Annotated in this window: 55 protein-coding genes and 2 pseudogenes (1 of these 57 running past the window's edge); 31 read left to right on the top strand and 26 right to left on the bottom strand. The window is 39.6% G+C overall.

Annotated elements, in window-relative coordinates:
- The first annotated feature begins 920 nt into the window (after positions 1-920).
- Positions 921-1,457, top strand: coding sequence for a single-stranded DNA-binding protein (locus ACW6NC_RS14985; RefSeq protein WP_457867344.1), 537 nt, complete (start codon positions 921-923; stop codon positions 1,455-1,457).
- 338 nt (positions 1,458-1,795) lie between these two features.
- Here the strand turns inward: ACW6NC_RS14985 and ACW6NC_RS14990 are convergent.
- Both ACW6NC_RS14990 and ACW6NC_RS14995 read right to left on the bottom strand, forming a co-directional pair.
- Positions 1,796-2,391, bottom strand: a pseudogene (locus tag ACW6NC_RS14990) (IS256 family transposase); the annotation flags it as partial.
- Positions 2,392-3,119: 728 nt separating this feature from the next.
- Positions 3,120-4,070: a nitrilase family protein gene (locus ACW6NC_RS14995; RefSeq protein ID WP_457867251.1), complete on the bottom strand. Its 951-nt coding sequence runs from the start codon at positions 4,068-4,070 to the stop codon at positions 3,120-3,122.
- Between the two features lie 693 nt (positions 4,071-4,763).
- Here ACW6NC_RS14995 and ACW6NC_RS15000 point away from each other — a divergent pair.
- The 3 genes from ACW6NC_RS15000 to ACW6NC_RS15010 all read left to right on the top strand — a co-directional run bounded on the left by ACW6NC_RS15000 (position 4,764) and on the right by ACW6NC_RS15010 (position 6,853).
- The gene (locus ACW6NC_RS15000; RefSeq protein WP_457867253.1) at positions 4,764-5,099 is read left to right on the top strand and encodes a hypothetical protein; all 336 of its coding nucleotides are present in this window, start codon (positions 4,764-4,766) and stop codon (positions 5,097-5,099) included.
- A 169-nt stretch (positions 5,100-5,268) separates the two neighbouring features.
- Positions 5,269-5,706: an MgtC/SapB family protein gene (locus ACW6NC_RS15005; RefSeq protein ID WP_457867255.1), complete on the top strand. Its 438-nt coding sequence runs from the start codon at positions 5,269-5,271 to the stop codon at positions 5,704-5,706.
- A 286-nt stretch (positions 5,707-5,992) separates the two neighbouring features.
- Entirely contained in the window at positions 5,993-6,853 is an 861-nt protein-coding gene (locus ACW6NC_RS15010; RefSeq protein ID WP_457867256.1) for a toprim domain-containing protein, read from the top strand.
- Between the two features lie 101 nt (positions 6,854-6,954).
- Here the strand turns inward: ACW6NC_RS15010 and ACW6NC_RS15015 are convergent, their stop codons facing one another.
- The 4 genes from ACW6NC_RS15015 to ACW6NC_RS15030 all read right to left on the bottom strand — a co-directional run bounded on the left by ACW6NC_RS15015 (position 6,955) and on the right by ACW6NC_RS15030 (position 10,905).
- Complete coding sequence (locus ACW6NC_RS15015) at positions 6,955-7,269, bottom strand: nuclear transport factor 2 family protein (protein ID WP_457867258.1); 315 nt, start codon at positions 7,267-7,269, stop codon at positions 6,955-6,957.
- Positions 7,270-7,404: 135 nt separating this feature from the next.
- A complete protein-coding gene (locus ACW6NC_RS15020) occupies positions 7,405-8,580 on the bottom strand; it encodes an amidohydrolase family protein (protein ID WP_457867260.1) in 1,176 nt (391 codons plus the stop codon).
- Between the two features lie 294 nt (positions 8,581-8,874).
- Positions 8,875-10,299, bottom strand: a complete 1,425-nt coding sequence (locus tag ACW6NC_RS15025; protein ID WP_457867262.1) for an amidohydrolase family protein — start codon at positions 10,297-10,299, stop codon at positions 8,875-8,877.
- Between the two features lie 111 nt (positions 10,300-10,410).
- Positions 10,411-10,905 carry a DsrE family protein gene (locus tag ACW6NC_RS15030; protein WP_457867263.1) on the bottom strand — a complete coding sequence of 165 codons (495 nt, stop codon included), beginning with the start codon at positions 10,903-10,905 and terminating at the stop codon, positions 10,411-10,413.
- Positions 10,906-11,259: 354 nt separating this feature from the next.
- Between ACW6NC_RS15030 and ACW6NC_RS15035 the strand changes: the two genes are divergently transcribed.
- Together ACW6NC_RS15035 and ACW6NC_RS15040 are read left to right on the top strand one after the other, a co-directional pair.
- On the top strand, positions 11,260-11,646 hold the full coding sequence (locus tag ACW6NC_RS15035) for an ISAon1 family transposase N-terminal region protein (RefSeq protein ID WP_457867265.1): 387 nt from the start codon (positions 11,260-11,262) through the stop codon (positions 11,644-11,646).
- A 55-nt stretch (positions 11,647-11,701) separates the two neighbouring features.
- Positions 11,702-12,622: pseudogene (locus ACW6NC_RS15040) on the top strand (ISAon1 family transposase); the annotation flags it as partial.
- 284 nt (positions 12,623-12,906) lie between these two features.
- Here ACW6NC_RS15040 and ACW6NC_RS15045 read toward each other — a convergent pair.
- The 5 genes from ACW6NC_RS15045 to ACW6NC_RS15065 form a co-directional block, all read right to left on the bottom strand.
- A complete protein-coding gene (locus ACW6NC_RS15045; RefSeq protein WP_457867266.1) occupies positions 12,907-13,677 on the bottom strand; it encodes an anti-sigma factor domain-containing protein in 771 nt (256 codons plus the stop codon).
- On the bottom strand, positions 13,670-14,194 hold the full coding sequence (locus ACW6NC_RS15050; RefSeq protein WP_457867268.1) for an RNA polymerase sigma factor: 525 nt from the start codon (positions 14,192-14,194) through the stop codon (positions 13,670-13,672). Before ACW6NC_RS15050 ends, ACW6NC_RS15045 begins: the two co-directional genes overlap by 8 nt.
- A gap of 105 nt (positions 14,195-14,299) precedes the next feature.
- Positions 14,300-15,139: a ferritin-like domain-containing protein gene (locus ACW6NC_RS15055; RefSeq protein WP_457867269.1), complete on the bottom strand. Its 840-nt coding sequence runs from the start codon at positions 15,137-15,139 to the stop codon at positions 14,300-14,302.
- 11 nt (positions 15,140-15,150) lie between these two features.
- The gene (locus tag ACW6NC_RS15060) at positions 15,151-15,891 is read right to left on the bottom strand and encodes a ferritin-like domain-containing protein (RefSeq protein WP_457867270.1); all 741 of its coding nucleotides are present in this window, start codon (positions 15,889-15,891) and stop codon (positions 15,151-15,153) included.
- A 233-nt stretch (positions 15,892-16,124) separates the two neighbouring features.
- Entirely contained in the window at positions 16,125-17,015 is an 891-nt protein-coding gene (locus ACW6NC_RS15065; protein ID WP_457867271.1) for a DMT family transporter, read from the bottom strand.
- A 359-nt stretch (positions 17,016-17,374) separates the two neighbouring features.
- Between ACW6NC_RS15065 and ACW6NC_RS15070 the strand changes: the two genes are divergently transcribed.
- Positions 17,375-17,461 (top strand): prolyl oligopeptidase family serine peptidase, encoded by an 87-nt coding sequence (locus ACW6NC_RS15070; protein WP_457867345.1) that lies wholly within the window; start codon positions 17,375-17,377, stop codon positions 17,459-17,461.
- A gap of 257 nt (positions 17,462-17,718) precedes the next feature.
- The gene (locus ACW6NC_RS15075; RefSeq protein WP_457867273.1) at positions 17,719-17,910 is read left to right on the top strand and encodes a hypothetical protein; all 192 of its coding nucleotides are present in this window, start codon (positions 17,719-17,721) and stop codon (positions 17,908-17,910) included.
- Positions 17,911-17,987: 77 nt separating this feature from the next.
- Here ACW6NC_RS15075 and ACW6NC_RS15080 read toward each other — a convergent pair whose 3' ends face one another.
- Entirely contained in the window at positions 17,988-19,265 is a 1,278-nt protein-coding gene (locus ACW6NC_RS15080; protein WP_457867274.1) for a hypothetical protein, read from the bottom strand.
- Between the two features lie 390 nt (positions 19,266-19,655).
- Here ACW6NC_RS15080 and ACW6NC_RS15085 point away from each other — a divergent pair, with 390 nt between their 5' ends.
- Complete coding sequence (locus ACW6NC_RS15085) at positions 19,656-20,324, top strand: Crp/Fnr family transcriptional regulator (protein WP_457867276.1); 669 nt, start codon at positions 19,656-19,658, stop codon at positions 20,322-20,324.
- Positions 20,325-20,572: 248 nt separating this feature from the next.
- On the opposite strand, the gene ACW6NC_RS15090 is transcribed toward ACW6NC_RS15085, so the two are convergent.
- Complete coding sequence (locus ACW6NC_RS15090) at positions 20,573-20,773, bottom strand: helix-turn-helix transcriptional regulator (RefSeq protein WP_457867277.1); 201 nt, start codon at positions 20,771-20,773, stop codon at positions 20,573-20,575.
- Positions 20,770-21,162: a hypothetical protein gene (locus ACW6NC_RS15095; protein WP_457867279.1), complete on the bottom strand. Its 393-nt coding sequence runs from the start codon at positions 21,160-21,162 to the stop codon at positions 20,770-20,772. Before ACW6NC_RS15095 ends, ACW6NC_RS15090 begins: the two co-directional genes overlap by 4 nt.
- 155 nt (positions 21,163-21,317) lie before the next feature.
- Here ACW6NC_RS15095 and ACW6NC_RS15100 point away from each other — a divergent pair, with 155 nt between their 5' ends.
- The 7 genes from ACW6NC_RS15100 to ACW6NC_RS15130 all read left to right on the top strand — a co-directional run bounded on the left by ACW6NC_RS15100 (position 21,318) and on the right by ACW6NC_RS15130 (position 28,869).
- Positions 21,318-21,725: a hypothetical protein gene (locus ACW6NC_RS15100; protein WP_457867281.1), complete on the top strand. Its 408-nt coding sequence runs from the start codon at positions 21,318-21,320 to the stop codon at positions 21,723-21,725.
- A 94-nt stretch (positions 21,726-21,819) separates the two neighbouring features.
- Positions 21,820-22,422 carry a hypothetical protein gene (locus ACW6NC_RS15105; protein ID WP_457867283.1) on the top strand — a complete coding sequence of 201 codons (603 nt, stop codon included), beginning with the start codon at positions 21,820-21,822 and terminating at the stop codon, positions 22,420-22,422.
- A gap of 104 nt (positions 22,423-22,526) precedes the next feature.
- Positions 22,527-23,375: a GNAT family N-acetyltransferase gene (locus tag ACW6NC_RS15110; protein WP_457867284.1), complete on the top strand. Its 849-nt coding sequence runs from the start codon at positions 22,527-22,529 to the stop codon at positions 23,373-23,375.
- 254 nt (positions 23,376-23,629) lie between these two features.
- On the top strand, positions 23,630-24,079 hold the full coding sequence (locus tag ACW6NC_RS15115; RefSeq protein ID WP_457867286.1) for a CHY zinc finger protein: 450 nt from the start codon (positions 23,630-23,632) through the stop codon (positions 24,077-24,079).
- A 356-nt stretch (positions 24,080-24,435) separates the two neighbouring features.
- A complete protein-coding gene (locus ACW6NC_RS15120) occupies positions 24,436-25,245 on the top strand; it encodes an alpha/beta hydrolase (protein WP_457867287.1) in 810 nt (269 codons plus the stop codon).
- A 344-nt stretch (positions 25,246-25,589) separates the two neighbouring features.
- Positions 25,590-28,034 carry a zinc-dependent metalloprotease gene (locus ACW6NC_RS15125; RefSeq protein ID WP_457867347.1) on the top strand — a complete coding sequence of 815 codons (2,445 nt, stop codon included), beginning with the start codon at positions 25,590-25,592 and terminating at the stop codon, positions 28,032-28,034.
- Positions 28,035-28,305: 271 nt separating this feature from the next.
- Complete coding sequence (locus ACW6NC_RS15130; protein WP_457867289.1) at positions 28,306-28,869, top strand: DUF4256 domain-containing protein; 564 nt, start codon at positions 28,306-28,308, stop codon at positions 28,867-28,869.
- 46 nt (positions 28,870-28,915) lie between these two features.
- Here ACW6NC_RS15130 and ACW6NC_RS15135 read toward each other — a convergent pair whose 3' ends face one another.
- The 4 genes from ACW6NC_RS15135 to ACW6NC_RS15150 form a co-directional block, all read right to left on the bottom strand.
- Positions 28,916-30,520: a bifunctional metallophosphatase/5'-nucleotidase gene (locus ACW6NC_RS15135; RefSeq protein ID WP_457867290.1), complete on the bottom strand. Its 1,605-nt coding sequence runs from the start codon at positions 30,518-30,520 to the stop codon at positions 28,916-28,918.
- A gap of 212 nt (positions 30,521-30,732) precedes the next feature.
- Positions 30,733-32,307: an NADP-dependent glyceraldehyde-3-phosphate dehydrogenase gene (locus ACW6NC_RS15140; protein WP_457867291.1), complete on the bottom strand. Its 1,575-nt coding sequence runs from the start codon at positions 32,305-32,307 to the stop codon at positions 30,733-30,735.
- A 180-nt stretch (positions 32,308-32,487) separates the two neighbouring features.
- The gene (locus tag ACW6NC_RS15145) at positions 32,488-33,354 is read right to left on the bottom strand and encodes a hypothetical protein (RefSeq protein ID WP_457867293.1); all 867 of its coding nucleotides are present in this window, start codon (positions 33,352-33,354) and stop codon (positions 32,488-32,490) included.
- A gap of 50 nt (positions 33,355-33,404) precedes the next feature.
- Positions 33,405-34,100: a DUF6799 domain-containing protein gene (locus ACW6NC_RS15150; protein WP_457867294.1), complete on the bottom strand. Its 696-nt coding sequence runs from the start codon at positions 34,098-34,100 to the stop codon at positions 33,405-33,407.
- Between the two features lie 192 nt (positions 34,101-34,292).
- Here ACW6NC_RS15150 and dinB point away from each other — a divergent pair, with 192 nt between their 5' ends.
- Together dinB and ACW6NC_RS15160 are read left to right on the top strand one after the other, a co-directional pair.
- Positions 34,293-35,510 (top strand): DNA polymerase IV, encoded by a 1,218-nt coding sequence (gene dinB / locus ACW6NC_RS15155; protein ID WP_457867296.1) that lies wholly within the window; start codon positions 34,293-34,295, stop codon positions 35,508-35,510.
- Entirely contained in the window at positions 35,510-38,479 is a 2,970-nt protein-coding gene (locus ACW6NC_RS15160) for a DNA polymerase III subunit alpha (protein WP_457867297.1), read from the top strand. Before dinB ends, ACW6NC_RS15160 begins: the two co-directional genes overlap by 1 nt.
- On the opposite strand, the gene ACW6NC_RS15165 is transcribed toward ACW6NC_RS15160, so the two are convergent.
- The 5 genes from ACW6NC_RS15165 to ACW6NC_RS15185 form a co-directional block, all read right to left on the bottom strand.
- Positions 38,476-39,162, bottom strand: coding sequence for an MCP four helix bundle domain-containing protein (locus tag ACW6NC_RS15165; RefSeq protein ID WP_457867299.1), 687 nt, complete (start codon positions 39,160-39,162; stop codon positions 38,476-38,478). The genes ACW6NC_RS15160 and ACW6NC_RS15165 overlap by 4 nt on opposite strands.
- A gap of 156 nt (positions 39,163-39,318) precedes the next feature.
- Positions 39,319-40,008 carry an outer membrane beta-barrel protein gene (locus tag ACW6NC_RS15170; RefSeq protein WP_457867301.1) on the bottom strand — a complete coding sequence of 230 codons (690 nt, stop codon included), beginning with the start codon at positions 40,006-40,008 and terminating at the stop codon, positions 39,319-39,321.
- Positions 40,009-40,169: 161 nt separating this feature from the next.
- On the bottom strand, positions 40,170-41,411 hold the full coding sequence (locus ACW6NC_RS15175) for a S8 family peptidase (RefSeq protein WP_457867302.1): 1,242 nt from the start codon (positions 41,409-41,411) through the stop codon (positions 40,170-40,172).
- A 186-nt stretch (positions 41,412-41,597) separates the two neighbouring features.
- Positions 41,598-42,014, bottom strand: coding sequence for a rhodanese-like domain-containing protein (locus ACW6NC_RS15180; protein ID WP_457867304.1), 417 nt, complete (start codon positions 42,012-42,014; stop codon positions 41,598-41,600).
- Between the two features lie 4 nt (positions 42,015-42,018).
- Entirely contained in the window at positions 42,019-42,333 is a 315-nt protein-coding gene (locus ACW6NC_RS15185) for a rhodanese-like domain-containing protein (RefSeq protein WP_457867306.1), read from the bottom strand.
- Positions 42,334-42,533: 200 nt separating this feature from the next.
- Here ACW6NC_RS15185 and ACW6NC_RS15190 point away from each other — a divergent pair, with 200 nt between their 5' ends.
- The 12 genes from ACW6NC_RS15190 to ACW6NC_RS15245 all read left to right on the top strand — a co-directional run bounded on the left by ACW6NC_RS15190 (position 42,534) and on the right by ACW6NC_RS15245 (position 51,815).
- On the top strand, positions 42,534-42,986 hold the full coding sequence (locus tag ACW6NC_RS15190) for a MarR family winged helix-turn-helix transcriptional regulator (RefSeq protein ID WP_457867307.1): 453 nt from the start codon (positions 42,534-42,536) through the stop codon (positions 42,984-42,986).
- Positions 42,987-43,067: 81 nt separating this feature from the next.
- Positions 43,068-43,646, top strand: a complete 579-nt coding sequence (locus tag ACW6NC_RS15195; protein WP_457867309.1) for a YceI family protein — start codon at positions 43,068-43,070, stop codon at positions 43,644-43,646.
- A gap of 47 nt (positions 43,647-43,693) precedes the next feature.
- Positions 43,694-44,194, top strand: a complete 501-nt coding sequence (locus ACW6NC_RS15200; protein WP_457867311.1) for a YceI family protein — start codon at positions 43,694-43,696, stop codon at positions 44,192-44,194.
- A 317-nt stretch (positions 44,195-44,511) separates the two neighbouring features.
- On the top strand, positions 44,512-45,906 hold the full coding sequence (locus ACW6NC_RS15205) for an anthranilate synthase component I family protein (protein WP_457867313.1): 1,395 nt from the start codon (positions 44,512-44,514) through the stop codon (positions 45,904-45,906).
- Positions 45,907-45,960: 54 nt separating this feature from the next.
- A complete protein-coding gene (locus ACW6NC_RS15210; RefSeq protein WP_457867315.1) occupies positions 45,961-46,638 on the top strand; it encodes an anthranilate synthase component II in 678 nt (225 codons plus the stop codon).
- Positions 46,639-46,691: 53 nt separating this feature from the next.
- Complete coding sequence (gene trpD / locus ACW6NC_RS15215; protein ID WP_457867317.1) at positions 46,692-47,687, top strand: anthranilate phosphoribosyltransferase; 996 nt, start codon at positions 46,692-46,694, stop codon at positions 47,685-47,687.
- A gap of 89 nt (positions 47,688-47,776) precedes the next feature.
- Positions 47,777-48,562: an indole-3-glycerol phosphate synthase TrpC gene (trpC, locus tag ACW6NC_RS15220; protein WP_457867319.1), complete on the top strand. Its 786-nt coding sequence runs from the start codon at positions 47,777-47,779 to the stop codon at positions 48,560-48,562.
- Positions 48,563-48,652: 90 nt separating this feature from the next.
- Positions 48,653-49,309: a phosphoribosylanthranilate isomerase gene (locus ACW6NC_RS15225; RefSeq protein ID WP_457867320.1), complete on the top strand. Its 657-nt coding sequence runs from the start codon at positions 48,653-48,655 to the stop codon at positions 49,307-49,309.
- Positions 49,310-49,409: 100 nt separating this feature from the next.
- Positions 49,410-50,591 (top strand): tryptophan synthase subunit beta, encoded by a 1,182-nt coding sequence (gene trpB / locus ACW6NC_RS15230; protein WP_457867322.1) that lies wholly within the window; start codon positions 49,410-49,412, stop codon positions 50,589-50,591.
- A 97-nt stretch (positions 50,592-50,688) separates the two neighbouring features.
- Positions 50,689-51,456, top strand: a complete 768-nt coding sequence (trpA, locus tag ACW6NC_RS15235; RefSeq protein WP_457867323.1) for a tryptophan synthase subunit alpha — start codon at positions 50,689-50,691, stop codon at positions 51,454-51,456.
- 77 nt (positions 51,457-51,533) lie between these two features.
- Positions 51,534-51,677 (top strand): hypothetical protein, encoded by a 144-nt coding sequence (locus tag ACW6NC_RS15240; RefSeq protein WP_457867326.1) that lies wholly within the window; start codon positions 51,534-51,536, stop codon positions 51,675-51,677.
- Positions 51,678-51,680: 3 nt separating this feature from the next.
- Positions 51,681-51,815: a 30S ribosomal protein THX gene (locus ACW6NC_RS15245; protein ID WP_457867328.1), complete on the top strand. Its 135-nt coding sequence runs from the start codon at positions 51,681-51,683 to the stop codon at positions 51,813-51,815.
- 249 nt (positions 51,816-52,064) lie between these two features.
- Here the strand turns inward: ACW6NC_RS15245 and ACW6NC_RS15250 are convergent, their stop codons facing one another.
- The 3 genes from ACW6NC_RS15250 to ACW6NC_RS15260 all read right to left on the bottom strand — a co-directional run bounded on the left by ACW6NC_RS15250 (position 52,065) and on the right by ACW6NC_RS15260 (position 56,694).
- On the bottom strand, positions 52,065-52,724 hold the full coding sequence (locus tag ACW6NC_RS15250; protein ID WP_457867349.1) for a uracil-DNA glycosylase family protein: 660 nt from the start codon (positions 52,722-52,724) through the stop codon (positions 52,065-52,067).
- Positions 52,725-52,738: 14 nt separating this feature from the next.
- Positions 52,739-56,191, bottom strand: coding sequence for a pyruvate carboxylase (locus tag ACW6NC_RS15255; protein WP_457867330.1), 3,453 nt, complete (start codon positions 56,189-56,191; stop codon positions 52,739-52,741).
- Positions 56,192-56,487: 296 nt separating this feature from the next.
- Complete coding sequence (locus ACW6NC_RS15260; protein WP_457867332.1) at positions 56,488-56,694, bottom strand: hypothetical protein; 207 nt, start codon at positions 56,692-56,694, stop codon at positions 56,488-56,490.
- Between the two features lie 376 nt (positions 56,695-57,070).
- Between ACW6NC_RS15260 and yaaA the strand changes: the two genes are divergently transcribed.
- Positions 57,071-57,671: the 5' portion of a peroxide stress protein YaaA gene (gene yaaA / locus ACW6NC_RS15265; RefSeq protein ID WP_457867333.1), read on the top strand. Its footprint extends 161 nt past the window's final position; the window shows 601 of its 762 coding nt (coding positions 1-601); the start codon lies at positions 57,071-57,073; its stop codon lies off the right edge, out of view.

Below are 57,671 nucleotides of genomic sequence, written 5' to 3' on the forward strand. Positions count from 1 at the left end.
AAAGTTCCCACTACCGGAAAAGTCTAATCGAACCGCACTCGATTATGGCCAGTACCGGGTGGGAACTACTAATTTTATTATAGTAACCTTTTATTTTATTAATTAAAAGAATACTAATATTTGATGAATAAAAACTGAAAATCATCTATACTTATCAGATTAATCAATTTTCAAGACTCTATTTCAGACCCACCTCCTTCATAACTTGATCAAAGCAGAACCCTTCTCGAATCAATCCCGATCCAGGAGACTCTTAAGAAAAATAAAGATATTAAAATTCATCCCCTGATTAGGACTTCTGAATCGATCTTTATTTTAATACATCCACAATTGATTCCTGGTTTATTCATCCATTACCTCCTAGCCACTCAGCACGTACCCCTTCCGTGTCTCCAGGGTAAAAAGCTTCATTATAAAAGAACCGGACACAATTGAAAAACCGCCACCTCCCACTCCGCTTTTTCCGCAGAAAGAGCAGAAACACTTCATTTCCGGTTCTGGTTTTCCACTTAAGTCATTGAAAAGGATTTTCATTATTAATTTAATTCCGCTTCCTGCACCTTCCCTACTCTTCAATTTCCCAATTTGAAGTATTCCCGGCTTTCACTACCTCCTACCTTTTTCTTTAATGCAAAATACCAAGATTTAGAAGTTAGTCCGGACTGCATAAAGCCGGTCCCTAAGCTCCCTATTCATAAGTCCTCCCAAATTCTAAATCTTGAAAGTGTATCAGCAGCCAAAAAAAGGTGACAGTGAAGGCCTTTAGATTTGTTATATAGATAAATTCTATTCTCTTGATGATGTTGAAAAGAGGGGGGAATAAAAATCAAAATAAGAAAACGCTCAGGATACAATAAGTAAATCAATTATAAACCTTTTATTCTTTTAGTTATAAAACGCTTAGAAACACACCACAGTTAATTGGAAACGTGGAAGAAGATCCAAAATCCCACAGGTTTGAAAACGGAATATTGGTTACCCGATTCCCTCTGGCAACCAATGAACAATTTTTTAAAGATGGTGAGAAAGTTCAGGAAACGCAATGGTACCAACTTGTGGCCTGGGCTAAACAGGCAGAACTTGCAAACAAGATTGATGAAGATTGGCTTGGCTTTTTAGGTTTTGAATATGTTGAACCAGAGCATTGGGAAGAGAATGAAATTATTTTCAGAGATATTTATAGGTTTATAGATGATATGGGATGGCAGGACTCAATGGAAGTTCATATAGTAACAGATGCTTCAGATCAGTTTGGGATAAGTCAATATGAGTTTTATATTGATGGAAAAGCTATAGATTATTACCGGAAAAAATATGTACATGACCTTCAAAGTGCCTATTATTCTTATACTGGTTTTGAAATTGCCTTCTTGGATGAGGTAAAAGAACGTTATGAAAACTGGAAACTCCTAGAAGGAAAGGAAAAGGACGAGGAAGAGGAGGACCTACCATTCTAAAATTTAAGTGAAAATTTCAACTTGATTATTGAAAATGTGGTTAATGATAGATCTTTGTCTTTTCCGAAGTAAATTCGGTACAAGCTGCGGGAATGACTATAATGAGCCTATCATATATCCAATACTAAATGCCAGCGGTTTTTGGGGTGGAGTTTTACCCAGTAATCTGCCAGGGGTTTGATCTTATTCCAATCGTATTCAGACAAAAGTTAATTTAAACACTTTTTAAAGTATTTTAAATATTTGTATATAAGTCTTAATTATGGAATAGGTTATCCAGAAAGACACTATCCTGTAAACTGTGTAAGTTTCAAAATACCGGGGTTTGACTTTAGTATCTAAAGTTGAACCCTTTCTTCATATATGGTTAAGAACTGATTGAGAATAATTCCCCAGTTTCTCCCAGGCATGGTCCACTTCTTTGTGGCTTCTCTGAGAGCCAAATATACGGATTTCATAACAGCATCATCGGTTGGGAAGGATAGTTTGTTCTTGGTATACTTCCGGATCTTCCCGTTCAGATTTTCAATAAGATTAGTGGTGTAGATGATACGCCGGATCTCCAGGGGGAACTCATAGAAGACCGTAAGATCTTCCCAGTTATCTCGCCAGCTCTTGATGGCATAGGAATACTTATCGTTCCATTTCCTGCAAAGTCCTCCAGAGCTGCTTCTGCAGCTTGTTTGGTAGGGGCATCATAGATCAGCTTCATATCCTTGGTAAAAGCCTTCTTATCCTTCCATACCACATACCTGCAGGCATTTCTGATTTGATGCACCACACAGATTTGGGTTTTGGACTGAGGGAATACATTCTTAATGGTCTCGGTAAAGCCATTGAGGTTATCGGTAGCAGTGATTAGTAGATCTTCCACTCCTCGAGCCTTCATATCCGTGAGTACGCTCACCCAAAAGGCAGCGGATTCGGAATATCCACCAATATCCTTTTTTATAAGAATAAAAAGGAATATAGATTTTTGATAATACTACAAATGGTAGATCAATTAATTTAATTTCGTTTTGAGCCATCACAATGAGATTTAGTGTACTATTTTCTTTTAAGGGCATTGATTCTAACGTCACCGGTTCTTAAGTAACATTTAACCAAGGTTATTGATTCAAGCATTTTATTTAAGGTTAAAAAATCGTCCTCCAGTTTACCTTTTTTATACCAAAGAAAATTTCACCAGCGAGCATTATAATTCCAAACATTCCGAAAAATGAAGATTCTGGTATCCTTGTTAGAATTTCAGCCGCAAATGTGGAGTACAGACCTATTACAGACCAATACAAAAATATCACAGGACGAAATGACCTCCTCCCAATGAGTACATCGAAAAGAAAGAAAATAGCTCAGATTTTCTACTTTTAACCAGTTCGTAAATCGGGAGGAGGTCAATAGCTCAGATTTTCTACTTTTAACCAGTACGTAAATCGGGAGGAGATCAGTCTGGTTAATATGTTTATATTTTCTATAGAAATTATCTCATCTTTAAACCACCAGCAATAATTTATTCTTATATTATTTTAAAAAGAATTCTAAGAATTGATATTAAAATTAGGATAATTATTTTTAATTAGGGAGCTGAAATTACAGAAAAAATAGCAAGATTTGCTATTTTATAATCAACCGGGTTTTGAGATGATCCTCAGGAAAATATCCTCAATTTTTGGTAGTTTTTTTCTTCATCCATACTGGCGTTGTGTCAGATCTGTGGCTACCACCAATTATGTCTTTATACAGTTCAGGTCTCCTGGCATTTTTGTATCGCCAACCTCCTGAAAGTTGTATTTTATCCTTTGTGATTTTTGAAATGGTTATTTCGTCTTCAAAGGATTTTATTTCTGACAAAACTTCTCCATAAGGGTCGATTATCATCGAATTACCATTTTTCAGGTGTTCGCCATCATAGCCAATTGGGTTGGTAAAGGCATAGTAAACTCCGTTGTCGTAAGCCCTTGCAGGTAGCCAGCGCATTAACCAACGTCTACCTTTAGGGCCGTCGAACTCCATTCGTAATGAAACTGGGTCATTTTCTCGATTCTGCCAGTATTTATCGTCTACATATCCTCTATGTGGCATTGCCGATGGTGTACAGCAGGTTACATGAGGTGCAAAAATTATTTCTGCTCCTAAAAGGCTTGTCGCCCGAACGTTTTCTATCACGTTGTTATCATAGCAAATCAGAATTCCGCATTTCCAGCCGAGTATGTCGAATACACAATATTCGCCACCAGCGGACATATGTTTATTGATAAAAGGGTGTAATTTTCGATGTTTTGCCACCACTTCATCACCCGAAACGCAGATATAGGTATTATAAATTTTTCCATCCGACTTTTCTATTAGACCTGCCAAAATCGGAATATCTAAATCTTTGGAAATCGCAATCAACTCTTCTGTGCTTTTGCCACTAGGAACCTCCTCCGCCAAATCCGTTATCTGGGCCTGACTTAAATCTTTGGTAAAAGTGTATGCGGTAATAGACATTTCGTGAAAGCTGATTAAATCTGCTCCATTGGATTTTGCTTTTTCCGCAAGTTTTCGAATTATCGATAAGTTGTATGTTTTATCTCCGTCCTTTGGCTGAAATTGGGCTACTGCTATCTTCACTTCGAGGTTTATATTAGATTGCTTTCTTTCTTGTGCATAACGTGTTTACAGGAGCTAAAATATCGGTAAAAAATCTTTTTTTGGCTGTTAAGCTCCAAGGTTTTTTAATCAAAAAAAAAATTAATGACGAATTAACAGTTTTTTCTAAGACTTTCTTCGAATATTCCAGTGGTTAATTCAAACTTTCAATTTCGTCAATAACCAGAAAATACTGCACGCTCACCGAGTGGAAACCAATACCTCTTCCAGATGAAATTCCATAATTCCCCTTAGGATACAGGGACTTCTCCTGGCTGGTCCTTAAAAAGCAATTCTACCGCAAGATTAATTAAAGGATTCTGCCCATATAGGCAGCGTTTACAATACTAATGCTACAGCATAAAGGACCCAGGGCTTTTATCAGGATGCTTTGATCTAATGGAGAAATGTACTTAAATATGCAACGACAACCCGGGATAGCCTTGGCAATTTGAATAATATTGCCCTTAATCCTCAGGATAAGAAAAAATACGTTGAGGCTATTGAAATTTTTGAAATATTGTCGAAAGAGCAAACCGAACTAACATTCTTTCTAAAGCTAGGTTATAAACAATCTTGCTTATACAAAATGGTTGCAGGACTCTTCAGCAAATATTCAGGATAAATTAGTAAAAGCAACAGAAATCAGGGAAAGAAAATGATAAGGATGGACTTTTGGCCAGTTATCATAATCTTTCAGAATATTACCGATCTAAGAGTAAACAGCTTTCAAAGATATACGCAAACAGTTTATTCACCAATAGTATAACTGCCCGGTTAAACGCAATCCATAAACTGATTCAACGTTCTCCATCAGAGAAAATAAAAGATCTGTCTAAGACCTATATACAACTAAATGATAGTATAAAGTCAGGGAATATTCGGGCAAAAAATTTCTTTGCAAAGATTAAATACGATGAGAAACAAAAGCAACAAAAAACTGATGATCTCCAAGCAAAAAGTATACTACAAAAATTGGAAACCGAAAAGCTGAAAAAGAGAGATATTTAAAGATTTGGCAATTCTTTAGTACATATTTCATTAGCCATTTTTTACATTTTCAAAAACATCAGTTCTTCTTTGGATTAGAAAAGAATACTATTAAAAATCAGGAAACCCAGATTTTAAATTCCAGGGAAAGCGTAAAAGAAGGATTTCTTTTAAACTAAGAAATTAGCTTATGATAAATTTTGAATTTTTACTTCGTATATCCATAGCTTTAACAGCAGGTCTTTTGATCGGTTTTGAAAGAGAAGTTCAAGACAAAAACGCAGGTTTAAAAACAAATGCTTTAGTCTCCTTAGGGGCAGCAGTTTTTGTTCTTGCTTCCCTTCATTTTCAAGGTGATGAATATGTGGATATAACCAGGGTTCTCGGCCAGGTAGTTTCGGGTATTGGTTTTATTGGGGCCGGAGTTATTCTCCATAAAGGCACTAAAATAGAAGGGTTAACAACTGCAGCCACTGTCTGGTGCAGTGCTGGAGCCGGAGTTTTGGCAGGTGTAGGTATGTATTTCGAAGTTATCGCTGTAGTATTAGCTATCCTGTTTGTCAATATTCTATTGGCCAAAGTGAATGATTGGATTAATAGAAAATTTAATAAGAAAAAAAAGAATTGATACTAATCTAATTGACGACAGAACATTTCGATTATAGAGATAAAAGTTGAAAAGTTTTCTGCCAGGTTTATGATAGCGAAAGACATAATTTATAGCCTATGCTATAAATTATGAGATCCAATTAATTCCATATTAATTTAAAATCTTCAATATGATTGGCTATTTTTAAATGTAAAACGGAAAAATCAGAAGTTGTGATATTACAACCATTTCTATTTTACTAAAAATGGCTATAGGTAATCATATCACCATTATATTTCCTTTTACTGGTTAAAAGATAAAGACCATGGAACATAATTCCCTGGAACGCGCCCGAAATATTTGCATCGTGACCACGCTTGCAAATTTAGGCTATTATCCTACCCGGAAATCGACAAAAGAAGCCTGGTTTTTAAGTCCCTTACGCTCAGAAACGCAGGCCTCTTTCAAAGTTTCTCTTAAACTTAACCTCTGGTATGACTTTGGAATTGGAGAAGGTGGAAACAGTATCGATCTCATAATGGCTTTAAAAAACTGCTCGTATAAAGAAGCCATACAGTTTTTACTTAACGAAACATCATATGAGTCGTTTATTCCTGTAAAAAAACCGGAAAAAAGAAACCTTAATAGTCACCAAGGAATTCAAATATTAAAAACACTTCCTATTACTCATCCAGGATTGCTAAGCTATTTAGAAGACCGGAAAATCTCCCTGAGTACAGCTCGAAAATATTGTCGGGAAGTCCATTATCAATTAAATAACAAGGAGTATTTCTCAATAGGCTTACAAAACAGCCAGAATGGATGGGAACTTCGGAACAGGTACTTCAAGAATTCTTCCAGTCCGAAGTCCTTTACTATAATTAAAAATGATGCCAGGCAATTGATCATTACTGAGGGAATGTTTGATTTTCTCTCCCTGGGGACAATCGACAAGAAATTACTTGCGGTTTCCGATTGCATCATTTTAAACTCCCTGGCTTTTATAGACCGTATTAAACCGTTAATAGCTAATTATGATATTGTCCTTCTTTACCTGGACAATGACCCTGCCGGGGATACAGCGACTAAAGAACTGACAAGCCATTATTCCAATCTTAAGGATAAAAGCGATCTTTATCAGTCATATAAGGACCTTAATGAAAAGCTAAAAAGTGAGCTTATCTGAAGCATCAAGAGCATTTTCCCTTCAAATTCCTGGATTATCTCCCTTGAGGTTCTACCCGACTCCTTTAATATTTTAAAGGGCTTTTGTTAATCAAATGTAAATTAATATCCAAAGGAAGAGTGCCTCGCGAGCACCTTCCAACTTTCATTGTTATATACCCAGATATCCGTCAGGAGAAATTTGTACACTCCATTGTCTGGTTTGGGAGCATTAAAACCAGGAGGCTCTGTCCCGCTCCATAGACATCTAACAACAGCTATGTTTTCAAAGCTTTGTACATCAATTATTTCCACCTCTCTTTCTGGCCAATTATAATTTGCTACATTATTCAGATAGAGTTTCTTGTCGATTATAGACGTACCTGCTTTAGCTCCAGCGCCTATCAGTGTGAAGTTAGGACTGATAAGATTTGACAAAAGAAGGGTGTCTTGGCGCCCTTAGGCTTGGGTCCATTGTTTTTCTAATTTATTAAAAATGCCTGCAGGTGTCTCTTGCATATAATGAACTCCCAAGGAGTGCGAGAATTAGAAAGATTAAAGGCTTACATAATTTCATAGAGTTTTTCCATTCTTCCATATTTGCTTTACCTTTTTTAGGTTTTCAATATCAATTAGAGGATCCTCTTTAAGAAGAATCATATCCGCTTTGCTACCAACCTTTAATTCACCAATAGGAAGATCAAATGCCTTTGCCGCATTTCCTGTGGCTGCTTTCAGGATTTCCTCGTTAGACAGGCCAGCCATTTTGTATAACTGCAATTCAAAAAAGTAATCAGAACCAAAATCCATTTTTTCTTCCTGTGCATCGGTTCCTACAACCAAAAGGATGTTATTTTCGTTCATTTTTTTTATAATTTCTGCGCGTTGTTCTGCATCCAATAGATTATTTTCAATCCATTGTCTGATGAATGGAGGAGCATTATCTTTTGGTTTTAAAGCCATTCCTCCATTGGTGACTATAAAGACCCCACTTTTCTTCAAAGTCTGATAGTAAGCTTCTGGAACAGGATAGTCATCTTTAAATTCCAACATATGGACAAAACCATCAGGCTCAAATTCAGCAATCTTCATCATCTCTTCCACTGTATTGGAATGAACAACTACTTTATAACCTTTGCTGTGTGCATAATCTATTATCTGGTGAATCTGCTCAAAATCTAAAGCTGGGAATCCTTGTTTTCCAAACCATTCATGCTGTTCCCTAACGATCTTTATGTAATCTACATTTTCAGCAATACGGTGGTTTACCCATTCTTCAATTGACAGGGAATCATTTATGGTTTCCATATTTGGGCTGAACTGAGTCGGATGACCTCCGGGAACTGTGGCGGCATTTCCGGCACCATACAATCTGGAAAAACCTGAAGAGTCTTTGGTGATTTTTTTCCATCTCTGTTCCCTATCCTCCAGACCTGTATGCATGTTTAGAAGAGTCAGGACTCCCAATGGATAGCCTGTTTTTAGATGCTCTTTCCTGGAAACATGTACATGTGCATTTACTAATCCGGGTATTAGGTAATAACCCGCACCAGCAATGCTCTTACGGCCCTTAAGGTCCTTAGTTGATATTTCTGCTATTGTATCGGCATTAATAGCAAGATTTACTATTCCTTGATCCTGGTATCCATCAAAAAGTCCTACCTCTTTAATTACAAGATCATAAATAGGGGTCTGTGCGGAACCGCACCATGAAATAATGAAGGCAACTATAAATACAAATGTTTTCATTTTTAATTTATTGTTGGAGGGCTAACGATGTAAAATACACAAATACAAATAGTTAATCAAAATTAATTTCGAAAAGTACATAAGAAAAAGTGACTGGATATAGTATCTTATTATTCCGAAATGAATAAAATATGAAAACCACAATAGATCATTTTACTTTCCCTTTTTTATAAGGTGTGACGCTTGAGGTACAAAAAGGTACATTAAATTGACAGGGGAATTAGGACTTCAATTTCACCAAAAATATAAGAGAAATTTCACCTTAGATTTTTTTAATATTGAAGGCTTATCTTTTTAGTGTTTTTCAGTTCTACCTTGTACTTTTCCATCTTTGATGACTGTAGAAATTGAAAGAGTGTTATGTATATTCTTTAGAGGATTTTTGTCAAGTATTACAATATCTGCAACTTTACCATCCTCAACAGATCCCAGAGAATCAGATTGTCCCATCATTTTTGCAGCATTTAAGGTTGCCATTTTAATAACTTCCAAAGGGTTAATGCCGGAGAGTTGAAGGATTTCCATTTCTTCATGTACACTTATGCCGGGTAGAATATATGGAGAGGGACCACCAGTATCCGTTCCCACTACTATGTTCACACCTTCTTGAAGAATTACACTATTGGAGTTCATTGTTTCTTTAATAAAGGTTTCGAAGGTAGGTACGGAATCGAATTGAAAATAATTCAAAAGGATCTGCCGTGACCTTTCAGCCTTGCTGCCATCGGGATCGCTTATCGATTTCATATATATCTCATTGAATATTTCATAAGGCTCCTCTTCCAGCCATTGAAGATTTAGAGGGTAGAAGATTGTAGCTTTTGAGATCATATTGGTAAAGACCCACGAGATATTTTTATCACCCATATTTTTCAACAACTCCTTATCTTCCGGTAGTTGAACAAGTGCTCCATGCATCAGGGCATCCACACCATTTTCTACTGACATTTTAACTTCTTCCATATCCGAAATATGTGCAAAAAGGGGAAGGTCAAATTTGTTCGCTTCTCTGCTGAACTTTTGAATGAAACTTGCTGGCATTCGTTCTATCAGTGGGGGTGTAGGTCCATCCTCAATAGCTATTTTTATAGCAATTGCACCTTCATCCATTGCAGTCTTCACAATTTGCTTTATATCCAGAGTATCTTTAACATACTCGATATTTTCGCCTTCAGTGAAGAGATCTTTATATTCTCTCTTTGCAGGATGAGCTCCCGGGATTGTTGCCATTCTACTAGTGTAGAATATTCTGGGCCCCCTAGCTTTATCAGTATCAATTCTTTTTTTGAATTTTTGCATATCCTCAATTATTCCGTTTGTGATCAGGATATTGGTGATGCCAAAATGAAGGAGGTATTTTCCCTGCTCTTTATAATCTTCCAGGTCTCTTTTCCTGTAGTTGATGAAATGATAGTGGGCATCAAACAATCCCGGTATGGCATACCTCCCGGCGCCGTTGATTACGGTGTCAGCTGTCACATTCAGCTCCTCTTCCACAATTGCTGAAATAATCCCATTCTCCACATATATATCGACTCCCGGCTGAAGATCTCTTCCTGTACCATCGATCAAATCGACATCTCTAATGATCATATCATAATGATCCTTTGTTGATGAAGGAGTTGCAAAATCAACTTGAGCCAGAACTCCAATCGGAAGAAAGAGTAAAAGAAACATAAGAGGGAGAAGGTGAGAAAGATGTGAACTTACGATTTTCATTTTAGGATTTTTTGAAATTCATGCTTTACTATAAATAACTATATGCTATATAATAACTGGGTAAGGCGTGTGCTTACTGGGGTGTCAAAGGCAAAGCAGTATTTGTCCCTGTTAAAAATCAGCAATCATTGAGTAGCCTTTTTGTTGATATCCAACCAGGGATATCCACCCATTTTTTACCTGCACAATCTCGGGTAGAACGGAATTGGCGGGAACGCCGTGAGCATGCGCAGCTGTCATACAAATCTCGAATCTAATGCCATCTGCAGTCATGTCCGATATCTTTTTGGCAATTTCATTTTTCCCGTCCGGAGCGTTTTTCATATTGTTAGTTGACACAAGTTTTACCGAGGGACCAATAAGCACAATAATAATTTCCGGTTGTTCTCCTTGAATGATCATGTGCGGATCCTCTAACATTTCATGAATCAGGTTCAGATGAGCCATAGCTTTATCTGAATCACCGATTCTAAAATCAAAGACAGTATTTAACGAGCTGACGTCTTCCACTGCCTGATAAGTGTCTTCTGCCTGTGCCTGAACCTTTTCCTGTGGCATTAAACCCAGAAAAAATGATACTACTACTAAAAACATTGATTTTTTCATATTTAAATAATTTTGGGTTATTGATTAAAGAAATAATTTGTTCAGAATCTCTAATTCTGAATCTCAAAAAACAGTTTTGCTAAAATTGCTTTTCTCCTACAAATCCATCGATCATCCATATCCTAGCTTCTTACTCAGTTGAAATAAATCCTAGTTGTGGATAAATCACCTCTGTTGGATTAAGCTTATTAGAGAGTTAACTGATTGCTAATTATTAAATTACATATTTTATTTAACTTCTCCGAATTTTGTATTCTAAACAAAAGCTATTATCAATGCCTGCTTTTCTGGGATCAATCTCAAAAGTTGGGTCTAAAGTGAAAAATAGGTTTCTTTGCGGATAAATATTTTCCTGTGAATAAAGAGACTGATCTATCCCTACTAAGCTTAATCCTTCCTGAAGGATTACTCACTTATTTTGATATTATTGGATTGGATAAAAAACCCATTAAAGATCCACTATACGTTAATCGACTTACCATATATTTAGAAGAGAAGAAGGAAATCCCGGAAGCCTATAAAAATCACCAATACAAAGCTAGTGGCTTTATGAAACCTCGGATAATTGATGATTACCCAATCAGAGATAATCTGGTAAGCCTAAGCCTGAAGCGAAGACGCTGGGATGTTTTAGTAGATGAGAAGTGGATCAAAGTAAACCGGAGTTGGGGAGATTTTATTGCACAGGGTACTCGTCTTTCAAAAGAGTTCGCTGATTTTTTAAAAGAAAGCAACCGATAATACCCCCCTTAGCAATAATCAAGTTGGAGGATTCTTCGGGGTTTCAGGCAAAAAACTTCAACGTCAGTATAAAAACCACCTAAGCCAGTACCAAAACTGGGAGCAAAAATCTCATGCTAAAAAGTGGCTCCTATACCCTCAGAACATGGGGCCTTTCCTTTCTATTGATGAGACTGCCTTATCTCAGGTAGAACTCTATACCATAATCACCAATAAGGAGGCTAAGGGTAAAAAAGGAGCTTTGGTAGGTATCTTCAAAGGAACTCGTGCAGAGCCAATCATTGACAGACTCCTTAAACTTCCATCGTCCATCCGGAATAAAGTTGAGGAGATTACCCTTGATATGGCTCACTCAATGAAGCATATTGCAAAAGTTTGTTTCCCTAAAGCTACCCAGGTAACGGACCGATTCCACGTCCAGAAACTTGCCATAGAAGCATTGCAAGAACTTCGCATAAAATACCGATGGGAAGCCATTGACCAGGAGAATGAGCAGATAAAGCAAGCAAAGGCCACCAGTAAAGCCTTCCTGCCAAAACTACTTCCCAACGGAGATAGCAAAAAGCAACTCCTGGCCAGAAGCCGGTATTTACTCTACAAATCAACAGACAAGTGGACCAATAATCAAAAAGAAAGAGCTACTATTTTATTCACAGAATATCCTGAAATAGAGAAAGCTTACAAGTTAGTGAACAACCTCAGGAACATCTTCAATCAGACAAAAGACAAAGGTGTAGCCTTTACAAAATTAGCTCACTGGTACAAAGAAGTGGAAGAGTCTGGTTTTAAAAGCTTCAATACGGTAGCCAACAGCATCTACTTAAACTACCATTCCATATTAAACTATTTTACAAACCGCAGCACCAATGCCTCAGCAGAATCTTTTAATGCCAAAATAAAAGCCTTTAGAGCACAATTAAGAGGAGTCAGAAAAACCGAATTCTTTTTATACCGGCTGGAGAAATTATTTGCTTAAAACCCAGAAAATGTTCTTGATCCCTTTTCTGCTACTAAGCCATGGATCATCTATATCCGAAGCTATTAGGGTAAAGGATAGTTTGTATGGAAAGAACCAACCAATTCTTTTTCGGCTAAATATTTCTTTTGTTGGGTAGGTTTCAACCGTAAATGAAAAAGGCGTTGAAATAGCCGTTGCATATTGCAACGGGTGGATTGAAATTTAACCCTTAATTTAAAATGTGCTATCTGATCGGTCTTTGTATGTGATATTTTGGTTTGTTTTTCACCTCAATACAAAAATCAAGCTTCTATAGCCCCTAATACATAGAGCTGTTCCAGGTTAGGACTTTCACTACCACCTGCTGGTTCCAGTGTGATACCAAACCCTTGAACATTTGCTTCTACACTTAGGTAGAAGATTTTTTCCTCATTTTCTTCAAAATTCTCTAAAAGTCCCATACTTGTTGGTCTTAAAGGATCAAATTGAAGAGACCATACCTGGTATACCATTCCTTGAGGAGGAGCAGGTAATTCTCTGGCATCAAGAATTACCCGATCATTCCCTTTGGAAAGATACCCCATAACAAAAGCATCAGGAGAAACCTTCTGTGGATTTAAAGGAACCCGGGTAATATCCCTAGCACGCAAATCTTCTAAGAGCTTATTAGTTTCCGCCAGATTCCCGCGCGACTCTATAATCTGCCTCTCCAAACTATCTTTTTCCTGTTCCAGTTCACTTAGCTTTGATTGGAGCTCCTGATTTTGAAAAAATAAAATCCCACTTATGACCAGCAAAGCAATGGCAGCTGCAGCTCCTAACCATCCGAATGCTTTTAGCTTAGTCTCCTTTTTCGGCTTCTTGGTAATTTTTGGTGTCAGATGTTTCACACTTCTGGGATAGTAATCAGCAGAAAGTTGTTTTAGGGCCTTTTCGATTTCCTCTACTTCAGTTTTTAACTCAGGATGTTGCTGTATCAGACGAGTCACCTCAATACTCTCTTGCTGCGGTAACAAACCGTAAACATACAACTCCAGAATTCCGGATTCTTTATACTCCTGAAGATTATCCATTTATTTGAGAGCGGATTTGATTGATACAATTTCTGTTTTTGGTTTTCAAAGTGCCCAAAGGCATATCCAGGGTCTTTGCGCTTTCCCGTTGAGTTAGTCCTTTGAAAAATAGCAACTCAATGATCTTTCGACATAAAGGTTCTAAAATTTCTATATATCTCTGAAGTCCTATACTATCAGTATCTACCTGTGCACTTGCTTCAAATATATGATGCACCTCATCAAGCGAAATTTTTTGTTGGTTATTTCTTGATGCTTTGGACCTTAATTCGTCTATAGCTCTGTTTCGGGCTATATTAAGTAACCACGTAAAAAAACGACCTTTATCGGGATCATAAGTTTTAGCATTACTCCAAACTTTTATGAAAACATCCTGGAGGATTTCCTGGGAAACATCTTTATCACGAGTAATGCTAAAGATGATCCCCATTAAACTTTGGGAATAAAGCTCATAAATTCTTTCAAATGCTTTTTCATCTCCGTCTTGAAGCCGAAGTATGAGCAGGTCTGGCTGCATAGATATAGTATATTAATTAAAATTAGGAAAATGCGGAGAATTAAAACAAGAAAAATCGCCAAAAATTTTTGGCGATTCTTTAATTAACCCACAAAAGATCCAAATTCAGGAAACGATAAAAAGAGAGGCTATTGCCCTGGCCGTGTCTCCATCCATAGGTTCATCAAAGGATTGAGATACTGCTATTGAATCAAATTCTGTCGCTTGTTCTAGATTTACTCCGCCCTGAACCAGGTTTTCCTCACCATTATAAACCGATTGTGTTGCCTCTGGCATTCCGGGACCTCTTTGATTAAGAGAGATCCAACCCAGAGCACTCTGATCACTATTAGCATTAAGCACATCCGCTCTTAATCTTCTGATTTCGGCGGCGTGTCGTGCTTCCACAGAATGAATTTGTAAAGCGGGGGTCAGAAAAGGTGTCCCCATTAAGTTTCCAGCCTGGCCCTTATAGGCTCTCACCCCGGTATCTTCAAAAGCCTGGGCCAACGCCAAAATTTGGGCATAAGCTATTTCTTGTCCCGATCCATTTTCATTGAACGGATCAAAAGCTCCTCCTGCGGTAAAGTCAAATTGCGGAGATTCTACTACATCATCCCCTAACCCATCACGTAAAAAATTCACATGAGCTGATTCGTGCTTAGAGATTTGTTCATAAACTGCCTCTGCCCTGTTACCTACTAAAACTCCTGATTCCAGGGCTTTAATATAAAATTCGGCTTCGAGATATTCCAGGGTCAAGGCCAGCTGCAATGCAGCTATGGCAGCATTCTGGTCCTGCATGGTCATCGCTCCAGCTTTCCCTGTGGCAAGCCCAAACGGAATAGATGCTAAGGCCGCTTTTTTTCCGAGATTTCCGAAAGTGGTGAACACTTCCCTTCTGGAGGAAGTCTTTTTTATTAAATTATCAGTGGTAAATTCCTCAATAAAATTTATTAGATTCATAACATGTTATTTTAAGAAGTTGGTAATTGATTTGCAGTGAATTTAGTTTTTACAAAACCAGTGTCTCCCACTGCAGAAAGAATTTCTGAAGGACTCTTGGCAAGATCAAGTCCATTGGCATCAATCACATCATCACCAGCAAATGATTTTAAATCCTCATCAAAAATGGACCGAATGGCTGAAGCATGTCTTGCTTCCACAGAAACTATTTTTCCCGCGATCACCAGGTAATCTGGAGTTTGCAACAATTGGCCTGCACCATTATAGGCAGCCACTCCGGTATCTTCCAAAGTTTTGGCTGTTTGCAACACCGAGGATCTATCACTAAAATCCACAGATGAGAAATCAAATTCAAGTTCAGGTAACACCTTTGAAGTATCTCCATTGACTGCCCCTATGATTGCCGCCTTAAAGAATTCACGATGGATAGTTTCATGTTTATGAAGATCTTCAAGGATAAGCCGCTCTTCTGCTTCGGCATTCATCCAATAGGATCCATCCAGTACATTTTTATAAAAAGCCGCTTCCAGTTGTTCCAGAGCATAGGCATAATTCAGAATGCCTAGATCCCCGCTTCCCAGGTCAAAGACTTCTGAGGGAGGCATCACTACATCATCATCATTGCTACATGACAACATTAAGCTGGTTCCCACTACCGCCAAACTTCCTATTTTCAGAAAGCTTCTACGGGAGTTAGTATTTTTCAACTTTTCATTCGGCCTTTTCTGTGCCGTTAAAATTTCTCTTTTCATACTATTAAGATTTCTTGGTTTAAAATACTTACGGGAAGAAATACCCAACGGTTTTCTGTAATTAGTTAAAATGTAGTTAAAAAAGAAGATGCTATTTGGAGCCCTACGATCTGATAAGGTTTAAAAATTAATTTTTTTTGCAGGGGGTAATGGATTAAATTTTAGGAATAAACATCAGCCGGTTCTTGCTAGCACTAGCTTTTATAAGTAATTCTTTTGAAGTAGGGAACCTTTTAAGAATTAGATGTCCCTTGTGAAGTTAACATGACTCCTAAAAACACCACGACAAGGCCAACAATATCCATTGCATAAATTTTATCGTCAAAGGCCAGCCATGCCATTACCATGGTCACTGGAGGACCGAGATAAAACAAACTAGCTACACGAGTTGCGTCAAGTCGCTCAATCAATTTCCACATTAAAATATATGCCCCCAGGGAAACAGCCAGAATCAACCAGATCATAGCAAAACTGAATTCTGGCTCCCATTGTAAAGCTAAGCTTTCTACAAAAATGGCTGGCCAAACTAAAACCAGCATGGTGGCAAGACTCTGATAAAAAAGGGTTTGATCCAGGGGCAATTTCTCCTTTTCATCCTTTATCTCCAACTTTCGCTGAATTAATGTCGCAATGGTAATACCGATGACCGAACCTAAAGGAAGGAGATAAGCATATATTGAACCAGGATCGCTAAAATCTATTCGAAAACCCACGCTTATCACCACACCTAAAAAGCCTAGTACCAATCCTAACCATTGGAATAAATTGGCATCTTCTTTCGTTATAAAACGAGAAAGAGCTCCCGTTACCAGAGGCTGCAAAGCTACAATGAGTGCCACAATTCCCGCAGGAACATTTTTTTCCAGAGCCAGTAATACACAGGTAAGCCATACGCCATGGGCCAGGAAGCCTATTAACATATTGAGTAATGTAGCCTTCCAACCGAACCATTTAAATCTTTTTACTGCTCCCTGATATAAAACCATCAAAATAGTCACTGCTAGATATCTCAAGAAAATTAAGGTATATGGCCCAGTATAGGGAAGTCCGTACTCCGCACCTATAAAACCGGAGTTCCATAATAAAACAAAACCTACAATTAATAAAATTGTACTTTTCTTCACAGTAAAGGCTTTTTAATTCTCCCGGTTTATTATTTAAAAAATCCCCATAGAACTAATATATATTCCTCACACCATCCATTTTTTTTTGTTCCCCTAAAATTTTCCTAAATTATTAGAAAGGGGAGAATCCTGATTCATCCCTTAGAGGCTTCAGAAAAAACTCCTTTGATCACCGTGGTTCACGGAGGTCTGGAAGCACATTATGACAATGGATGGCTTATCGCCTACAGCATGCCCGGATAGTTAGGGGCCGCCAAGGGTTACGCCTTATTTTACCCTAATTACAGGGGCAGTACTAGGCGAGGCATTGAATTCGCTAAATCAAGCTAGGGAATGCTGCCGGATAAGAATTTGATAATATTATCGACGGTATAGATTACCACATTGAGAATCATAATATCGACAGAGACAAGATTGGAGTAACCGGTGGATCATACGGAGGTTAAGCCACTGCCTGGATGTCCACCCGCCACACCGATAGTTTTGCAGCCGGAATGATGTTTGTAGGGATTAGCAATAATATTTCTAAATGGGGAACCAGCGATATACCCGAGGAAATTTATTTAGTAAACGGCCGCAAACGTATTTGGAACGACTACCAGTTCTACCTGGAACGCAGTCCGATTTTTAATGCTGCCCAGCCCCCCTGCTTATCCTCTAAGGAAAAGAAGATACCCGCGTTGATCCCGGGCAATCTTACGAATTGTACTGTCATCTTAAAACCAGGACCGATACTCCTGTTAGGCTGGTACATTACCCCGGAGAAGTCCACGGGAATAAGAAAGCTGCGGCCAGGTATGACGATACCCTAAGGATGATGCGGTGGTTTGATTCCTATCTCAAGGATAGGACCCTTGAAATTCCAGAAACCTGCCTGGAGCTTCAGGGGAAGTAAGGAATTCATTCATTAAGTTAAAAAGCCGGTCTACAAATGTTGACCGGCTTTTATAATTAGAATGGTTAATGATTTATTTAATTTTTGCCGCCACTGCCATTACCGCCACCGCCGGTATTGTTACCACCACCATTGCTATCGCTATTACCGGCACCGCCACTATTACCACCGCCGTTACCGCCACTGTTACCACCACTGCCACCGGTGGTTTTTCCTACAATTCTTATATCCATATAGGTTAGGTCATTGGAGTCATCTAAAACCCCTGCTCCCCCACTTTCACCTTCAGCATATATTGTAACCTCTTCTGCTACAATTATTTGGGTATCAGAATTAATAAAAGTATTTAAGCCTGTACCTGCATCAAAGCTATAAGTTATCCTGTAATCCCCGGTTCCTTCATTCATCGCTTTCATATCCCAGGTATAACCATAAATGATTTTTCCTTTGACGTTAACCTCAGCATTAAAATAACCCGGGCCATCGGCTGCTTCAGCCACGGCGAAGTTGAAGAAAGGCTCATTAATCAGAGGCTCTCCCCCACCTATATCTACCCATTGAGAATTTTGGGCATCCCATTCCAATTGGGTTAATAATCTTGGATCTTCCCGGTCAACATTTAGTTTTTGAATGGTCATCCTGGTTCTCTCAGAATAGACAGTAGCCTGTAATCCGAAAGTTGGATCTTCTTCTGGTGTAGGTGAGTAAATCGCATCATCCAGGTAATTTGTTTGCAATCCATGCACTTCATCGGTTCCCCAGCCCGAAACATGTCTCATTGGATATTGTAGAACGCCATTTTCAAAACCCTGATCAATAACATTTTCATACAACACCAGTTCAGTACGTACCTTAGAGTTGATTCTCCAGTCAATAGACTCCAGGTTATCTCCCCAATCAATAAAATCCACATATACGGGAAGACTTGCATCTCCATTATAGGCCTCCCAGAAGTTAAGCGGGTCTTTCTGTAACCAGGCTTTGAAGTAATCAGAACCAGGCACGGTTTTCTCGTCGTTACATAATAGATCACCAGAAGGACTAGGTTCACACCCGTAAATAGGATAAGTTGGGTCTATAGGATCCTCTCCCCATACGAACCACCATTCTCCTGAAAGAAAATAATCGGCTTCCCCAAGATTTGTAGGAGGAGTTCGAAGGATTTTTGTTATACCTTCTTCAGCCCAGATGACCGGGAAAGAGAGGTTATTTCCTGCAGATTCTACAGTTGGAGCTTTTACTTGGGCATTTGCTTCAAAAAGCTGTTCGTTCAGCTCATCAGTTTCACACCCGGTGAAGAAAACCATGAGCAGGGCAACCATTGCCGATTTTAAAATAGTGTCAATTAATTTCATCGTTTTAGTTTTTAAGGTTAATAAATTCTATATCATAATTTCCACACAACACATTGAAATTAAATAATTTAAATAGGTTTATTACTAGTACTTGCTATTGTGAAATCTGTTTTAAATCCCGGTTCTAATGACAAAAATCACTCCTTGAAAAACATAAATGGCACAGGCAGTTTTCACCTGTTCCAGAATTTCATTTTCACTAAAGTTTTAGCATCTAAAACAATCAAACCATCCCTTCTTACCTTGCTGCACAAAACCACCATAAACCCCTAATTACAAATAAATTATAACTTATGTTAAAGTTGTAAAAATGACATTTGTCATGGTTGTCGCAGGTATTTATTATTAATTTCCATCATATTAATCACCGGTTAAACTAAAAAACTTCATATGGCACCTGTCTTGTATCCCACCGAAAATATGGCCCTCGAGATCCCGGCTCCTTTAAGAGCCCGCGCAGATTATTTATACTATAAAAAAGGCCAGTTGATCTATCAGGAAGGAAGCACCCCCCTTGGGGCTTATTTTGTAGAGAACGGAAGTATAAAAGTCTCCAAACTGGGGAGTTCAGGTAAAGAACAGATTTTAAAGATCGTTACCAATGGGGAGTTACTTTGCCTCTCAGACCTGTTCTCCAAAAGTCGCTATGGGAATTCTGCCAAAACCTTGGAAGACTCCTCTTTGCTTTTTATTCCTAAACAGGATTTCTGGGAAGTTTTAAAAGAAGATGATCATATCTTCAGAAGCTTACTGCAACAACTTGCTCTCAATATCAGGAAGGGTCATGAAAAAACAGTAGATCTTGCCTATAAGCCGGTTCGCGGAAGGCTGGCGGAAGCGCTTCTTAACCTGGACAGTAAATTCAATATCACTGGCAGGGAACCTCATCAGGTAGCCCTTACCCGTTCAGATCTTGCGGGTTATGTAGGTACGGTTAAGGAAACTGTTAACCGGCTACTTTCTGAATTCCGGGCAGAAAAGCTTATCAGTACTCAGGGTACGAGAATTAAGATCAATGATCCTAACGGACTGGAAAGGATAAGCCGAATGTATGTGTAATTAAAATTTATAACATTACAGAACAGCTATCCAGAGATATGCTAAGAATTAGGTCTTAGCTTACCAGATAGCTCCAGGATAGAACCATCGAAATTCCTGAAACAGTATGAAAGCATTTGAGAAAAATGAAATTTTTTGATGAAAATTATCAGAACCGATCTGCCATTAATTTTAAGCCGGCTTTTGTTTTAGAAAAAGCACGGACTCATGGTTCACAAAAAGAAAAAAAATGTACTGTCTGATTAATTTCATTTAGTTTCCTCAAAATGAAAAATATCTTCTATGGGTAAATTGAAGAGTTTGGAAATCCTAAAAGCCGTAGGAAGACTGGGATCAAATTTTTCTTTTTCAATGGCATTAATGGTTTGACGGGAAACGCCAATAATATCAGCTAAGTCTTCCTGAGTATAACTATTTTCCGCCCGAAGCACTTTCAACTTGTTTTTCATGTATACCTTCTGGTGTTAATAGTGACTAAAACTAAATAAGTGACTCCTATAAATATCACCAGGTTGCTTATCTCGGCATCAAAACCAATTAGATTAGTAGTGTCGAGCAAAGAATAGGATAATCCAACTATAACTGCTAAACCCAGTGTTAAAGCCAGGGATTCCAAATGAATTTTGCGCTCCAGCTCATCAAAATTATTTAATAATCTTCTGTTTGCGAAAATCATTAAAATTCCATGAACAAAATTTACTGATACGGCTAGAACAGTTAGAACAGTGTGGTCATCCCATATGTATTTTGGTCCAAAGGCAGCGATGGCCATAGTTACCACCCAACTCCACGTCCATATGGCAAGAGTGTATAAATTTTTTTTACGTTCCTTCTTCATTGTAATGTCGTTTATAGTTTACATTATGTAATTTTTACTTTACAAATATAATAAAAAAAATTAATTGTAAAGTTTATTTTACATAAAGATTTAATACTGGCAAAAGCTATTTATATTTAGAAAAAGCTTTCCAATACAAGCCTAATAATAAAAACATGAAAACAACAACTAGTCTTATTATCACCTTCGACCTTTTGCAATTATTCAATGGTCTAAGCGGACTCCTGGGTGGTTTTATGCTAATAAAGGATCCTTCTGGTAACAGTCTGAATATGAAATTCGAATGGCTGGCAAACACACCATTCCCAAACTTTCTGATTCCGGGAATTATACTTTTCTTATTAATTGGAATTGGAAATGTCCTCGGTTTTTGGCTTAGCTTTAAAAAGAATAAAAACAGAGCTCAATTTGGAAGCATATTTGGCTTAATTTTAATGATCTGGATAATAGCCCAGGTAGCTTTTATAGGATATAAGGATTTCTTACAACCACTCTATTTTTCTTCTGGTTTGCTCCAGGCGATTACCGGGTTGGCCATGGTAAGAGCAGCTAAGGAAAAATAAATAAGTCTGAACCGGTAAGACATAAATGGCCAAGTTCAATCCTATTATTTCTGAGCAACGAGATGGTAATAAAGATTAACTAACTTTAATTAAAATGAGTGATTTTTTAAAAAAGCTAATCTTTCCGGTAACCCCCTTAGTGGTAATTGCTGCCCTGGGCATCCTATATACCATTTATATTTTATTTATTGTTTTTAACAGTGAGGCCGAAGCAGCGCTTATCGGGGCGGTAATAGGTGCAATCACTCTCATTATTCTTGTTTTTTATATTATTGACAGGATACTGATAAGTATCATTCCATATAAAGTAATTGCAATAGGAGAATTAGTCCTGGGCATTTTAATCGCCGTTTCTATAACACGGAATGAAAGTACTATTGATATTCAAATAACTACAGACAAAAATTACATTGTAATACTCTTTGATTCCGATGAAAATGCTTTAACCGACTATAAAACAAACGGAATCTATGGGAAGAAAATAAGTGTCACTAACCACATCATTCATTTGGACAGCAATTTGTATAATAATGAGTCCTTAAGAATAAATACCCCCGAATGGTCCGGTTTCATACAGGAAGAAGGTACTATCAGATTAAATAATAAAACGGTAAAATACATTTTGCGTACTCACGGTACCAAAAATCCTCATGGTTTTTACATAGATAGCCTAATACAAGAGATCGAAAAAGAATAACATTAAGAAGACAAGGCTAGATATTTCCATATCCTAAATAAAAAGATTAAGTACATTTATTGGAGCTTCAATAATCCTATAGACCAAATACAATAATATAATTCATGGAAATAAGATCTCTTGAAAATACAGGATTCGAAATCATTTCCAGAGCCTTCTCACAGGCATTTGACGGTTATGAAGTACAATGGAATAGAGCACAACTCCAGGCAATGTTAAAAAGACGCGGCTTCGTTCCCGAATTATCTTTTGCTGTCTTTGATCATAAGGATGAAATTGTAGCCTTTACTTTTAATGCAATAGGGTATCACAATGGAATACCCACTGCCTACGACACCGGCACAGGAACTTTAAAAGACTTTAGAGGAAGAGGTTTGGCAACAGAAATTTTCGAGACTTCTCTGCCGCTTTTGAGAAAAAACAAGATTGAACAATACCTGCTGGAAGTTTTGCAGCACAACCCTAAAGCCATTTCTGTTTATAAAAAACTTGGCTTTGAAACCTCCAGAGAGCTTAATTATTTCATGCAAAAAAATGAAAAAATTGACAGCAGGATAAACAATTCAGACTACATGGTTTCAAAACTGAATATGCTGGATTTTGAAACGATCCCGAGCTTTTGGGATTTTAATCCTTCCTGGCAGAACGACTTCCAGGCTATTCAAAGGGCATCAGGAGAATTTATATACCTAGGAGTGTTTAACGACAAAAAACTTATGGGCTATTGCATCTTTGAACCCAATTCTGGAGATGTCACCCAAATAGCAGTTGAAAAACACCATAGAAGAAAGGGGATAGCAACATTATTGCTTCATGAAGCAAAAAAATACAATAAGAAGGAACTGCTTAAAATTATGAATACAGATGCGCACTGTACTTCAATCACTGAATTTTTGAAAGCAAAAAATGTAGCGTTAAAAGGAAAACAATTTGAAATGATCAAAAAATTATAGTTGTTGATAACCAAACTTAAGATTGAAAAAAATAAAGTATAATAGCGAAAACGATTATCAAGTCGATTTAGGGTATGCTAATTACATGTTTAACCCAATAATTGGTTTAGATGTCAATAGTGTTAGAAATTTGAACAACGGCGGTTCCTTTCAAATTATGGCTATTGTAGAAAATGTATAAAAAGCCTTACTTTTGGCAAACTCTTGGAGAATTATAAGCCGATTAAAATTTATTTAAAAGTAATTACCAAAAGATGAAACCACTACACCTGTTTTGTTTCTGCATATTATTATTTTATTTCAACCGTACCAACTCACAGGAAAAGATGCCAAAGCCACTAAATATTTTTCAAATTCAAGGAACCACTGTTTATGGTCAATCAATAGACAAGCAAACCCGTTGTGTACACTGGAATTCGGCTTTAGATGTTATTGCTATAAAGTTTAAATGCTGCGAGAAATACTACCCATGCTTTTCCTGTCATGAAGAAGATGCAGAACACGAACATCAGGTATGGCCTAAAACAGCCTTTTCTGAAAAAGCCATTTTATGTGGTGTATGCGGCCACGAGCTTAGTATAGATCAATACCTGGAATCCGGCAATACCTGTCCAAATTGTTCAGCAGGCTTTAACCCGGGATGCAGCAATCATTATCATTTGTATTTTGAAACCAGTGATGGCTTACAGGAAAAGGGTAGTTGAGGTACTACAGGTTTATTTTTTTGCACTTCGCTGCATGAGTTTTTTGATTGCACTTTGATTTCATCGAATCTTTTATTTTTTGATTCCATACATCCCTCTCCAATCGGTATTTATCAATTTAATTGTCCTTATCCTGATTACCAAAAAGTTAATGGGTAAGGGAAAAATTTGTTTAAAAACTGATAAAAAAATGATCTTGATCAAATTGGTCATTATCTCATCCTGTAGAAAATTTTAGAAAAATCAGCGAAATAAATTCGACATCTTGTAGCTAAATACATGCAATAACAGCTTTTTTGGTAAGAAAAGAAGACAGAAAAAGCGTATCTTTTTTTACAACTTTCTGGTAATTAAAAATGAGATCAACCTTGATTATATTCTTTTCTATCCTTATAATTCTCTATCTGCTTATCTGCATCTTAGGCTATTTTTTCCAGGAGAAAATGATCTTTTTACCACAGAAACTTCCGAAGAATTACAGGTTCAGCCATTTTGAAAAATTTGAAGAACGCACTGTTACCATGGAAGATGGAAAAAAACTACACGCCCTGTTATTTCGAACAAAAAATCCCAAAGGCCTGGTTTTCTACCTCCACGGCAATGCAGGTTCATTGGAGGGATGGGGCAGAGTGGCGCAAACCTTTACTAAGTTTAATTATGATGTTTTCATCCCCGATTACAGGGGTTACGGCAAAAGCGAAGGCTTTATTGAGAGTGAAGCTCAGCTGCATAAAGACGTGCAAAGACTGTATGATGAACTAAAAAAGGAATATCCCGAAAACAATGTTATTGTCCTTGGGCATTCCATAGGTTCGGGAATGGCTGCGAGATTGGCTGCAAAGAACCATCCCAAATTATTGATCCTGCAGGCTCCACCTTACTCGCTACCCGATCTCGCGAAAAATACGACTCCACTTCAGGTGTTTCCCTCATTCCTATTTAGGTATAAATTAGAGATCGGAAAATATGTGTCAGAAACAAATATGCCGGTGGTAGTTTTACATGGAGATGAAGATAGGATCGTTTATTACGGCTCTTCCCTTAAAATTCAGCAGCATTTTAAATCGACAGACAGCCTGATCACTCTAAAAGGTCTTGGTCATAATAACTTTCTGGATACACCGGTCTATAGAATGGAAATAGGAAAGATTCTGGAGCGGTATTAAATCCTAAACGATAAGTAGTTCTTCTTTTTAAGGCATTTTCAACTTAACGGATAAAAAAGCCAATGAAGATTAGATTTATTCTTTTCCTTTTCCATCAAAAGAACCATAGACCTCAATACTATACCTTTAATTGATGATTAGTTTTAAATTATCTGGGATTCTCTTTCGGTCTACCAGCAAAAAGACTTTAAGTCTCGGATAAATCGGGGTTCGAAACAAAAGCAAATTCTCTCTCTTTGGATTTCCCCTAATAACGTAACCTCCCAATTCCCTTAGCACTTCTTATTTCGTAATTCTAACTTCATTCTCTATCTTAGGAACCTCAAAAATCCCATATATCCATGATGAAAAAATTACCGATGTACGGATTGCTATTGGCACTTGGCGTAAGTTGCCAAACCCAAAAGGCAGTTTCGACATCATCAGATGAGAACAACGTTGATAAAAAAACACAGGATGATATTAAGCCCTACGGCGAGGTAATCACTGCCGCTGCAAAAAGCGACGAAGGCCTCTTCACCACTCATTTTGTAGATGATAAACTATATTTTGAAATTCCGCTTGGAATGCTGGGAAAAGACATGCTGCTGGTGAGTCGTATTGCCGGAGTGCCTGCCGGTTTTGGCGGTGGATATGTCAATGCCGGTTCAAAAGCCAATGAACAAGTAGTTCGTTGGGAAAAAAGAGGAAACCATATCGACGTTAAGGTAATTAGCTTCGAGAATAAAAGCGAGGAAGGCACTCCTATTTACCAGTCGGTCGCAGCCAATAACTTCTTCCCTATCCTGTTCAGTTCAAAGATCACGGCTTATAACGAGGATAAAACTTCCGTAGTAATCGAGGTGAGTGATCTCTTTAAAGAAGAAGTAGCGGCCATCAATGGTGTATCTCCTTCTCTCAAAAAGCGCTATAAAGTAAAAAAGCTTGATAAATCCCGCTCCTATATCACTTCTGCCAATGCTTTTCCTGAAAATATTGAAGTAAAGCACGTGATGACCTATGAAGCCGAGGAACCGCCCGAGAGCGATCAGGCAGGAACCATTACCATGATGATGAACCAGTCTATGATCTTGCTTCCGGATGAAAAGATGCAGCCACGTCTGGCCGATCATCGCGTGGGCTGGTTCACCACCCAAAAGTATGACTATAATTCCGACGAATTAAAAAGTGACGATTACAGGATCATCAACCGCTGGAAACTCGTCCCTAAAGATATCGAAGCCTACAAAAGAGGTGAACTTGTGGAGCCGGAAAAGCCAATTGTTTGGTATATAGATCCTGCCACGCCCGAAAAATGGAGACCTTACTTCAGGCAGGGAATTGAAGACTGGAATGTGGCTTTTGAAGCTGCAGGTTTTAAAAATACCGTGATCGCCAAAGATCCGCCGACTAAGGAGGAAGATCCCAATTTCAGTCCTGAGGATGTGCGCTACTCTGTAGTGCGTTATGTGGCTAGTACTACACGAAATGCGATGGGACCTTCGGTAACCGATCCACGTACCGGTGAGATCATCGAGAGTGATATCATCTGGTACCACAACCACCTGCGTTCCTATCGGAACCGTTACCTGATCGAGGCTGGGGCTCAGAACCCTTCGGCACGAACGCTTAATACCCCTGAGAAGGAAATTGGAGAGATGATGCGCATGGTGATCGCACACGAAGTGGGCCACGCGCTTGGTTTGCCTCATAATATGAAGGCCAGTGCTGCTTACCCAACAGATTCGTTGCGTTCTGCTGAATTTACTCAAAAGTATGGCCTGACCCCCTCCATTATGGATTATGCCAGGGTGAACTATGTAGCTCAGCCCGGTGATAAAGGTGTGCGCTACATCAGGATGATGGGTCCTTATGATCTTTACGCGATCAACTGGGGTTACAGATATATTCCGGAAGCCGATAATCCTGACGAAGAAAAACCCATTCTTAGCAAGTGGATCAAGGAAAAAGCAGGAGATCCGTGGTATGAATTTGGAAATGGCTACGGCGGGATTGATCCACAATCCCAACGAGAGAGCCTTGGTAACGACCAGGTAAAAGCCAGTGCATACGGGCTTGCAAACCTAAAGCGTGTCGTGCCGAATCTTGTAGAATGGACCTCTAAAGACAATACAGATTATTCTGAATTAACAGAAGTCTACCGGGAACTCACCTATATGTGGAGAGGTTATATGTCTCATGTGGTGACCAACGTTGGTGGTGTTTACGAAACCAGAAAAACTGCAGACCAGCAAGGAACGGTTTATAATCCGGTTCCCAAAGAAAAACAGAAATCTGCCGTGGCATTCCTCAATGAACACGCTTTTACTACCCCGGATTGGCTCCTGGATCACGAACTACTGGAGCGCATTGAGGCTACCGGAGCCATTGAACGGGTGCAAAGCCTACAAAGCAGGGCACTGAATGATCTCTTGGACGAAGACCGGCTGCAGCGAATGATTACCAACGAGCAGGTAAATGGAGAAGAGGTCTATACTGTAGTTGAATTGATGAACGATCTTAGAAGAGGTATTTTTAAAGAGCTGTATAGATCCCGGAAAGTAAATGCCTACCGGAGAAATATCCAGCGTGCCTATGTAGATGCAGCGGCAGAATATGTTCAGAATCTCCATAAAGAGGAAGATATCGAGGTCACTTCTACCGATATTATCGCTCTGATGCGTGGGAATCTCGAGCAACTTAGAAGAGATCTTAGATCTAGAAGAAACAGAACAAACGATCAGCTAAGCCGTTATCATTGGAATGATTTGATTGCAAGGATTGATGTCGCTTTAGCAGTTGATGCGTAACTGTGGTTTGAAAATTTTTAAAAGCCCTGCATTTTGTGGGGCTTTTTAATACCCGGAATCAGTTGAATATGAATCTATTATATTGTATTAATGTTTTGAAACCATAAATGGAATTATAATAACCTGATGGATTTTATTTGGGCTGGTAATAACCTACTACGGGTTAATTATCACAGAGGTATTTAAAAAAGAAAAGTAACAATTCATAGAATATTTATAATTGGAAACCGGAAAATTGAAAATTTTTCAATGAATAAAAGCCTACTGAATTATGAACAAGATTAAACTTTCAGAAAAGGAAGTACAAGAACTCCTGAAAACCTTGAAAATACGTTTTGAGACTCACCCGAAACGCCATAAAGGAGTAAAGTGGACTTCCGTAGAAGAACGAATTAAAGAGGCTACTGATGCAAAACTCAACTCTTTATTCCAGATGGAAAGCACCGGCGGTGAACCCGATGTGGTAGACCAGGACAGGGAAACCGGTCAAATTATCTTTTTCGACTGTTCTGAACAAAGTCCAAAAGGCAGACGAAGTCTCTGTTACGACCAGGCAGCACTGGAATCCAGAAAAGCACATAAACCTAAGAACAGCGCGATGGACCTGGCCCAAAGAATGGGGGTAGAGATCCTTTCCAGATACCAATACCGGCAACTACAACAATTCGGAGATTTCGACACTAAAACTTCCAGTTGGGTTCAAACCCCAGAAAAGATCAGAAACCTGGGTGGAGCACTTTTCTGTGACAAACGCTATGACACCGTTTTCCTGTACCACAATGGCGCAGAATCTTATTACGCCGCAAGAGGTTTTAGAGCTTGGTTAGAAGTGTGAAATGAGATTAAAATAAGTTCAACAGGTGCCTACAACTGAAAACATACTATTCCTCTTTAATAGTTACTTCTTCCATATTGTCAGGGAGTCTAAGTTCACCGACTTCCTTGAATTTCTCTACCGTAAATTCATTTAATTGAATATCTTTCTTCTCGGTGTTTTTGCCCTTTCCTAACTCATCGTAACGATGAAGACCATTTAGCATTCCGGTATGGGTCACAATTTTATATTCTTTCTCAGGTTGTAGCTCCTCCCCGTTCACTCTCATGTTGCTGATCCGGTTACCTAAAGGTTTAGCATAGTCCAGGGTATAACTCACTCCGCTGCTTTGCAGCAAACCTCCCACCACTTCATATTTATCCAGGGGCTTTTGGTTTGCTGCGGTTTGCTCCAGGATAGCTTTCACCTGTTCCCCGGTCAAAATAAGGGTGGCCACTTTTGAAGGATGAGGAATGAGTCGATACAGTTGTTCCCGGCTAACATCTCCATGAAGGGAAATTCCGTAGCCAACTCCGGGTTGAAAAGAGATATCAGCATCATATTCTTGCCGTAGAAGATTTCCCACGAGCTTTTCAAAAGCACTCTCACTTTTGTACTGCCTGTCAATAACGTCAACAGCTGTGGCGATCTTTTCTTCCAGCTGCTCCCGGTGAGGATCACGAAAACGCGAGATTAGGGCATCCATCTCAGCATCTTTTTCGTAATGGCTTAGCCACAAAAAATGATTTTCCGATTCTATCCCTGTGAGTTCCTTGGCCGTAATATTCAGGTTTATCTCACCCAGAATAGCCGCATCAGCCATTGCCTGTACTATATAGGTGTTATTGATTTTTTCAGGTTTCCTAAACACATCATGACTGTGCCCTCCGATAATCAGATCTATGTCGCTGAACTTCTCTGCGGTGAGTCTATCAATAGCGGTACCCTGGTGGGAAAGTACCACAATGATATCAGCATTTTGCTTGAGTTCCGGCAGATATTCTTTTATTACCTCATTTCCCCTGCGGAATTCAAGATCTTTCATATTATCCCGGTTCCCGGTAAGATGGGTGTTGTGATAACCCAGGGAAAGGATGGCGATTTTAACCCCTTGAAATTCCTTGATGATATAAGGATTATCAAAGATACTGTTTCCGGTACGCTTGTCTGTGATATTTGCTCCTCCAAAAGGGAATCCAGCGAGCTTCATAAGTTCTTCCGTGCGCTCCCTTTCGTAGTCAAAATCATGATTTCCCAGGGCCATGTAATCGTAGCCCAGTTGTTTCATCATTTGGATCACCGCTTCCCCTTCGGTTAAATTCCCTAAAAGATCATCACCGAAAGTGTCTCCCGAATCAAACAGAAGCACGTTTTCCTTTCCTCTGGAATTTCTTATCTCCTTTACGGCAGTAGCCAAAACCGCAAATCCACCTATCTCGGCCTCTTTTCCAAAATTTATGAGGGTATCCCTCCCGGGATCTCCGGTTTGAGAGGTCGCACTTCCGGTAGTGGTTTTGAAAGGCATGTAGTTCCCGTGGATATCATTGGTATGCAGAATACTTATCCTTAGGGATTCAGGCTGGATTACCTCAGATTCAGAGAACCTACCTGAACCGCAGGCAGTAAACAGAGTTAGGAGCATGGTGATATTTAATAATCTAAATTTATTCATTGCTAAAAATTTTTAAGCAAGATAAATCGCAAAAACAACACCCTGTATACCCTTAACAGAACTTAACCTAAACCTCTAAACATATTTAAAAGTTTAGTTGTCATACCTCTTGTGGAGCTGACCAGCAAAAAATATTCGGGGGTTTGTGAGATGGTTACAAACCCCCGAAATAAATTTATCAACTTCTCATAACTGAGAACTCAAAACAGCCCCTAAAGAATATAATCTGTACTCACAAAATTAGATTCCTTCCCGGAAACCAGCTCCTGCAGAATTTTGTTATTGTACTCATTATCCTTGGATGCTACGAAGGTTCTGATGGAGAAAGAACGCAGTGCATCGTGAACACTCAGTGTCCCTACAGCGGAATCTTTTCTTCCCGTAAAAGGGAACACATCTGGTCCTCTCTGGCATGCAGAATTAAGATTTACACGACAAACCAGGTTCACCATCGTATCAATAAGTGGTGCAAGTTTATGCACATCCTTTCCAAAAAGGCTTACCTGCTGCCCATAATTTGAATCTGCTATCTCATTGAGTAGATCTTCAATAGAAGTAAAAGGTTTTATCGGGATCACCGGACCGAACTGCTCTTCCTGATATACCCTCATCTCTTTGGTCACCGGATAAAGCACTGCAGGGAAAATGTAATTTTCAATCACCTGCCCACCTTTTTCATTGAGGACCTTTGCCCCTTTTTCTTTTGCATCATCGATCAATTCAGTGATGTATTTGGGCTTGTCTGGTTCTGGCAGAGGCGTTAATTTAACACCCTCATCCCAGGGATTTCCAAATTTTAACTGGTCTACCCTTTCAGCAAAACGCTTATTGAATTCCTCTCTTATATCATCGTGAACATAGATAATCTTCAAAGCGGTACAACGCTGCCCGTTAAAAGATAAGGTTCCTGAAAGACATTCCTCAATGGTATGGTCCAGATCTGCATCGGGCAGGATAATCGCAGGATTTTTGGCCTCAAGGCCCAGTACCAGCCTCAGCCTATTCTTATGTGGATGTTGGTCCTGTAAAGCAATAGCTGATTTGCTGTTACCAATTAAAGCCAGTACATCAATCCTGCCTGTTCTCATAATCGGAGCCGCAACTTCTCTCCCTCGGCCATAAATGATATTGACCACCCCTTTCGGGAAGCTTTCCTGAAAAGCCTTAAGCAGAGGAGACAATAATAGTACTCCATGCTTAGCAGGCTTAAAGATCACGGTGTTCCCCATAATAAGAGCAGGAATAAGCAAAGCGAAGGTTTCATTTAAGGGATAATTATAAGGCCCAAGACAGAGCACTACCCCCAAAGGTCCACGGCGGATATGGGCATGTACATTATCGCGCTTCTTGAAATTAGCACTATCGCGATCCAATTGCTTATAATCCTCAATTGTATCGTAAATATATTCCACCGTCCTATCGAATTCCTTTTCAGAATCGGGAAGAGACTTTCCTATTTCCCACATTAGGAACTTTACCACAGTTTCCCGTTCCTTCTCCATTAACTTGACAAATTTAGTCATGCTGGCAACCCGCTCGGAAACCTTAGCGGTGGGCCATTCTCCCTTGCCTTTATCATAGGCATTGCAGGCATGCTCTAAAACTTCCAGGGCTGTAGACTCATCCATATGGGGTACCGTACCTAAAAGGGTCCTGCTATAACTCTGAGAAGAAGAAATTGTAGAGTAAACTTCATCCTTTTCCCCTTTCCATTTAATTAATTCTCCGTTTGCCAGGTAAGTATCCTGGTCAATGGGTTCGACCTGATAAGACTTGCTTTTACTCATAATTTAGGTTTTGGTTGTATTAAGAAATAAATTTAAATCTAAGAATTTTTAGCCAATATGAACCTTGTCCATAAGCTTTCACAAAATTTTATGATGCAAAAGAAATTAAAAGCTCCTTTTCTCAAAAATTAAACAAGAAATCTTACAAGTCAGATCAATTTGTTTTTTAATAGACAGTTTCTAAGGAATAAACCAGTAACCAATACCTACGGAAAAATAGAAAACATCGTCCAAAGTTTCTTCGTATACAAAATCAGGCGTAATGATTTTGCTTTCTCCTTGTGGAAAAGCTAAATGAGGCCGAAAAGAAAAAATAAACTGATTATGATAGTAATAAACAGGAAGGCCGAGTTCCATAGAAAGAATATTGAAGTTGGAAGCTTCCTCCACCTCTATAGTCTCTATGGGCTCCTGCTGCATTGCATTTTTCCCTTTTCGATTTCCTAAACGGCTGGTTTGGTAATATTCCTGATAAAAATACTGCGAGCCTGCATTTAATCTGAAAGTAGGGTTTAGAATGAGCTTATTTTCAATCAGAGTAAGCGTGTTCTCAAGGATTAACCCCGCAAAAAAATCGGTATCTCCCTCTTCAGAAAAATATGCACTGCCTGTTAGATTTAATTCCAGGAAATTAAAATCATAGCCCAACAGGGCCATTAAATTTCCCGAGCTTTGTGATTGAACATTGTAACTGTCTTCATTGAAGAAATATTTAGTAGCTGAAATTCCTCCGTTAAATCCATTCAAATCAAAGCGATACCCGGCACTGAGCAACCCCATATCAACCCTGTTTTCGTCCTTTACCAAATAAGACAGGGATGCATCGGCATAGAAACCTGAGCGGTGGTAATACCCTAAAGACGGTAACAAATAAGGCGCCGCCACAGAATCTCTTCTTCCCATAAAAACCGCATCACTTGAGTAATTTAGATCTGCAAAAAGGAAAGAAACTCCCTCCTGGGTTTTCTTATCCCTCAAGTTATTATCGGCTTGAGCATACAGGCCAATTCCCTGAAGGAAGATCAGAAACAGTAATAAGATTTTCATAATTTTAATTTAAAGAAGCCGGCAATCATCATTGACTGCCGGCTTTCTGATTAGTTGTTTTTCCCTTTTCGAGGAGTTTTCTGAACCTGTTTTTGAACGTTTTTTTGAACGGTCTTTGGAGGGTTTTTCCGAATCTTGTTCTGCATCATATTTTTTTGCGCTATGTTTTTGCGAAGCTGATACATATTGGTGAGTCGCTGACCGTCCATATTCAAACATTCGCCATCCTGAAGACGCATTTGTTGTTGATTGCGAACCTGGTAAGTGCCATCAGGCCTTACAGAAATTCCATCTCCTACATTAAGCTGCTGCTGTACACGGTTTTGAGATTGATTTCTTACACGGTACATATCACCATCTATACGGGTATATTGCACTCGATTTTGATTTCGCTCCTGGATTTGAGCTTCAGATAAACCTTTGTTCTCCTGCTGAACTTTAAACCGGTACTGATACTCATTGTTGTACTTTACCCCATCCATATCAAGGCATTCTCCATTTCTGAGTCGAAGGTTTTTCCCATCGCGGGTCACATACCTACCATTGGGATTTAAAACCGTCCCATCATTCAGGGTTATTTTGTCCTGAAGCCTTTGCTGATCCTGATCTCTTATTTGTAAAAGATCACCATCCACCATCATTAATCGTGTTTGATCACGATCCTGATCTCTGTCTTGATCCCTGTCCTGTGCAATCCCTGTTTGGAAGCCCAAGAACAGAAATACTAATAAAAATAATATTCTCATCGTATTTATTTTAGGTTAATATCTATAATAAACTTAGAGCTTAAATGCACCTAAAAGAATGATATTTCTCAGGAAAAAAAAATCTTCATTTTTTTTCTACACCTGAAAATTTAACGCTTAAAATCGTTGCCGGATCTTCACAAATTTATAATTTTGGATTAATTCCAAATTAATGGATTAAATCCTACTGTAATGCATAAAAAATCTATTCTACATCTGGATCTAGATACATTTTTTGTATCGGTAGAACGTTTGCTTAACCGGGAATTAAAAAACCGCCCCCTTATCGTAGGAGGGATGGGAGACCGCGGGGTAGTTGCCGCCTCGAGTTATGAGACGCGTAAATTCGGGGTTTTCTCAGGAATGTCTATGAAAGTTGCCCGCCAACTTTGCCCTCAGGCCATTTTTATCAAAGGAAATGCCAGTACCTATACGTATCATTCCAATGTAGTCACCGAAATTATCAAAAATCAGGTTCCCTCTTTTGAAAAAGCCAGTGTTGATGAATTCTACGCCGATCTTACAGGGATGGACAAGTTCTTTGGAATAGAAAAGTTCGCCAAAGAGCTTCGGCAAAGAATCATACAGGAAAGCGGCCTTCCTATCTCTTTTGGTCTATCCCAGAACAAGATTGTTTCCAAGATCGCTACCGGAGAGGCAAAACCTAATGCCGAGAGCATCGTGGCCCAGGGCAGCGAGAGAAACTTCCTGGCTCCTCTTGCCGTAAACAAAATTCCGATGATAGGCAACAAAACCTATCAGACCCTGATGAACCTGGGCATCTACAAAATTGAAACCATCCAGCAAATGCCTGTTGAAATGCTGGAAAGCGTACTGGGCAAAAACGGCCGGACGATATGGAAAAGAGCCCACGGCATAGACAACTCTCCTATTATCCCCTTTCACGAAAGAAAGTCTATCTCTACCGAGCGCACTTTTGGCCGGGATACTATAGATGTGATAAGACTTCACGCCACCCTGGTAGCGATGACAGAAAGCCTGGCTTATCAGCTTAGAAAAGGAAATAAACTCGCCAGCCAGGTGAGTGTAAAGATCAGATATTCCGATTTTCAGACACAAAGCAAGCAGACTAAGATTCCATACACCAGTGCCGACCATATCCTCATTCCAAAAGTGGAGCAGCTTTTTAAACAGCTTTATTCCCGCCGGCTACTAATAAGGCTTATAGGAGTTAAGTTTAGCGGAATTGTAAGTGGAAATTACCAGATTAACCTCTTCGATGATTCTCAAGAGATGCTCAATCTTTACAATTCGATAGATCGCATTCGTAATAAATTTGGAGAACACAGCGTAATGCGTGCAGTTACTTTAGGCACAAAAACCATTGGCAGGATGGGCAACTCCTTTGATGGAGCTCCGCCGGTTGTCCTGGCACATAGAAAACAATAATGTACCTTAATTGCCACACATATTATTCCCTACGCTACGGAACCTTCTCTGTAGAAGAGCTATGTAAACTCGCACAAAGAAATACTGTTTCTGCTCTTGCTTTAACCGATATCAATAACACCTCGGCCTGCCTGGATCTTGTTAAAAAAGCCCCGGAATATGGCATCAAACCGCTCATCGGTATAGATTTTAGAAACGGCGTAGATCAACAATATGTGGGTATAGCCAAAAGCAATAATAGCTTCAGGGAACTCAACGAGCATCTTGCAACACATCTCCACCTGAAGAAGAAATTTTCTCCCCAAGCACCGGAACTTCCCGAATGTTTCATCATCTATCCCCTAGAAAAAATAATGAGCAGAAAAAAGACGCGTTTTAAGGATAATGAATTCATTGGGATTTCCTCAGAAAGCCTTCGAAAATTGAAGTTTTCAGAATACCTGGAGTTCAAAGATAAACTGGTGCTTCTGCAAAGTGTCAGCTTCCGAAATAAAAAAGATTATAACGCTCATCGGCTCTTGCGTGCAATAGATAATAACACTTTATTGAGTAAACTTCCTACTGAAGAGCAGGCTTCTTTTTCTCATCAGATGTTACCCGAAAAAGAACTTCTAAAAGAATTTGAAGATTTTCCGTATATCATAGAAAATACCCTGAGGCTCATCCAAACCTGTAATGTAGCATTCGACTTTGGGATAAAACGCATCAACCGTAATCTTCAGGTCTTCGGGAAAAGCCAACCCCAGGACATCGAACAGCTTCGGGAACTTTGCTATGAGTACTTACCTCAACGCTATCCCAAACCGACCAAGGAAATTCTCGACAGGATAGAAAAAGAGCTAAAAGCCATAACCGAACTAAATTTCACTCCCTATTTCCTGATCAATCTTGATATTGTAAAATATGCCCGCTCTAAGAACTTCCCGTTTATTGGCAGAGGCAGTGGAGCTAATTCTATTGTGGCCTATATCATTGGAATTACTAATGTAGACCCTATTGAGCTCGATCTTTATTTTGAGCGTTTCATCAATGCCTACCGAAATTCTCCACCGGATTTCGATATAGATTTTTCCTGGAAAGACCGAGAGGAAGTCACTGCTTATATCTTCAGGAAATATCAGCACACCGCACTGTTGGCTACCTATGTCACCTTTAAACGCCGCGCAGTGTCCCGGGAACTCGGTAAAGTTTTCGGCTTGCCGAAGGAAGAAATAGACAAACTGGCTTCAGGTTATTTTGAGTTCAGGGAGCTCGATCAAACCCAGCAACTGGTCCTTAGATACAGCTCCCTTATTGAAGGTTTTCCTAATTATCTAAGTGTGCATTCAGGCGGAATCGCGATCCTTAATGATTCAGTTTATAATTATTGCGCTACATTTTTACCGCCTAAGGGTTTCAGAACCCTGCAGATAGATATGAATGTTTGTGAAGATGTAGGGATCCATAAATTTGATATCCTCGCCCAGCGAGGCCTCTCCAAGATCACCGATGCCATTGATATCATCAAAGAAAATCAACCAAACTCTCCGCTAGAAGACATTGAAAATATACAGGTTTTCAAGAATGATCCCCAGATTAATTCCCTCTTGAAAAGAGGGGATTGTATGGGGGTTTTTTATGTAGAATCTCCAGCCATGCGAGGCTTGCTTATTAAACTGCAAACTCAGGATTATATGAACCTAGTGGCAGCAAGCTCTGTAATACGACCTGGAGTTTCCAGCGGAGGGATGAAAGAAGAATATATCCAGCGCCACAGGAACCCTGAGAAGAGAAAAGAAGCTCATCCCATCCTGATGGAAATAATGCCAGATACTTATGGAGTAATGGTATATCAAGAAGATGTGATGAAAGTAGCCCACCACTTTGCCGATCTTGATTTCGACGATGCCGATGTGTTAAGACGTGGAATGAGTGGAAAGAAATACCTCCAGGACGACCTCTTACGCATCAAAGCCACCTTCAAAGCGAATTGTCTCAAAAAAGGCTATGAAGAATACCTGATAGAAGAAGTTTGGGAACAGATTGCCTCTTTCGCCGGCTATGCCTTTCCGAAGGGTCACTCTGCTTCCTATGCCGTGGAAAGTTATCAGAGTCTCTATTTAAAACGCTATTTCCCCTTGGAATTTATGGTTGCAGCCCTGAATAACGGAGGTGGGTTTTATGATGTGGAAACTTATTTAAAAGAAATAAAAAGATGTGGCGGACACATTCATCCGCCCTGCATCAATAAAAGCGATCATCCCACTGTAATTTATGGAAAAGACATCTACCTGGGCTTTGGGTACCTCAAAGAGCTTGAGCTTAAAAGCATTCAGAAGGTCTTGGAAAATCGTCAGTTTTTCGGCAACTTCAGCACTTTTGATGAGTTTATAGACCGGGTGGAACTTTCTATTGAACAACTCAGCATTCTACTGCGAATCAATGCCTTTAGGTTTACAGGCATAGACAAGCACCAGCTGCTATGGAAGGCCCACTTTAAACTCCAAAAAACCAAAACCAGAACCTCACAGGCGGTATTGTTTAAACCCGCGCATAAGGACTATGAACTTCCTGAGTTTTCTTATTCAGAATTGATAGATGTCTACGACCAAATAGAACTATTGGGTTTTCCACTCTGTAGCCGATTCAGGTTACTCAAATGTAAAATGCAATCTTCCGTAATGGCGTGTGAATTAAAAATGCATATAGGAAAAGAGGTCAGTATCTATGGTAACCTCATTACTCTTAAGAAAACAGTGACCACCTCCAAACGTTTTATGTATTTCGGGACATTTTTCGATAAGAATGATGATGTTTTCGACACGGTACATTTTCCTGATATCGCTGAAAGATACCCCGTAAGAAGTAAAGGAATTTATCTGTGTCGGGGAATTGTGGTAGATGAATTGGGATATCTCTCCCTAAAAATAAAATCAATAGAAAGACAGCCTATTTTAAGCGACCCCCGGTTAGCTACACCGGTTTATTAATTAAGCTCGAATTTTTGCTTTGGCTGACTCACCAGATTCATCAGCCCCAATAACCGTAGCACCAACACACCGAAGATCAGGGTGATCGTTAATTTGAAATAATACAGCAAACTGGAACTACCGAAACTGGAACGATAATGGGTTAATAACTCCCTGCCTACTTCTGGTTGGATCTCCGCGAGCCGGTTTAAATGGGTAGTTGTCTTATTAAAAAGAGCCCTTCCCCTGGTGTTGATCAGCACCTGAGCTACCTCATGGTTATTATTTTCAATATGATAAAGAATCTCGTTTTCCACCTCCTGGTAGGCCTTTAAATTGAACCTGAAATTTGCCAGTTGTTCCACTTCTTCTTCAACAAGGTAAGTCGTTTCATACTCTGCCAGGATATTGTTGATTTCAAGATTTTCGGATTTTATCTTTTCAAGATCAGAGGGAGCCATCCTAAAATCATTCTCGTTCAGGTATTCAAAAATAAGCTGTTTTTCATGGAGGAGATCAGAAAGCTTATACAATTGAGAAGCTGGAATCAACCTGTCTTCATACAGGGAAGAGAAATCACTATCAATCTCTTGCAGGTTTTTATTTTCGATCAGTTCAGCGATAAGAATTAGGGCGAAAAATAAACTCAGCAGTAAAACAAGGCGTTTTCTTTTAGCGGGCTTAATAGAAAATAGTTCTTTCATAGCAATCGGTTTTTACTGAGATCGTGCGGTGTGCTAAACAACTGATCGCCATACAAAATAACAAAATTAGCCTGATTTTCTAAGTTTTAATTAATAAAAGAAGCCTCTATTCCGAATGTCGGAATGGAGGCTTCTTTTAAGCTTATTTTTTGGTTTTTAAAAATAGCAACCTCTACCACGGCGTCTGCCGGGGTTGGATTCGCTATCTCCAATTTTAAAACCTATACTCAAAAGGACCTGATTTAGTCGGGTGTCAGTGAAATAGCCCTTATTAATCCCATAATCCCCATTTACGATATCTATATTCTGAGTTTCTTTAGAAGCCAAGGTACGGTCATATCTTAAATCCAGTTCAAACCTGCCGAAATTGACTTTTACTCCTGCCTGGGCAGCCAGGGGCGTATTCTGTGCCACGATGATCTGATCCGGCGGCTCGGTTCCTTCCAGGGAAGAGCTCATAACATTCTGGTATGCAGGTCCGGCATAAATATCAATTGGACCCCAGATGTTATAACCAAAAAGTAACGGGATACTTAACTTCTCCACCTCATAAGCAGAAGGCTGCGTAGGAAATTCAAAAGTAGTTTCCATGGTATGATACATAACCTCCGGTCTGATGAAAAATTTACCGAATTTCAACTGAAAGAAAACTCCCGCGTGAAACCCGAATTCGGGATCAGCCTCTACTGTGCCATCAAAATAACCAGCACTTGAATTCTCTCCGGTAATTGTTCCACCCATCACGTAATTACCTCCACCTTTGACTCCAAAGCTGTATTCCTGAGCATTTGAAGAAAGGCTAAAAATCATTAGTCCAATTAAAATCGGTAAAAAACTTTTGTTCATAAATGTAGATTTATCGGTCTTATCTTCCCGGGTAAATATATCAATTTAATAAAATAATAGAATAATACTCTATATCTTTTTAACGCAAAAAATCGCCTAAACGTATATCAATAAAAAAAGCATCGGCATAACCGATGCTCTTATTCATCCTTTTAAAAAATTTAGTGCACAATAATAGCGTCAGGATTACCATCAGGATCTCCATTTACAGTACCATCTGTGCTAGCATTACCAAGCAAAAGGACACCGGCTGCATGTGGAGAAGCCATGGAAGTACCACTAATGGTATTATAACCACCACCTTTCCAGGTAGACTTAACTGCAACTCCTGGAGCTGCATAATCTACCGGAGGATTTCCATAATTGGAGAAAGAGGCCCAGTTATCACTGGAATCCATTGCAGAAATAGTAACGATATTAGCACCATTTACCCTTGCAGGAGAAGAGTTGTTAGCATCTGCACCGTCGTTGCCGGCAGCCAATGCAAATTTAATTCCTTGCTGGGAAGCTGAAAGTACCGCTTGATCCAAAGCATCTGAAGTTGGTCCTCCAAGACTCATATTGGCTACATCACCACTGTTCCCGTAAGCAGCAACATGATCAACCCCGGCTATAACCCCGGAATAGGATCCGCTTCCACGACTGTCGAGCACTTTGACAGGGATTACTGTTGCACCTGGCGCTACCCCGATGACGCCTATCTCATTATTCACTGCTGCGATAGTACCTGCCACATGAGTTCCATGCCCGTTACCATCATCGGTGGATTTGCCATCCCTTCCGGATGTAAACGCATTAAAACCTCTGGAAGCATCAACATTAAGGTCCTGATGATCCAAATCTATCCCTGAATCGATTATCCAGGCAACTGCAGATCCCGTGTAATTAGTCACCCCATTTACCCGGGAGATTCCATATGGGGTTTCTTGGCTTGAAGTTCCTCCGCCATCTCCCCCGTCGCCATCACAAGGGCCACCATTGGGTGTTCCACAAGGAGGAGCGAAAGTCACAATCCTATCCTCTTCAATATAGGACACTTCTTTTTTACCTCGTAGGCGTTCAACTTGTGCTGCGGTTAATTTCATTGCAGCACCATTAAGTACCTTACTGTATACCGCAAATATGTCGGCATCCTCAATGGCAGTCTCCTCTAATATTTGTTCAGTTTTAGCTTTTACCGATTCCTGGGCTTTTAAGTAACTTTGAGGAAACTTGGCACCTGCATCGCCCGTTATATCAGTATTAAAAACCACGATGTACTGCCCCTGGATAATTTCTGAACTGGAAGGGGCTACCTGCTGCTCCTCCAGGCTTTGACTCTCTTCCTTATCCTGAGAACAGGATAACATAAATGCTGCAGCCATCACAGTAGCTGCAATTGGCTTGAGTTTTTGTAAAATCATAAGATTAATTGTTTGGTTAAAAAAAGGTTAATAGATCGATCAAAGCTATGGTTTTATAGATAAAAAACAAAGAATTTTATTTTTTATTAGAGAAAAATCAAAGATATGACAGAATAAATGTAAAATTCACTATAAAAAAAGCCCCTAAAAATGGGACTTGATAAGATTTGAAAATTTTATAAGGTATTATTCAGGAGTTTTGACCGCCCCCTCCTTAGAGACCCATTCCTCAAAACCCTGATCAAGTTCCTGGACATTTTGGAATCCCATTCGTTTTAGAATTCTCAAGGCCTTTTTACTTTTTGATCCATCGGTGCAATAAATCAAAACCGGACGAAGTTTATCAAGACTTTTCAGATTTTTTCTAAACTCCTCGTTGAATACAATGTTTTTAGCATTCACAATATGGGCATCGGTATAATCAGCCCGAGAACGAATATCAATAAGCTGGACCTCCTCCATCTGAAGATGCAACTTCATCTCTTCTACGCTAATATGTTCTACGGAGTTCGGAGACCCGGGGGATTCGGCCTGTACTTCCTTGCAGGAATAAAAACTAATCACCACTAGGAATCCGGTAAACAATCGAAATATAGGTGTCATAAAATTAATCTTCCTTAATTTCACCTTCCCATTCAATAATACCTCCAAGAAGATTATAGGTGTTGGCAAAGCCCATCTGATCCATAAGCTGGCAAGCCTGCTCACTGCGTTGACCTGAACGACAATAGATATAATAATTCTTAGTCTTGTCCAGTTTTTCAATTTCGTCAACAAACTCTTGTCCCTTATATATATCAATAAGCTTTGCATCGGGAAGATAACCTTCTTCCATCTCTTCTTCTGTGCGCACGTCTAAAATTACAGCATTCTCGTCCTGCTCGAGTTTCTCCCTCCATTCTTCCTGAGTTAGTTCTTTCATAATGACTTTTACTTAATTTTTATTCCTCTTAACAAAGGAACTTCCAGTTTATCAAATTTGGTCGAAAGGTAAAAAGATTTCCTCCTTATAAAACCTAATCTGCTTCGCCTATATCAATTTTGTAAAATATTTAACATTATTTTTTGCCTGAAATCTTTTATACGACTATATATTTGTACATACAAATGTTGTAACGACAAATGAATATAGAAGAAATTATTAAAGCCACTAATAAACTACCGGAATCACGCCGGCTTATTCTCAATATCCTCATAACAGCAAACCATATTAATGACAGGATAGGTGAGGCCTTAAAAGATTTCGATATTTCTATTCCTCAATTTAACGTATTGCGCATTTTAAGGGGACAAAAGGGAAAACCCGCGAACCTAAGCACTATACAAGAACGAATGGTAAGCAGAATGAGCAATACTACCCGGCTGGTTGATAAATTAATTGCCAAGGAACTGGTAGAACGTGTTACCTGTGAAGCTAATAGGCGAAAGGTTGAAATTAGTATCACCAAGAAAGGCCTTGATTTTTTACAGGAAGTTGACCCGGTGATAGATCATATCGAGTTTGAAATCACTTCCCGGCTGACTTCCCAAGAAAATGAAATAATGAACGAGAAGCTAAATGAGTTGAGAGGTTGATTTCGGTTATGACCGGAAAAGTGCTCTTGGTTCTTCTTAATTAATAAACTAAATATAAATCAAAATCAAATAACTAGAAGTATGAAAAAGAATGTTTTAAAATTCGCCCTGGCATCTGTAATTGTTTTAACTACCGTTGCCTTTACCTCAAATCGATTAGAAGAGAAAAAAATTGATATAGAATCCAGTGAAATAACCTGGAGAGGTGAAAAGGTTACCGGCTTTCACACCGGAACAGTAGCGCTCAAAGAAGGTCATTTTATCATGGAAGATAACGAACTTAAAGGCGGTGAATTCATCATAGACATGAGTTCGATAAAGGTTACCGACCTAAAAGGGGAGAATAAGGATAAATTGGAGGGACACCTGAAATCTGATGATTTCTTCGGGATCAAGACCTATCCACAGGCAAAATTAGTGATCACAAGTGCCGCAAAGAAAAACGACGGCACCTACGGGGTGGTAGCGGACTTAACTATTAAGGAAGATACCCACCCGGTGACTTTTGATCTTGAATGGAATGAAAATTCAGCTAGCACCGAACTAAGCATAGACCGTTCAAAATATAATGTACGTTACGGTTCAGGAAGTTTCTTTGATGATTTAGGAGACAAAACGATTTACGACAACTTTGAGATGAAAGTTGATTTAAAATTTTAGAGATAAGGGAAATAAATTGCAACTGAAATTGAAAAAATGCACAAACTATGGAAAAGCACGTAAATACTCAGGAAAGTAATATTGCCTGGAAAGGTAAAAAAGTATTAGGTTCTCACTCCGGAACTATTGATCTCAAGGACGGGAAGTTCCAAATAGAGGATGATCAGATCAAAGGCGGGGAATTTGTAATGGATATGACCAGTATTACTGTTACTGACCTCAAAGGAGAGGATAAGGAGGGCCTGGAAGGCCATTTGAACTCAGAGGACTTCTTTGGAGTAGCACAATATCCAACCTCCAAACTGGTCATTACCAGTATTGCTGAAAAAGAGGATGGGTCCTATGGAGTGGTTGGTGACCTAACCATTAAGGATCAAACTCACCCCGTGACTTTCGATCTGGATTGGAATAATAATACCGCAACTACCAAATTAAGTATAGACCGTTCAAAATACAATGTACGCTATAATTCAGGTAGCTTCTTTAGCGGACTCGGAGATCAGACAATTTATGATAATTTCGATTTAAATATTGAATTGAAATTTTAATTTTTGCCTCACCAAAACCTAAAAGCCATCCAGGGATGGCTTTTTTTTTATAAAATATTTTGTGCGTTAAAAATTGCGTTCTATATTTGGCACTCAATGAAAGATCAAATGGCAAATATCTGGTGGTGGAATAATTTACGTCGAAGGTCGTGAAGTAACACTGCTATAGTATAAAATCATACAAAGGCTTGTCTCACGACAAGCCTTTTTTTTGTTAAGATGATCTTTGATCATTTCCACAAAGGATGGAAATAAATAAAGTAGAATAAACCCAATTAAATAGACCCAGTTGCGACGGGACTGCAAGAAAAATCGATATGTTCGAACTAAAAACCACCCATAAAAAACTATTAGCCGATACGATTACCCCGGTAAGCGTTTACCTTAAATTGCGGGACAAATATCCCAATTCATTACTCCTTGAAAGCAGCGATTATCACGCAAGCGACAACTCTTTTTCTTATATATGCTGTAACCCGATAGCCAGTATCAAACTACAGAATGAGGTGATCACGGAGATTTTCCCCAATGGCAGCAAAAAAACTACCCCTATTTCTTCAGCAGGAAATATTCCTGATAAAATTCAGGAATTTTCTCAAAGATTTAAGGTAAAAAATGGCAATTTTAAGTTCATCAATAACGGGCTTTTCGGTTATATCGCCTATGACGGGGTGCGCTATTTTGAGGATATTGATATTACCAAAAAGGAAGGTGATCTGGCCATTCCAGATATCTATTACGCAGTTTATCAGAATATCATTGCTATAAACCACTTTAATAACGAGGCTTATATCTTCGATCACAGTTACGATACAGAAAGTAGAATCGCTGAAATTGAACAACAAATCAAGGTCCGTAATTTTGCTACCTATAATTTTGAACGTCAGGAAGCATCAGTATCCAATCTTACCGATGAAGAATTTAAAGAGAACGTCCAAAGGGGAAAAAAACATTGCTTTCGGGGAGACGTATTCCAAATGGTCCTTTCCCGTCGATTTTCTCAGAAATTTAAAGGAGATGAATTCAACGTATACCGAGCCCTGCGCAGTGTAAATCCCTCTCCCTATCTTTTCTTTTTTGACTATGGTAGTTTCAAGATCTTCGGCAGTTCTCCGGAGGCTCAATTAGTGGTAAAAGATGAACGGGCGGAAATACACCCTATTGCCGGAACATTTAAAAGAACCGGAAATGACGAGCAGGATGCTGAACTGGCTAAGAGACTAGCTGCCGACGAAAAGGAAAACGCAGAACATGTAATGCTGGTAGACCTGGCCAGAAACGACCTTAGCCGCCACGGCAAAGATGTCAAAGTAGAAAAATACCGGGAGATACAGTTTTTCTCTCACGTGATCCACCTGGTAAGCAAAGTGACCGGACAGAAAGACCCTAATACCAATACCATGCAGGTAGTAGCCGATACATTCCCCGCCGGGACCCTGAGCGGAGCCCCCAAGCACAGTGCGATGAAACTTATCGAAAAATATGAAAATGTCAACCGTGATGCTTATGGGGGCGCAATCGGGTTTATGGATTTTGATGGAAACTTCAACCATGCCATTATCATTCGCTCCTTTGTGAGCAAAAACCACCAACTGCACTACCAGGCTGGGGCAGGCATTGTTTCAGAGTCGGTGGAAGAAAATGAATTACAGGAAGTGTATAATAAACTCGGGGCTTTAACCAAAGCATTGGAAATCGCCGAGGAGATCTAAGGAATCTCAACTGTACCTCCGGTGGAGGAAAACTTAAAATTTACGATTAGAATTATGAAAAATGATAATTTAAGTAATAAGACTCAAAACAGCGGTCCCGATGAAAATATTAAGGCCAGGCTTTCTGTTTTGGTAATAGACAATTATGACTCCTTCGTCTATAACCTGGTACATTATCTGGAAGATTTGGGGTGTCAGGTAGTGGTTAGAAGAAATGACCAACTCGAATTAGTAGATGTAGAGGAATTCGATAAAATCCTGCTTTCTCCTGGTCCTGGAATTCCAGATGAAGCCGGGCTCTTAAAACAAATTATAGAGAAATATGCAGCTACCAAAAGTATTCTGGGTGTGTGTCTTGGACAGCAGGCTATAGGCGAGGTTTTCGGCGGAAGACTTGGCAACCTGGAAAGTGTATACCACGGCGTGGCCACTGATATTGAAATTTGCGTAGACGATGAACCACTCTTTAAAGACTTACCAAAGAAATTAAAGGTCGGACGCTACCATTCCTGGGTGGTTTTAAAGGAATTACCAGATTCCCTTATAGCCACTTCCTTTGACCAGCATGGACAGGTCATGTCGCTTCGTCATCGGGATTATGATGTACGTGGGGTGCAGTTTCACCCAGAATCGGTATTGACACCAGATGGAAAAAAAATGATTGAAAACTGGATTAATATTCCTTTCCAGAAAGAGAGAGAATTAAAAAATCTGAATCAAAATATTAATTAACAAAATCCCATCTAGATGCTCCTTTATTGGAGCCAGAGGGTATTAGCTTTAGTATGAAAGAATTATTAAATCGACTTATTAACCACGAAACCATCTCCAAGGAGGAGGCCAAACAAGTGCTTTTCAGTATTTCAAAAGGAGCGTATAATGAGAGTCAAATCGCCGCATTTCTCACAGTATATATGATGCGTAGCATTACCATCGAAGAACTGGAGGGATTCCGAGATGGTCTGCTAGAGCTATGTTTGGCTGTAGACCTCAGCGCTTATAATCCAATAGACCTCTGCGGAACAGGTGGAGATGGGAAGGATACGTTCAATATCTCGACTACGGCATCCTTTGTAACTGCGGGAGCGGGCATTAAAGTCACCAAACATGGTAATTACGGAGTTTCCTCTGTAAGCGGAAGTTCGAATGTGATGGAACAGCTTGGCATTAAATTCACTAACGATGCCGGTTTTTTGGAAAAAGCGCTGGAACAGACCGGGATATGTATCTTACATGCCCCCCTGTTCCATCCAGCGATGAAGAATGTCGCTCCAATCCGTAAATCCCTTGCCGTGAAGACATTTTTCAATATGTTGGGACCGATGGTAAATCCGGCTTTTCCTAAACACCAGCTCGTAGGGGTCTTCAATCTGGAGTTGGCAAGAATGTATGCCTATTTATATCAAAACACCGATAAGAATTTCAGCATTTTACACGCCCTGGACGGTTATGACGAAATCTCATTAACGGGTAGTACCAAGATCATTTCAAATAATTCAGAAATGATGTTGAACCCCGAAGACCTTGGACTGGAACCTTTAAAGGCGCAACAGATCGCTGGTGGAGGCAGTATTGAGAGTGCAGCAAAGGTCTTCACCGATATCTTAAGCGGAAATGGGACGGAAGCTCAAAAGAACGTGGTTTGTGCAAACGCCGGGATGGCCATTGCCACAGCAAAAGGCTTGAGCCCACAGGAAGGTTTCGCTCAAGCCAGAGAATCGCTGGATTCTGGCAAGGCTTTAGATGTTTTGAAAAAATTACAAGAATTAAGTAGACTGTAAGGATAAACTCAAATAATAAACAACCAAGCAAATGTAAATCCTACCAGCAAAGCCTATGGAGGACAGGAAAATCAACGCATAACAGACCAATGAATATACTTGATAAAATAATAGCGGACAAGCGCAAGGAAGTAGCTTTAAAAAAGCAGTTAATATCAGTTTCAGAACTGGAGAATTCTGCACTTTTTCTTCGGCAGACGTTTTCCTTGTCGCAGCGGTTAAAAAAATCAGAAAGCGGAATCATCGCAGAGCATAAACGAAGATCTCCCTCCAAATCGGTGATCAATCAAAATCTGAATGTTACAGATGTGGCCCTTGGATACCAGGAAGCCGGGGTTTGCGGGATGTCAGTTTTAACCGATGGCAAATATTTTGGAGGTTCCCTGGAGGATCTGATCTATGCCAGGGCCTCAACCGATTTACCACTCTTACGTAAAGAATTTATTATCGATCCATATCAGGTATTGGAAGCCAAAGCCCACGGAGCCGATGTCATTCTGTTAATTGCAGCGGTTTTAAAACGGGAACAGATAAAACAGCTTTCGGAATTTTCCAAAAGTCTCGATTTGGAGGTGCTTCTGGAAGTGCATAACGAAGAAGAACTTGAGAAATCCATTATGCCCAGCCTGGATTTACTGGGCGTCAACAACCGAAATCTAAAAACATTTCAGGTAAGCACGAGCATTAGTAAGGAACTTTCAGAAAAAATTCCTTCTGAATTTGTAAAAGTTTCAGAAAGCGGGATCAGTGATGTAGCAGCAATAAAAGATCTCAAAAACTACGGCTATAAAGGCTTTTTGATCGGAGAGAATTTTATGAAAACCGATGATCCAGGAGTGGCAGCCAGAAATTTTATAAATGATTTGGCGCGCTAGAGTTTATAATAGATAATCCAGAAAAGAAGAATAAAGATCAATTAGTGTCCTTTTGGTTTATAGGTTAAGCCTGAGAATAATTTTAAAGTAATGAAAAGACTAAAAATTAAAATCTGTGGGATGAAACATCCTGATAACATCAGGGAAATAGCCAGACTTCCACCCGATTATATGGGCTTTATTTTCTATGAAAAAACCCCGCGTTACTTTGATTCTGAGATTCCACAGTTAAATCCTGCCATCAAAAAAACGGGTGTTTTTGTAAAAGCTAATGTCGATGAGATCCTGGAAGCGGTCAAAAAACATAAGCTTCAGGCGGTACAGCTTCATGGTGAGGAATCTGCTGAATTTTGCCAGGAATTACAAATTATATTCTCTGGAATGGACAACATGGAAATCATAAAGGTATTTTCGGTAAAAGAAGAATTCGATTTTTCAATATTGGAAGAGTATGAAAGAGTTGTTGATTATTTCCTCTTCGATACCAAAGGAAAGACCAAAGGCGGGACAGGAAAAACCTTTAACTGGGAACTTCTAAAAGGCTACCCCTCCTCTACTCCTTTTTTCCTTAGCGGAGGAATTGGCCTAGAGGAGATCAATGAGATCAAAATGCTCCAGGAACATTTCATACAACAGGAAAAACCTGAAGTCTTTTATGCAGTGGATGTCAATTCCCGTTTTGAATTAAAACCTGGACTTAAAGACCCAGAACAATTGAATGAATTTATTGAAAAGTTATCGAAATAAAAAGTAGCGTTCTCAGTAACGAATTTTTCCGTTTCAGGGTTCAGGATTTAAAACATTGGTACAATCGTGACTAAAAGTCGCCTTGTAAAAAATAAATATTATGAGTTATCAAGTTGATGAAAAAGGGTATTATGGTGATTTTGGAGGGGCTTATATTCCCGAGATGCTATACCCCAATATTGAAGAGCTGCGCCGGCAGTATCTGGAGATTATGAAAGAGGAATCTTTTCAGAAAGAGTTTAAGGATCTTTTACATGATTATGTAGGACGACCCACGCCACTGTATTATGCAGAGCGATTCAGTAAGAAATACGGTACCAAGGTCTACCTCAAACGCGAAGATCTCTGCCATACCGGGGCGCACAAGATCAATAATACTATCGGTCAAATTCTTATGGCAAAACGTTTAGGCAAGAACCGAATCATAGCAGAGACAGGTGCGGGTCAACATGGCGTTGCCACAGCCACGGTTTGTGCCCTTATGGGTATTGAGTGTATTGTCTATATGGGAGAAATAGATATCGAAAGACAATCACCTAACGTTGCCCGGATGAAGATGTTGGGTGCAAGGGTCATTCCTGCCAAATCGGGTAGCCGAACCCTCAAGGATGCAACCAACGAGGCGATAAGGGACTGGATTAACAATCCGGTTGATACGCATTACATTATCGGATCGGTAGTTGGACCTCATCCCTATCCGGATATGGTAGCCAGGTTTCAATCCGTGATCTCCGAGGAGATCAAAACCCAATTAAAAGAAAAGGAAGACCGAGAAAATCCCGATTATATAGTAGCCTGCGTAGGAGGTGGAAGCAATGCTTCCGGTGCCTATTTTCATTATCTGGATATACCCGAAGTAGGTATCATTGCGGTGGAGGCCGCCGGAAAAGGAATACACAGTGGGGAAAGCGCAGCGACTTCCATCCTAGGTAAAGAAGGTATTATTCATGGCAGCAAAACCCTGTTGATGCAAAGTGAGGACGGACAGATAACTGAACCCTATTCCATCTCTGCTGGTCTCGATTATCCAGGCGTAGGTCCAATGCACGCAAACCTATTCAAAAGTGGTCGCGGAGAATTTATATCCATTTCTGACAAGGCCGCAATGATAGCCGGACTTGAGCTGGCAAAACTCGAAGGAATCATTCCGGCCATAGAAAGCTCTCATGCTCTTGCAATCTTCGAAGACCGTAAGTTTAAAGAGGATGACCTAGTAGTGGTTAATCTTTCCGGTCGCGGCGACAAAGATTTGAATACATATATTGACTACTTTCAATTGTGAGTTCGGTAATTCCCAGGCGGTTCAAAAGAACCGCACAATGAAAATAATCACCCTGCCTTCAGCTAAAGTTTCTGAGGGTAAGCTCAATTAAAACCAAATGAATAGAATAAACACAACACTAGGACAGAACAAAAAACTGCTTTCCATATATTTTACAGCCGGATATCCCAAACTCAATGACACAGTTTCGATTATCCATGATTTGGAAAAAAGCGGGGTAGATTTTATTGAAATAGGACTTCCCTTTAGCGATCCATTAGCAGATGGTCCTACCATTCAGAAAAGCTCGACAATTGCTTTGAAAAACGGAATGACCACCAAAAAATTATTTCAACAATTGGAAGGCATAAGAGAAAAGGTAGAAATTCCTCTTATTATTATGGGTTATTTCAATCCAATTCTACAGTTTGGAGTTGAGGAGTTCTGTAAAAGATGTGCTGCCATTGGTATTGATGGTCTTATAATCCCCGATCTTCCGGTGGAAGAATACAATGATAAATACAGGAAAATATTTGAGAAATATAACTTGAGTAATATCTTTTTAATCACTCCACAAACTTCTGAAAATCGCATTCGTTTTATAGATTCTGTTTCCGACGCTTTCATATACATGGTCAGTACTGCCAGTGTCACAGGGGGGACCAAAGGTTTCACCCAGGAAACCAGGGATTATTTCCAAAGAATTTCATCAATGAAGCTCAGGAATCCGCAGATTGTTGGATTTGGAATTAGCGATGAGCAAACCTTCAAGGAAGCTACCGAATTTTCCAAAGGTGCTATCATCGGTTCAGCTTTTATAAAACACCTCAGTGGTAGTGGAAAGAAGGATATTGCCGGTTTTGTTAAAAATGTTCGCCCGGTTTAACCTAACTCTAACATCCCCTTGGCAGGTTTTAAGACTCCGATTTTGTAAATTAGTAATGAACTTAAAAACAGAAAACTATGCCAGGTCCAATTGAAGATAATAAAAAGAAAAGGAAGGAAAAACAAAAAAATCCTACCAATCCTACCGGAAATACCAACCAGGAAACCAACAAGGTTGATATTGACGAAAAAACCATAAAAGACCAACAAAACAAAAAGTAATTTATGGGAAGAGGAGATAAAAAAACCAAACGCGGTAAAATTGCAATCGGCACTTATGGGCGATTACGACCTAAACGTAAAAAATTTAAAGTCAAGCCCACAACGGTAGCCGATCAGAGTAAAAAAGAACTTCAGTAAACACACTAGCCGCGAATGGTTATTTGCCAGTTTTCTGGCAGTGAAAAACGAGATAAATCGTAAAACTGGAGTAGTCATAAAAAACTACTTTACAGTTGACCCCAGCTTCAGAGGTTTACTTTGAATCTGGGGTTTTTTTATTCGGTAGTCCTCAAACAGGCAAAACGCTAGAGTAATTAAAAAGATATTATGGCATTAACCGATATGACTAGATGTTAGTTTAATTAAGTTCAACTTACTAAAAAACTCCTACAACCATTCTCTGTATTGCATCACCCTGAAATCGATGGTACTGAAATCAGGATCTTTCCCTTTGAGATACTTATAAAGCTCCATACTTCCAATCGCACGATTAGCCGAACCGGAAGGTGCGGTGAGGGATACGGTATTTATCAAACGCCCATCGAGGATGAACTGATGCACCCTGGGTATATCATTGGAAATCACCTTTAATCTTATATCCTCTTCTATTTCCCGAAGATGCCTGCGAAAAAAATATTCCGGACCGTTTTTGGAATTACCACCAGTGAACAGCAAACGTTCAATCCGGGGATGTTCTCGCAGTATACCGATCATATTACGAAGTTCCACTTTTTGCATCCCCAGATCACTTGCATCTATCTTTTCACGATGGCTACTCTCCACCATATCGCAAATCCCGATTCTACGTTCCTTTAAAAAATTTATTCGTTGCTCAATGGCTTCCTTGGTGGTCTCGAATTTTAGATCAAGCTCGAAGATCCTATCAAGAACCTTCCACAACAAGCCATCCCTACTGCCGTAGCAGAAATCGACATCCCCCTCCCTTAGAGCCCCACTTGTAAACCTGGGAGGAGGCAGGGTTCCTACGATGAGTTTTGTGGCATTTTCGGGGATAAAAGGTCGATATGGGTGCGTATGATGAAAAATAAACTCTAAATTTTTTATTTGAGCCTTATTACCAGGTCATCGGCGAAGAGCATAGTACCTTCTTTATGAATGATCTCCGTTATTTCTCCTTCTGTGTTGGCGGTAATGGTTGATTCCATTTTCATCGCCTCTATTACGAACAAAGGCTGGTTCTTTCTAACCTTTTCTCCTTCCTTTACCAGGATGGAAGATAAAGATCCTTGCAGCGGTGCACCTACTTGCTTGTTATCCTTTTTATCTACTTTGGTATGCATCACCTTTTCCACTTTTACCGATTTATCCGGAACTTTTACCGTCCGGGTTTGTCCGTTAACTTTAAAAAAAGCGTCAACCAGACCATCCTCATCGGCGGTTCCCACTGAGAGAAATTCGATGAGAAGGGTTTTTCCTTTGTCCATTTCAACTGTGATCTCCTCGCCGGGGGTCATACCAAAGAAAAAATCGGGGGTTGGAATATTCATCACCTCCCCGTATTGTTTGTAATGGTTAAAGAAATCGGTAAACACCTTCGGGTAAAGTTTATACGAAAGGAAGTCCGTCATTTCCAGTTTACGGCCCATCCCTTCCTTGAAGGTATTTTCAAATTCCTTAAATTCCTTGTCAAAATCAATGGGCTTCAAGTGTGCATTCGGTCTGTCAGTGTAGGGCTTCTCTCCTTTCAGAATGACCTTCTGCAAGTCCCTCGGAAAACCTCCCACCGGCTGTCCCAGGTCTCCCTTAAAGAAATTGACTACCGATTGGGGAAAAGAAAGCTTTTCTCCTTTTTCAATCACGTCTTCAATACTTAGGTTATTACTCACCAGATATTGTGCCATATCCCCCACCACTTTACTACTAGGAGTTACCTTGATGATATTGCCAAAGAGCTTATTTACCTTGGAGTACATTGCAGTGATCTCGTGAAAGCGGTGACCAAGTCCTAAGGATTCTGCCTGGGGTTTAAGATTCGAATACTGTCCACCAGGGATCTCATGTTTATACACATCTGCTGTGCCTGCCTTCAGATCACTCTCAAATGGAAAATAATATTTCCGGACAGCTTCCCAGTAATGGGAATAATCATTGAGTTTTTCCATATTGAACTTCGCCTGCCGTTCACTTGATGCCGTCATTTCAACCAGAGAATTAAAGTTTGGTTGAGAGGTTAGTCCCGAAAGCCCACCAAGGGCTACATCTACAACATCCACTCCTGCTTCAATGGCCTGGAGGTAAGTGGCTGCCTGAATTGAGGAGGTGTCATGGGTGTGTAAATGGATCGGTATATCGATCTCCGATTTTAATGCTGAAATGAGTTCCCCGGCAGCATATGGTTTCAGTAGTCCAGCCATATCCTTGATCGCAAGGATATGTGCCCCGGCATTCTCAATATCTTTAGCTAATTGAAGATAATAATCAAGATTGTATTTGGTGTTATTGGAATCAAGGATATCACCAGTATAACAAATAGAAGCTTCGGCCAGACCGGAGGTATTCTTCCGTACATAATCTATACAGGGTGCAATAGATTCCATCCAATTAAGGGAGTCGAAAATACGGAAAACATCCACCCCATTCTCCCAGGACTCAGCTACGAATTTTTCGATAAGATTATCAGGATAAGCCGCATAACCTACCCCGTTGGAACCCCTGATCAACATCTGAAGCAAGATATTAGGCATTGCCTTACGAAGCAACTGTAAACGCTCCCATGGATTTTCTTTTAAAAATCTCAGACACACATCAAAAGTAGCTCCACCCCATACCTCCATACTAAAGGTTTCAGGATGATTCTTAGCAAAGCCTTCAGCAACTTTCAACATATCAATGCTACGCATCCTAGTAGCTAAAAGACTCTGATGAGCATCCCGCATGGTGGTATCGGTAAAATGTATCTTTTTCTCCTGCTTCAACCATTGAGCAAACTTTTCAGGTCCCATTTCGGTCAGCAGATCTTTGGTACCTTGGGGGTACTCCGAATTTGCATCAAATTCAGGAATGGCAGGTTTAATAAAATCAGGTTTATTGGCTATTCCCTTAACATCCGGATTGCCATTTACAACCACATTACCAAGGAATTCTACTAATCGGGTGGCGCGATTCCGGGTTTCTCTAAGCTTAAAGAGTTCGGGATGGTTGGCGATGAAATTTACCGTAGCACTGCCATCCCTAAAACCATGGTGGTTCAGGATATTATCCAGAAAAGATATATTGGTTTTCACCCCTCTTATCCTGAATTCAGCAAGAGCCCGGCGCATCTTCCTGCAGGCACCGTCCAGGGTACGCCCACTGGCTGAGACCTTCACCAGCATAGAATCAAAAAAGGGAGAGATGGTAACTCCTTGGTAAAGGCTTCCCGCATCCAGTCTGATTCCAAACCCGGAAGCACTGCGATAGGTTGTAATAGTGCCATAATCGGGTTGAAAATCATTTGAAGGGTCTTCAGTGGTAATACGGCATTGCAGGGCAAAACCGTTGATTTTAAGTGATTCCTGATCCTTGATCTTGATCTGTTTATCACTTAGGTGGTAACCCCCGGCGATAAACAACTGAGCTTTTACAAGATCGATATTGGTCACTACCTCGGTTACTGTGTGCTCCACCTGTATGCGGGGATTGACTTCTATAAAATAGATACTCCCATCCTCATCTACCAGAAATTCTACAGTCCCGATGTTGTTGTAATCCACAGCACGACATATATCCAGGGCATATTGATAAAGTTTCTCACGAGTTTGCTTTTGTAAATTATAGGAAGGAGCAAATTCGATCACCTTTTGGTAACGACGTTGCACCGAGCAATCACGTTCAAAAAGATGCACCATATTACCGTGGTTATCTGCTACGATCTGAATTTCTATATGCTTGGGATTTTCGATAAACTTCTCAATGAAAACCGTATCGTCGCCAAAGGCATTGAGGGCCTCCCGCTTAGATTCAGTAAAAGCCCTTTTTAGCTCATCCTCATTTCGCAATACACGCATTCCGCGACCACCACCTCCACTTGCAGCTTTCAGCATCACAGGATATCCTATTCGATCGGCTTGCTCCAGTGCTGCCTGCTCATCGACAAGCTCTTTGGTATTGCTCTGAATAACCGGCACCTTGTTATCTATGGCAACCTTTTTGGCTGTGACCTTATCCCCCAGACTCTTAAGCACAGAGACATCGGGACCTACAAAAATAATTTCCTCGTCAATACATCGCTGGGCAAACTGTGCGTTTTCAGAAAGAAAACCATAACCGGGATGAATGGCATCAGCACCAATCTCCTTGGCCAACTTAATGATGGCTTCGATATCCAGGTAAGGTTTAAGCGGTTCCTTATCACTACCGATTTGGTAAGACTCATCCGCCTTATAACGATGCAGGGAATAGCGATCTTCAAAAGTATAGATCCCTACGGTTCTTAATCCTATTTCTGTACAGGCACGAAAAATCCTGATCGCGATCTCTCCCCTGTTGGCTACCAATACTTTTTGAATTTTCATCTGAAGTTTTTAAAAATGCCTAATTCCGTTATTACCGAAAACTAATTAAAGATGCAGACCTATACCGTTTTTGGAGTGCTAAAATTTCTATAAATTTCCTTGTTAGTAGGATGTCTTTAAGCAGCCAAAGAGAATGAACGCTGCTCGTAATTTAAAATGTGGTTATCCCAACCTCGGCCGAAGTAGATATCAGTGATCAAACCGGTTGTCCTTGTCAATGTCTTCTTAAATATGAGATGAAATAATTAAAGTTTGGTATGAAGTCAATTGCATGACCCTTCTGAAATCTTACCCGTTTAATTCAATGACCGATCGCAATTAGTCATCATCTTGTAGCGGCATTTAAATCCCAGTTTTCGCTTTCGCCCTGGACGGCTATTAAAGCTAATTCTGATAAACTTCCCCTCACCACTTTTATCATCATCGGAAAGCATAAATCCATTGTAATCCAGCAAAAAATCGCAGGACTCCCTGAAGCTGAACCGGGCGGTGCAGGCTTTCACTAAATTGGGTTTTTTCTTTGGACCTTCCATAATTTTAGAAAAATAGGAAGTATAATATACGAAAAAAAAATTACGCGACTATGATAGTTAATAAAAATCAGCAAGTATTTACAAGCATTTAAAGACTCCTGGTGCGGGTTCCAATTAGAATTCATTTACGGCGAAAAAAAATATCTTTCTCGGAAGCTACCCGTTTTTTCTATATTAACCATAGCTCATGAAATTACCGGCTATATCTTGTCAGAAGTTCCAGTTATCCCTGTCAGAATTTCCCCTGTTTCACATAAACTCTTTATTAGTTCATAGTTTAAATCAATATTACAGTTTTACCTGTTTGATGGGGAAAGTCTATATTTGACCTTAAAATTACTAAAGAATGAAAATAGTTGTTTCCCCCGCCAAAAGTCTGGATTACGACTCCAAATTACCTACAACCCGCGGCACACAGCCTAAATTTGTGGATACTGCCGTAAAGATAAATCGTAAGCTTTCCCGGTTGAGTAAGAAAGAACTTTCTGAGCTGATGAACATCAGTGATAAGCTTGCCGATCTCAATTACAACCGCTACCATGAATTTGAAGAGGAACACAACAAAGAAAATTCCCGCCCTGCCGTGTATGCTTTTGCTGGGGATGTTTATACTGGCATAGACGCTTACTCTATCCCTACGGATAAACTGGATCGCCTGCAGGATAGTCTGCGCATATTATCGGGAATGTACGGGATTTTAAGACCTCTGGACCTTATCCAGCCCTACCGGCTGGAAATGGGTACTGAAATAGGAATAGCACGCAAAACGAACCTCTATGAGGTCTGGAGAAATAAAATAACCGATTACCTGAATAATGAAATCCAGAGCGATGAGCTTTTCCTTAACCTGGCCAGCAAAGAATATTTCAAGGCAGTTGATACTAAGGAATTAAAGGCGGAAGTGGTCTCCCCTATCTTCAAAGATCTCAAGAATGGTAAGCTAAAGA

This window comes from Salegentibacter profundi (assembly GCF_054121475.1).

Coding starts and splice junctions, on each gene's coding strand:
- ACW6NC_RS15045 (WP_457867266.1), bottom strand. CDS start 13,677: ATGGATAATCTTCAGGAGTATAAAGAATCCGGAATTCTGGAGTTGTAT.
- ACW6NC_RS15005 (WP_457867255.1), top strand. CDS start 5,269: ATGATAAATTTTGAATTTTTACTTCGTATATCCATAGCTTTAACAGCA.
- ACW6NC_RS15255 (WP_457867330.1), bottom strand. CDS start 56,191: ATGAAAATTCAAAAAGTATTGGTAGCCAACAGGGGAGAGATCGCGATC.
- ACW6NC_RS15190 (WP_457867307.1), top strand. CDS start 42,534: ATGAATATAGAAGAAATTATTAAAGCCACTAATAAACTACCGGAATCA.
- trpC (WP_457867319.1), top strand. CDS start 47,777: ATGAATATACTTGATAAAATAATAGCGGACAAGCGCAAGGAAGTAGCT.
- ACW6NC_RS15135 (WP_457867290.1), bottom strand. CDS start 30,520: ATGAATAAATTTAGATTATTAAATATCACCATGCTCCTAACTCTGTTT.
- ACW6NC_RS15165 (WP_457867299.1), bottom strand. CDS start 39,162: ATGAAAGAACTATTTTCTATTAAGCCCGCTAAAAGAAAACGCCTTGTT.
- trpA (WP_457867323.1), top strand. CDS start 50,689: ATGAATAGAATAAACACAACACTAGGACAGAACAAAAAACTGCTTTCC.
- ACW6NC_RS15245 (WP_457867328.1), top strand. CDS start 51,681: ATGGGAAGAGGAGATAAAAAAACCAAACGCGGTAAAATTGCAATCGGC.
- ACW6NC_RS15080 (WP_457867274.1), bottom strand. CDS start 19,265: ATGAAATTAATTGACACTATTTTAAAATCGGCAATGGTTGCCCTGCTC.
- dinB (WP_457867296.1), top strand. CDS start 34,293: ATGCATAAAAAATCTATTCTACATCTGGATCTAGATACATTTTTTGTA.
- ACW6NC_RS15060 (WP_457867270.1), bottom strand. CDS start 15,891: ATGAAAAGAGAAATTTTAACGGCACAGAAAAGGCCGAATGAAAAGTTG.
- trpD (WP_457867317.1), top strand. CDS start 46,692: ATGAAAGAATTATTAAATCGACTTATTAACCACGAAACCATCTCCAAG.
- ACW6NC_RS15030 (WP_457867263.1), bottom strand. CDS start 10,905: ATGAAAAAATCAATGTTTTTAGTAGTAGTATCATTTTTTCTGGGTTTA.
- ACW6NC_RS15120 (WP_457867287.1), top strand. CDS start 24,436: ATGAGATCAACCTTGATTATATTCTTTTCTATCCTTATAATTCTCTAT.
- ACW6NC_RS15085 (WP_457867276.1), top strand. CDS start 19,656: ATGGCACCTGTCTTGTATCCCACCGAAAATATGGCCCTCGAGATCCCG.
- ACW6NC_RS15050 (WP_457867268.1), bottom strand. CDS start 14,194: ATGCAGCCAGACCTGCTCATACTTCGGCTTCAAGACGGAGATGAAAAA.
- ACW6NC_RS15225 (WP_457867320.1), top strand. CDS start 48,653: ATGAAAAGACTAAAAATTAAAATCTGTGGGATGAAACATCCTGATAAC.
- ACW6NC_RS15195 (WP_457867309.1), top strand. CDS start 43,068: ATGAAAAAGAATGTTTTAAAATTCGCCCTGGCATCTGTAATTGTTTTA.
- ACW6NC_RS15130 (WP_457867289.1), top strand. CDS start 28,306: ATGAACAAGATTAAACTTTCAGAAAAGGAAGTACAAGAACTCCTGAAA.
- ACW6NC_RS15170 (WP_457867301.1), bottom strand. CDS start 40,008: ATGAACAAAAGTTTTTTACCGATTTTAATTGGACTAATGATTTTTAGC.
- ACW6NC_RS15180 (WP_457867304.1), bottom strand. CDS start 42,014: ATGACACCTATATTTCGATTGTTTACCGGATTCCTAGTGGTGATTAGT.
- ACW6NC_RS15150 (WP_457867294.1), bottom strand. CDS start 34,100: ATGAGAATATTATTTTTATTAGTATTTCTGTTCTTGGGCTTCCAAACA.
- ACW6NC_RS15105 (WP_457867283.1), top strand. CDS start 21,820: ATGAGTGATTTTTTAAAAAAGCTAATCTTTCCGGTAACCCCCTTAGTG.
- ACW6NC_RS15175 (WP_457867302.1), bottom strand. CDS start 41,411: ATGATTTTACAAAAACTCAAGCCAATTGCAGCTACTGTGATGGCTGCA.
- ACW6NC_RS15125 (WP_457867347.1), top strand. CDS start 25,590: ATGAAAAAATTACCGATGTACGGATTGCTATTGGCACTTGGCGTAAGT.
- ACW6NC_RS15160 (WP_457867297.1), top strand. CDS start 35,510: ATGTACCTTAATTGCCACACATATTATTCCCTACGCTACGGAACCTTC.
- ACW6NC_RS15100 (WP_457867281.1), top strand. CDS start 21,318: ATGAAAACAACAACTAGTCTTATTATCACCTTCGACCTTTTGCAATTA.
- ACW6NC_RS15110 (WP_457867284.1), top strand. CDS start 22,527: ATGGAAATAAGATCTCTTGAAAATACAGGATTCGAAATCATTTCCAGA.
- ACW6NC_RS15145 (WP_457867293.1), bottom strand. CDS start 33,354: ATGAAAATCTTATTACTGTTTCTGATCTTCCTTCAGGGAATTGGCCTG.
- ACW6NC_RS15095 (WP_457867279.1), bottom strand. CDS start 21,162: ATGAAGAAGGAACGTAAAAAAAATTTATACACTCTTGCCATATGGACG.
- ACW6NC_RS15055 (WP_457867269.1), bottom strand. CDS start 15,139: ATGAATCTAATAAATTTTATTGAGGAATTTACCACTGATAATTTAATA.
- ACW6NC_RS15185 (WP_457867306.1), bottom strand. CDS start 42,333: ATGAAAGAACTAACTCAGGAAGAATGGAGGGAGAAACTCGAGCAGGAC.
- ACW6NC_RS15025 (WP_457867262.1), bottom strand. CDS start 10,299: ATGAAAATCGTAAGTTCACATCTTTCTCACCTTCTCCCTCTTATGTTT.
- ACW6NC_RS15205 (WP_457867313.1), top strand. CDS start 44,512: ATGTTCGAACTAAAAACCACCCATAAAAAACTATTAGCCGATACGATT.
- ACW6NC_RS15240 (WP_457867326.1), top strand. CDS start 51,534: ATGCCAGGTCCAATTGAAGATAATAAAAAGAAAAGGAAGGAAAAACAA.
- ACW6NC_RS15210 (WP_457867315.1), top strand. CDS start 45,961: ATGAAAAATGATAATTTAAGTAATAAGACTCAAAACAGCGGTCCCGAT.
- ACW6NC_RS15090 (WP_457867277.1), bottom strand. CDS start 20,773: ATGAAAAACAAGTTGAAAGTGCTTCGGGCGGAAAATAGTTATACTCAG.
- ACW6NC_RS15140 (WP_457867291.1), bottom strand. CDS start 32,307: ATGAGTAAAAGCAAGTCTTATCAGGTCGAACCCATTGACCAGGATACT.
- ACW6NC_RS15010 (WP_457867256.1), top strand. CDS start 5,993: ATGGAACATAATTCCCTGGAACGCGCCCGAAATATTTGCATCGTGACC.
- ACW6NC_RS15020 (WP_457867260.1), bottom strand. CDS start 8,580: ATGAAAACATTTGTATTTATAGTTGCCTTCATTATTTCATGGTGCGGT.
- trpB (WP_457867322.1), top strand. CDS start 49,410: ATGAGTTATCAAGTTGATGAAAAAGGGTATTATGGTGATTTTGGAGGG.
- ACW6NC_RS15200 (WP_457867311.1), top strand. CDS start 43,694: ATGGAAAAGCACGTAAATACTCAGGAAAGTAATATTGCCTGGAAAGGT.
- ACW6NC_RS15115 (WP_457867286.1), top strand. CDS start 23,630: ATGAAACCACTACACCTGTTTTGTTTCTGCATATTATTATTTTATTTC.